Below are 57,671 nucleotides of genomic sequence, written 5' to 3'. Positions count from 1 at the left end.
TGTGGTAACAGGAATTCTGGGCCTTCAAATGCCTCAAGAGCAAGCGATGGAATTGGCACAGGCTGATATGATTCAAACAGATAATTCTGAATTTGCTGAAATACTGCAAGTCATTGCAGGGATCGATTTTATCAGTATTATTTCCAGTTTTATATTTTACTTCTTAGGAGGCTATTTATTATATGGGGCCTTGTTTGCAGGTATTGGCTCTGCTGTGGATGCTCCTTCCGATGCTCAGCAATTCATGCTTCCAGTTACGGTTCCTTTGATAGTAGCCTACATGGGTTTGTTTGTATTTGTGTTGCAAGACCCAAATAGTACCACTTCTTTTTGGCTTTCTATTATCCCCTTGACTTCACCCATAGCCATGATGGGAAGGGTAAGTTATGGTGTTCCATTTTGGGAATTGGGACTCTCTATGCTCTTTTTGATTTTAGGGTTTTTGGCTACCACTTGGCTTGCTGGAAAAATCTATAGGATCGGTATTTTAATGCATGGCACCAAGCCATCCTACAAAACCCTTTGGAAGTGGATTAAATCTTCGAATTAAAAGAAAAGCGGAACCTGAAATTTACCTCAGTGTTCCGCTTTTCAATTGAATTAAAACTAGTTACTCTCTGAATTTATTTCAGGTATGCAGAGAGCATCCACACCACTTTTTCTTTGGCTGTGATATAATCACTCATCAATGTGACGGTACCCTCATCTCCTTGTTCGGAGGCAGAATCCAGTACTTCACGCTCTACTTTTAGTAAAGTATTTAGATTCTCTCGAACAATTTCCACCATTCTTTTAGAATCCTGAATTTCTCTCGCTTCCTTGATTTCAGAATTCTCAATATACTCTCCGTAAGAGGATAATGGTCTTCCTCCCAAGGTTAAAATCCGCTCTGCTACTTCATCCACGTTTTCATTCGCAGTAGTATAAAGCTCTTCAAACTTCGCATGGAGTTCAAAGAAATTTGGACCGCTTACATTCCAATGAAAGTTTCTCAGATTCTGATAGTAAATCTGATAATTGGCCAACAATAAATTTAACTTTTCTATAAGGGCTATACTGTCTTTTACGCCCAATCCGATGTCATTCGTTTTCATATTTTTATTTTGTTTTTGTCTTAGATTTAATACCTTAAATTTACTAAAATCCACTTCCTGAAGCCAACTGATAATATCTATAGCTGAGATATACTATCTATGGAATAAAGGAGTTAATAGCCTTAAAGGCCAAGTTAAACTGCATGAAAAACCGTTTCCAGGATCTTACATCAATCGACTTCTATCAAAACCGAAAACAAGTCAAATGGTTGGTTGTAATTGTATCTTTAATTATCGGAGCCGGCTCCATTTGGTATACCAACCGACTGGTGGAAGAACTCAGAGAGAGGGAAAGAAGACAGATAGAGCTCCTGTCCAGTGCACTTGAATATGCCGCGTCCAATACGGATAACCTAACTTTTATCAATCAGGAAATCATCCAGCAGAATTATTCTATTCCTGTAATTATGGTGGATGCCAGTGGTGAGCCTATAGAATTTCGAAATATACGATTCAAGAAAAATGCGGATGGAGAGGATTCTCTGAGGACTTTGGATATTGAATTGGAAAAAATGAAGGCCGAATATGAGCCTATTCTACTTCGGGAAGCAGATATTCTGGTTTACTATCGCAATTCCGAATTGCTCATCAATTTGAAATATTATCCTTATGTGCAACTGGCGGTAATTTTGATTTTTGGAATGCTGGCCTATGCAATTTTTAACCAAAGTAAAATCGCAGAGCAAAATCGGGTTTGGGCAGGACTGACCAAGGAAACTGCCCATCAATTGGGAACTCCGATCGCCTCTTTGATGGCTTGGATAGATTATCTCAGAAACTCTCCTGTTTGGGAAGAAAATAAGGAGATTATCACTGAAATGGATAAGGATGTCGTGAAGTTGAGAATGGTAACGGAGCGATTTTCAAGTATTGGAAGCAAGCCTATGATTCAGGCTGAGAACTTATATCAGGTCATAGAAGAAACGATCACTTATCTCCGGCCAAGAATTTCGACCAAAGTGGATTTAAATATTAAGGCTGACTCCAGAGATTTGGATGCCATGATGAATAAACCCCTTTTTGAATGGGTGATAGAAAATATCTGTAAAAATGCTGTTGATGCCATGAAGGGCAAAGGGACGATCACTATTGAGCTGCTTCAAGACAGTGATAAATTTGTCATCATAGATATTACAGATAATGGAAAGGGGATGGAAAAACGACTTTTCAGAAAAGTCTTTAATCCCGGTTTTTCTACCAGACAGCGTGGATGGGGCTTAGGGTTGACTTTGGCTAAAAGAATCATAGAAAGTTACCACGGAGGTAAAATTTTTGTTAAAAGCTCAGAAGTTGGAGTTGGCACTACTTTTAGAATTGTCTTACTCAGCACTTTGGAGGGTGCAGAACAGTTTGTCACAGAAGGAATTTTGGAATATTGAGGAATTATCGAAAACAGATTGACGATTTGCGAAAATAAATCGGAACTCCATGCTTTATCCTCAAGCTTGAACAATCAGGGATAAGTTTGATATCCTTATTAGTAACTCTAAATTCCTAAATCCATTTTCCTTACCTTTGCAGGCTGAAAGAAAGGACTCATGAGTTTGAATAAGGAAATCAGTAAGAGAAGAACTTTTGCCATCATTGCCCACCCGGATGCAGGGAAAACTACCTTGACCGAAAAACTTTTGCTTTTTGGAGGAGCGATCAATACTGCAGGTGCTGTCAAATCCAATAAGATTGATACAGCAACCAAGTCTGACTGGATGGAAATCGAGAAGCAAAGAGGTATTTCCGTGGCAACCTCTGTGATGGGCTTCGAATATAAAGACACCAAAATCAATTTGCTGGATACTCCTGGTCACCAGGATTTCGCAGAAGATACTTACCGAACCCTGACAGCTGTGGACTCGGTTATTATGGTAATTGACTGTGTAAAAGGGGTGGAGATTCAGACTGAAAAGCTGATGGAAGTCTGCCGGATGAGAAATACTCCAGTTATTTGCTTTATCAATAAGTTGGATAGAGAAGGAAGGGATCCTTACGATTTATTAGATGAGGTAGAGCAAAAGTTGAATATTCAATGCCGACCACTTTCTTGGCCGATTGGAATGGGTAAAAGTTTCAAGGGTGTATACAATCTTTACGATAAGAAGCTTAATCTTTTCACACCTTCTCAGCGAAAGCTTTCCGATGACCGAACTACCTTTGAAAATTTAGAAGATTCTGAATTGGATACCTTGATTGGGCAGAATGCTGCAAACCAACTTCGGGAAGATGTGGAGCTGATTGATGGGGTATATCCAGAATTTGATCCGAAAGAGTATTTAGAGGGAAAAGTTGCCCCCGTGTTTTTTGGATCTGCGGTTAATAATTTCGGAGTGAATGAAATGCTGGATACTTTTATCAAAATTGCCCCTGCACCTAAAAGCAGGAATACAGATGTAAGAGAGGTGAAACCGGACGAATCCAAGTTTTCAGGATTTGTTTTTAAAATCCATGCGAACATGGATCCTAATCACCGAAATAGAATTGCCTTTTTGAGGATTTGCTCTGGCAAATTTGAACGAAACAAGCCGTACAACCACGTAAGAGGACCCAAGCCACTTCGTTTTTCAAATGTGACTCAGTTTATGGCTCAAGATAAAGAGATCATAGACGAGGCTTTTCCAGGTGACATTGTGGGTTTGTATGATACAGGAAATCTAAAAATCGGCGACACATTAACGGATGGGGAGAATATGGTCTTCACGGGAATTCCTAGTTTCTCGCCGGAGATCTTTAGAGAAGTGGTCAACAAAGACGCTATGAAGACCAAGCAATTGGAAAAAGGGCTGAAGCAATTGATGGAAGAAGGAGTAGCCCAGCTGTTTACCTTCGATATGGGTTCTCGAAAAGTAGTCGGTACTGTGGGGCAGCTTCAATTTGAAGTGATTCAATTCCGATTGAAAAATGAATACAATGCCACGGTGGAATTCCATCCGATGAATCTATACAAAGCCTGCTGGATCAGTAGTAAGGATAAAAAGCAATTGGATGAGTTTGTTCGATCAAAGAACCGCCATATTGCTCATGATAAAGACGGGAAACTGGTCTTTATGGCCGAATCCAAAGCCTGGCTTCAGATGGTTCAGGACAATTATCCTGAGATTGAATTTCACTTTACATCGGAGTTTTAAATTACTCATCCTCCAAGAGATTTGAAAACTTGGAGGGTTTTTAATCTAATCTTTAATTTTGACTCGATTTTTTTAAAGCCTTTTTCCAAAGAAGTGAAGTTATTGATTTAGAAATAACTCTATAAATTTAAACTTCTGTCCATTAAATAAACCCTTATCACTCAGTTTCAAGTCCGGAATCACCAGCAGAGCCATAAAGCTTAGTGTCATAAAGGGAGAATTTAGGGTGGAACCCATTTCCTTGGCCATTCGGTCGATTTGGGTATAGGCTTCTGCCACCTGATAGCCGTCATCGGGAGACATAATGCCTCCTACGGGGAGTGGAAGGATTTCTTCCTTTTTTTTCGAAACTGCGGAAATCCCGCCTTTTGCATCGATTAGGAGATTCACCGCCCTGCAAATCGATTCGTCATCCACGCCTACTGCAATGATATTATGCGAATCATGCCCTACCGAGGAAGCAATCGCCCCAGCTTTCAAACCGAAGTTTTTGATAAATGCCACAGCAGGAGGAGCATCTTCGTAGCGGTTGACTACAGTAATTTTCAGGATGTCTTTTTCCAGATTGGATTCTGCCAATCCCTCGCGAAGTATGATTTCTCCAGCTATCTCTGGAGTGATCAACTGTCCATCAAGTGCTTCAATGACTCTAACCTTGTTTCCGGAAGCAGGGATTTGAAAGTCTTCCGGCTTTTTGAGAGAGGTATGAAAATTATTGATCAACTCATTTTTGATGCTTGGAATCAGCGTCTTTCCGTTTTCAGCGACTTTTTGTCCTTGTATATAAGAGGCGAGTACTTCAAATTTCTCCAGGTCTTTCACCAGGATAAAATCTGCTGGGTCTCCGGCTTTGAGTTGCCCTACATTCAATGAATAGTGTTGGATGGGATTAATGCAGGCTGCCCGAAGTACATCAAAAACGTCCTTTCCTTTGGCTATTGCACGTGCAGCTAATTGATTAATATGAGAAACGGCCAAATTATCTGGATGCTTATCGTCTGAGCAAAACATGATCATCTCTGGATAATCATCTATCAAGTCGATGAGTGCTTCAAAGTTTTTGGCTGCCGATCCTTCTCTGATCGAAATTTTCATTCCGAGTTTTATTTTCCCCAAAGCCTCTTCGTAGGTAAAGCATTCATGGTCCGTACTCGGTCCTGCTTTCACGTATTTTTCGGCTAATTCTCCCTTGAGTCCAGGAGCATGCCCATCTATTGGCTTCCCATATTTTTGGGAAATTCTGATTTTCTCCAAGACCAAAGGATCCTGATTGACGGTTCCGGGCCAATTCATCATTTCTGCCAGATAATGAATTTCCGGTCTGCTCATCAGGGTTTCTATATCCGATGCATCAATTTCTCCACCAGCTGTCTCAAAAGGCGTAGCAGGCACAGAGGAAGGAGCGCCAAAATAGAATTTGAATGGAACCTGATTTCCATTCTCAATCATATATTCTACTCCCGCCATACCACAGACATTGGCAATCTCATGAGGATCGGAGATAGTTGCCACCGTGCCGTGAGTAACGGCTAATCGGGCAAATTCTGACGGGACCAGCATGGATGATTCCACATGTACGTGAGCGTCAATAAATCCAGGCATCAGGTAGGGTATATCTCCTCTTACGAAAGTGGGCCGGATGGAAGCAATTTCCCCTTTTAAAACTTCGAGCTCCACTGGATAAATTCTCCTTTGATGTATGTCTACATATCTGGCTATGATGATCATGAAATCTGATTTATATCAATAAAATAAAAATGGGGAAAATCCTCTCCCAAAAATTCGTTTGGATTAAAACTACTATATTTGCGACGGAATTAAAAAGGAGCGAAAGCTGGATTTTTGAATGGGTAAAATTGTCATCGCCATAGATGGATATTCGGGTTGTGGTAAAAGCTCTACAGCTAAGGCAGTTGCCAAAGAATTGGGCTATACCTACATTGATTCGGGTGCCATGTATCGGGCAGCTACGCTTCATTTCTTGGATAACTATCTTGCCCCATCCAATCCTCAGGATGTTTCAAAAGGATTGAAATCACTTGAAATCGAATTTCATCCGAACCCTGATACGGGAAAACAAGAAACCTATTTGAATGGAGTTAACGTAGAATCTAAAATACGTAGCATGCGCGTTTCCGAGAAGGTTAGCGAGATAGCTAAAATCAAGGAAATCAGAAAGGAACTGGTAGCGCAACAGCAACGTTTAGGTAAATCAAAAGGTGTGGTGATGGATGGAAGGGATATAGGTTCGGTAGTATTTCCCGATGCTGAATTAAAAATATTTATGACGGCAGATTTGGAGACTAGAGCTTATAGAAGGCAACAAGAAATGCTGGAAAAAGGCGATATGATCGATCTGGATGATATTCAGCAAAATCTAGCCGAAAGAGATAGAATAGATTCTTCCAGAAGTGAAAGTCCACTGATCCAAGTGGAGGATGCCATCGAAATAGACACCAGTAATCTCAGCTTTGTGGAGCAAGTTGCACAGATTGTGTATTTGGCCAAGCAAAAAATTAATCCTAGAGAAGATTATGCAAGTAACCATCGATAAGAATTCGGGCTATTGCTTTGGAGTAGAATTTGCCATCAAAATGGCAGAGGATGAAATGGAGCAATCAGAAAAACTCTATTGCCTGGGAGATATCGTTCATAATGATATGGAGGTCAAGCGGCTCGCTGAAAAGGGCCTAGTGGTGATAGATAGAGATCAATTGTCTGAACTGAGTGATTGCAAAGTATTGATCCGTGCCCACGGTGAACCCCCGGAGACTTATAAAACTGCCATAGAAAACAACATAGAGCTGATTGATGCATCTTGTCCGGTAGTCCTAAAATTGCAGCATCGTGTCAAAACCGCTTTTGATAAAATGGAGCGGGAAAATGGCCAAATCGTAATTTATGGAAAAAAGGGACATGCAGAAGTGATTGGCTTGACTGGTCAAACTTTGGAAAAGGCCATCGTTGTGATGGAAGATGCTGATTTGGAGAAAATCGATTTTAATAAGCCGGTTACACTGTTCAGTCAGACCACAAAAAGTACCAAAGGCTTTTATGAGCTTTCTCAGAAAATTGAAGAGAGAATTAAAGCGGCCAAAGGTGAATTGACAGAAGTGGATTTCAATGCAAATGATTCAATCTGTCGGCAGGTTTCTAACCGAGAGCCTCAGCTTCAGCGATTTGCGCAAGAAAATGATGTGATTTTATTTGTTTCCGGTAAAAAAAGCTCAAATGGTAAAGCACTTTACCAAGTTTGTTTGAGTGAAAATCCCAGAAGTTATTTCATAGAAAACGAAACAGAAATGGATCCAGACTGGTTTCAGCCAACAGATAAAGTTGGAATCTGCGGAGCCACTTCTACTCCCATGTGGCTGATGGAGCAAGTCAAAAGCCACTTGGAATCTATGGAAGAGAATGCATTGCTAGCTTAAACCATAAATCAACCTTTTGGAATCAAAGGGAAACTTTCTATAAGAAATTCAAAGATAAACTTCCAGATACTCTATAAATAAAGAGGTTATTTATTAGATTTGGGGCGTTTTTCAAAAGCTCATAGTTCAAAAACAGATATGTCTAAAATAGTGAAGCTTAAGAAAGGTTTTGACATCAACCTGGCAGGAAAGGCTAAGCAAGAGCTGGCTGATTTTGCTCCCGCTCAAACCTTCGCAATTAAGCCGACAGACTTTATTGGTCTTCAAAGACCAAAAGTACTTGTCAATGAGGGAGATGCAGTGAAGGCTGGTACTCCAATCCTGTTCGATAAGGCCTTGGACCAAGTCATGTATGTGGCGCCGGTATCAGGTGAAATCGTTGAAGTCAAAAGGGGTGAAAAGCGAAAGCTACTCGAAATCAAAATTTTGGCGGATAAAGAAAACTCTTTCGAAGACCTGGGAAAAATTAACCTGGCATCTATCGATAGAGAGTCTCTAGTCCAAAAACTAACCCAAAGTGGAGTTTGGCCAAATTTGATTCAGCGTCCATTTGGAGTTGTAGCTAATCCTGCAGATACTCCAAAGGCTATTTTCATTTCTGCTTTTGATACGCATCCATTGGCTCCTGATTTGGGATTCACCCTTCAAGGTGAAGATTCTTATTTTCAGGCTGGTTTGGACGCTTTGGCCAAATTGACTGAAGGAAAAATTCACCTCAATGTGGATGGTTCTAAGTCAGTACCTGCGATTTTCTCGCAGGCTAAAGGTGTTCAGATCAATCAATTCTCCGGTCCACATCCTGCAGGTAATGTGGGTGTGCAAATTCATCACCTAGACCCTATCAACAAGGGTGAAATTGCTTGGACTATTTCTCCGGCAGGGGTGGTACAGATCGGTAAATTGATAGTGAATGGTGTATTTGATGCTTCTAAAGTCATTGCCATCACTGGTTCAGAATTGACCAAAACTGCCTACGTGAAAACAAAGGTTGGAGCTTGTGTATCCACTTTTGTAAAAGGAAATTTGAACAGCGGGCATGTTAGAGTGATCTCTGGCAATGTATTGACAGGAGAGAAAATCTCTATGGAAGGTTATTTAGGGTTCTATCACAACCAGATCACTGTAATCCCTGAAGGAGATTATTATGAGTTCTTAGGTTGGGCGAAGCCTACCACCGAAAAGCTAAGCTATCACAGAGCTTTAGGCTTACTTTCCTTCCTAAAACCAAACAAAGAATATGTACTTGACTCTAATGCTAGAGGAGAGGAAAGAGCATTTGTTCAAACCGGTGTGTTTGAATCAGTAACTCCGATGGATATTCTTCCAGTTTATTTATTGAAAGCCATCATGGCGGAGGATTTTGATGAAATGGAAGAATTGGGAATCTATGAGATCGTAGAAGAGGATTTGGCACTTTGTGAATTTGTCGATGTGTCCAAGCATCCTGTGCAGGAGTTGGTAAGAAAAGGTATAGAATTAATCCAATACAGTTAATCCATATGAAGTTTCTAAGAGATTTAATGGACAAGCAGAAGCCTCTTTTTGAAAAAGGGGGCAAGCTTGAAAGTTTATATTACGCATTTGAGGCGGGTGAGACCTTCCTTTTCTCACCAAATCATACCACAGGAATCAAAGGTGCCCAAGTAAAGGATGCCATTGACCTGAAGCGAATGATGATCACTGTAGTGGTGGCCATGATTCCTTGCTTGTTGTTTGGTATTTACAATGTTGGGCATCAAAGTTTGTTGGCCACTGGTGAAACAGCAGGTTTGTGGGAAAATTTTGGAGATAAAGCCCTAATCGGTTTGCAATTGGTTCTTCCAATCATTATTGTAGCTTATGCTGCTGGTGGTTTGGTAGAGGCCACATTTGCTGTGATTAGAAAGCACCCTATCAACGAAGGCTTCTTGGTAACAGGGATGTTGATTCCTTTGGTAGTTCCTGCTACTACACCTTTATGGCAAGTTGCCTTGGCTACCGTTTTTGCTGTAGTTATTGCAAAAGAAGTTTTTGGCGGTACAGGGATGAATATCCTGAACGTGGCCATGACAGCAAGAGCATTCTTATACTTTGCTTATCCTGCACAGATTTCAGGTGACCAAGTTTGGACTTATTTAGGCGATAAAGCTGCAGTTGACGGTTTCTCAGGAGCAACTGCCTTGGCTGTTGCCTATAATGCCGGAGTAGATGGTGTGCCTGTGACCGAAGCTTTAGCCAGTCATAACACTGCACTGGGTTCAGATTTGTTCAGCTTCGCTAACATGTTTATGGGATGGATTCCTGGTTCAATTGGGGAGACTTCCACATTGATGGCATTGGTTGGAGCTTTGATTTTGATCGGTACAGGAGTAGCAAGCTGGAAGATTATCGTTTCCGGTTTCGCAGGAGCATACATCATGGGATTCGTGATGAATCTTTTTGCTGTAAATGAATACATGGCAATGCCTCCTCAATATCACTGGGTGATGGGTGGATTGGCCTTCGGTATCGTTTTTATGGCAACTGATCCTGTTTCAGCATCACAGACTGAAACTGGTAAATGGATTTATGGATTATTGATAGGTTTCTTGACCGTGATCATTCGAGTTACAAACCCAGCCTATCCAGAGGGAATTATGCTAGCCGTTCTATTTATGAACGTTTTCGCTCCTCTGATCGACTATTATGTAGTAAAAGCAAACAAAACAAGGAGGTTACAACGTGCAACAGTCTAACGCTTATATCATCACATTCTCGGTCATTTTGACCGTAGTTCTTGGCTTGCTTCTTTCAGGTACTTCCCAAGTTTTGGGTCCTATGCAAAGAGAAGCTGAAGCTTTGGATAAAAAGAAGCAGATTCTGGGCGCGGTTATTTCAGGCGATGAAATTGACGCAATGTCTCCAGAAGAAGTAAATGCCTTCTATACCAATAGAATTTCTTCCACTGTGGTGGATATCAACGGACAGGAAGTAAAAGAGCAGGGTGGTGTAGCTGTTTCTGCGGAGACGGTTGACATTGCTAAGAATTATAAAAAGCCTGCTGACCAACGTCTTTATCCGGTATTCATTTTCCATAAAGAAGGAGATTCAGAAGCAGTAGAATCTTATATTTTCCCTTTGTATGGTGCTGGATTATGGGATGCCATCTGGGGATATTTGGCCTTAGATACAGATATGAATACTGTAGGTGGTATTACTATGGCTCACGCTGGCGAAACTCCAGGCCTAGGAGCTAGAATTACCGAACCTGGGGTGCAGGAAAGATATGTGGGAAAAGAAATTTTCAATGAATCTGGGGAATTGGTAGCCGTTTCCATGCAAAAAGGAGAAGGCAAAGACTATTCTGACAATCCTCACCAAGTAGATGGCATGTCAGGAGCAACGATTACCGGTAACGGAGTAAATACCATGTTGCAAAATTACCTAGGTCATTATAAAGCCTATATAGAATCTAAGAAAGGTTCTAAGGCGATGGCTGCTGCATTTTAATCATTATTCAACTCAAGAATTTTATACTAATGAGTGCTGAAACTGTAGAAAAAGCGATTGAGAAAAAGCCTTCAGAGGCTCTTCTTTCCAAGCGCCGCAAAAAATTAATAAGTGATCCTTTGGTGGATGATAACCCAATCACCATTCAGGTATTGGGAATCTGTTCTGCTTTGGCGGTGACTACTCAAATGAAGCCAACTTTGGTAATGGCGATTTCGGTAATTTTCGTAGTAGTAATGGCCAACTTGACCATTTCACTATTAAGAAACACCATTCCTAGCCGAGTACGTATTATCGTTCAGCTGGCCGTTGTAGCTACCTTGGTAACGCTTGTTTCTGAGATTTTGAGAGCTTTCGCTTACGATATGTATAAAGAGCTTTCTGTATTCGTAGGTTTGATTATTACCAACTGTATCGTAATGGGTCGTTTAGAAGCGTTTGCTTTGGGTAACAAGCCTTACGATTCTATTTTGGATGGTTTTGGGTCTGCTTTAGGATACTCTTGGATTATTTTGACAGTAGCTTTCTTTAGAGAGCTTTGGGGATCAGGATCTGTATTCGGAATTCCGGTTTTCGATTATGTGTCAGGAATCTTTGGAGATGACTTCTCTTTAGCTACCAATGGTTTGATGGTATCTCCTGTAGGAGCTTTCATCATCCTAGGTTTGATCATTTGGGTACAGCGTACCAAAACAGGTTATGTTGAACACTAAAATCCGATAGAAGAAATGGAATTATTTAATTTAGGAATTCGGTCGATCTTTATCGACAACATGGTTTTCGCTTACTTCCTCGGAATGTGTTCTTTCTTGGCCGTTTCCAAAAAAGTAAGTACAGCGCTAGGATTAGGTGCAGCAGTTATTTTCGTATTGACTGTAACTGTCCCTGTCAACTGGCTGTTGAATGAATTTGTATTGAAAGAAGGAGCTTTGACTTGGGTGAATGCTGAGTTGGCTTCCATTGACTTGACTTTCCTTAGATTTATCATGTTTATCGCGATCATCGCTGCGATGGTTCAGCTGGTAGAAATGGTAGTAGAAAAGTTCGCTCCAGCATTGTATGGTGCATTGGGTATCTTCTTGCCTTTGATCGCTGTAAACTGTGCGATCTTGGGTGGTTCCCTTTTCATGGCGCAAAGAGATTATACCTTGGCTGAATCAGCTGTTTACGGTTTCGGTTCAGGTACAGGTTTCTTCCTTGCGATTGTTGCTTTGGCAGCGATTAGAGAGAAGTTAAAGTATTCTCATGTACCAAACGGTTTGAAAGGTTTGGGAATTACCATGCTTCTAACTGGTTTGATGGGGATAGCTTTCATGTCTTTCATGGGAATAGACTTATAATATCATCAAATAGAATAGGAAAGGCTCTGGAGGAATTCAGAGCCTTTTTTGTTTTTCCAGCGGTTTGGATAGCTGCTGATTGTGATCGTATATTCATAGATCAAACCTTAATTGTATCCCTATGAAATGCCCATTAGGAAAAATCTCACAGAGGGGGATTATTATCTTGGGCATTCCATCTGACCTCTAAAAAACAATTTATAAACAGATGAAAAAACTAAGCTTATTTTTAACCTTTCTGCTCATTTGCTCTTTGTCATTTGCTCAATCGACAGAATGGATTGAATTATTCAACGGGAAGAATTTGGATGGATGGAAAGTCTCTGAAAATCCGAATTCCTTTCAAGTAGTGGATGGTGTCATTAAAGTGGATGGACCCAGAGCACATGCTTTTTATGTGGGACCGGTGGGAGATCATGAATTTGAGAATTTTGAATTGATGGTAGAGGTAAAAACAATGCCTAAAGCCAATTCAGGAATTTTTATCCATACTGCTTATCAAGAAAAAGGTTGGCCTGAAAAAGGATATGAAGTGCAAGTCAATCAATCACATTCTGACTGGAGAAAATCAGGAAGCCTTTATTCTTTCAATGATGTAAGAGAAGTATATGTGAATGATGGCGAATGGTATACTTACCATATTATTGTCAAAGGAGATCAGGCTACTGTCAAAATCAATGATCAGGTAGTCATGGAATATGATGAGTCTGAAGATGCCGACAGGCCTGCCAGCGCTGGAGAGAAGAAGTTTGATAGGGGAACCATTGCTTTACAAGCCCATGATCCAGAATCAGTGATTTTTTATAGAAGTGTGAAGATTAAATTGCTGGATTGATACCTTTGAGTATTCGTACTTGATGAATTAGTAATTCTAATCTTTTCTAGATCTAAATCCATGGGATTCACTTATAAAAGAATTCTGTCCTACTTTCTGAGAGGACTATTATTCATTACTCCGTTAGCCGTTACGATTTATGTGATCTATGCCATTTTTGTCTTCTTAGACAATTTGATTCCTGTGCCTATTCCAGGGATTGGCATCTTAATGGTTTTAGGCTTGATTACTTTTATTGGATATCTGGCAAGTTTATTCTTTACCAAACCTTTTTTTGAATGGTTTGAAAGAGGAGTATTTAAGATTCCATTGGTGAATCTACTTTATACTTCTATTAAGGATTTGATGGGGGCTTTTGTGGGAGATAAAAAGAAATTTAGCTCTCCTGTCATTGTTCAGATATCGGATACACTTTCACGATTGGGTTTTATAACTCAGGAAGATATGTCCGAAATTGGCGAACCTGATTTGATAGCTGTTTACTTTCCACACAGCTATAATGTGTCCGGGAATGTGTTTTTAGTACCAAAGGACAAGGTCAAACCTCTCCATGGAGTGAAAAGCTCAGATGTCATGAAGTTTATGGTTTCTGGTGGGGTATCTAATCTGGGGCATTGATATAATTTCAGTTTCACCCTCATTTTCCTAACGATAATACCTCACAAAAGCTATCCAATCTCCATCCGGAGACCAAGAATGTACATTAATGGTGCCTTGACCTCCATAAAAAACTGGAGTAAGGTCTCTGAGTGTTTTGCTTTCCACATCCAGTAACCGGAGCTTCACATCCTTCCCAAAAGGATGGGCTCCCTTTTGATCTTCTAGATAGGAAATAATCACAGCGCTCTTATTATCTGGGGAAGGGTGAGGGAACCAATTATCCAACTCATCAAAAGTTAGCTGCTCTTGCTGAGACCCGTCTGGCTTCATCCTATAGGCTTGCATTCTGCCAGTTCGGTGACTGTTGAAGTAGATCCATTGTCCATCATAAGAATATTCGGGTCCATCGTCCAAGCCTTCAGAATCAGTTAGCCTGATTTCCGTGCCTCCTTGAGTTGAAATCGCCCAGACATCCCATGCCCCATCTCTTTCTGCACAATACACGAGCGTTTTGCCATCAGGACTGATACCATGCCAGTAGCTCGGATACTTGGGAGTGATAAGTTTGGCTTTTCCTCCTTTTGCAGGAATCGTATAAATCCGGGAGCCCATGCCTTCCTCATTTTTACTGAAGACAATGGTTTTTCCATCAAAACTCAATCCATGGTCATTGTTGATGCGGGTAATTTGATCCGGGAAGATTAAGCCTAGCTTATTTCCATTTAAATCAATTTTTTCCAGCTTTCCGTCAGCATTGATTAATAAATGTTTTCCATCCCGGGTCCAGTTAGGAGCTTCAAAATGCCGTTTTTCCCTCAAAACAACCTTTTCCTCCAGGGTATTTACATTTAAAATGACTAATTCACTTTCAATGGAGGCAGGGACTTGGGACATGGCAAATAAAGATGGAAGCAAAAAGAGCAGGAAGCAGAGTTTGAGGTTCATTTTGGCTAGGTTTGATTGGAATCAAGTTACAAAAGCCTATGAACTCCTAGCTTACCTTTACTGTAAAATCCAGTTTTTCAGTAAACTTTCCTATTTCCCAGGCTACCTGATTTTCCGCTTGTAAGGTATTTTCAAACCAAGTCTGATTCTCCGGTGCAACAGCAATCAACAAACCACCACTGGTCTGAGGATCGCAAAGTTTGACCAAATCCATTCCTTTCACACCTTCTGTTTTGGAATTAAAAGCATTCCAATTTCTGTACGTATTATCAGGGAAAATGAATTGATTGATATAATCTTGTATTCCTTCAATTAAGGGTAGTCTTTCAATTTCTATTTCTGCCGAAAGTCCTGCACCTTCTGCCATTTCGATCAAGTGGCCCAGCAATCCAAAACCAGTCACATCTGTCATGGCATGAACTTCCTCATGATTTCCTAAAACTGCTCCAATTTGATTCAATCTACAGGCAGTATCCAGTAAGTTGAGATAATCCGTCTCTTTAATTTTTTGACGCTTGAGGGCGGTGGCCAAAACACCTATTCCCAGTGGTTTAGTCAAAAATATCAGATCTCCAGCTTTTGCCCCTTTGTTGGTTTTTATTTTTCTCGGATGAACTATTCCGTTGACCGAGAGTCCAAATATCGGATCTTTGGCAGCGATGCTATGCCCTCCTGCCAGTTCAATTCCCGCGGTTTTACAAATACTTTTAGCTCCTTCTAGGACCTTTGCTGCTAGCTCGGGAGCTAGTTTTTCTACAGGCCAGCTCAAGATTGCATTGGCAAAAATTGGTTTTCCTCCCATCGCATAAACATCAGAAATGGCATTAGCCGCAGCTATTCTTCCAAAATCAAATGGGTCATCGACTATAGGTGTGAAAAAATCAACGGTATTGATGATTGCGATATCCTCCGAAACCTGATATACTGCTGCATCGTCTTTGCCGGAATTACCAACCAATAGTTTGGGATCAGTTTGGTTAAATGAATTACTGGTGGTGAGTATTTGATCAAGAATGGCAGGAGCGATTTTGCACCCACAACCTGAGCCTTCGCTCCATTCAGTTAATCGGGTTGCTTGAGTTTCCATGGATCTTGGATTTGGTTTGAATTAAAAGCTCTATTTGCTGGAGAATGTTTTTGTTGCTCAAGTCCAATGAATACGTTTTTTCGTTGGGATGTCGGTTAAGGTCGTATTCGTAAGCCTTATCATAGTAAATTAAGAGATTTTGAATCCAAGCTGCATGGTCTCCTGACTGGATTGCTTCAATTGCCTGCTCCGTTCTTAGTCCTCCTAATTTTTTCTTCAATCGCTTAACGGCAGCTATCAATTCTTCTTTGGGAAGTTTCCCGTATTCATCAGCAATATGCGCTATTCTTTCCTCATCTGTCTTGAAAATATCTATCAGGGGTGCCTCAAGCATTAGCTGAAAAAAATGATCAGGGATAATAATCCTTCCAATTTTTCGGCTTTCGTTTTCCACCCAGATGGTTTGAAGAATATTCATTTGAAGTAATTGCTCGGCCATCAGGTTTTCAAACTGCTCCACAGTAGGTTGAGGCTTTTGCCCTATCGCACCAAATGAGGATCCCTTATGCCTTGCCAGGCCTTCCAAATCAATAACTTGTTCCCCACTTTTAGAGAGCTTCTTTAGTAACAGTGTTTTTCCGGAACCTGTTTTTCCGCCTAATACGATGAGTGTACGAGGTTTTCGAACCTCTTCAAATGTAAAAGTTCTATAGGTTTTGTAGCCACCTTTTAAGCGATACACTTCGAACCCTACCATTCCCAATAGCCAAGATAAAATCTGAGATCTCATTCCTCCTCGCCAGCAGTAGAGTAGGACTTTTCGCTCGGGGAATTGTTGAATTGCTTCTTTTTGGATAAGATGAAATCTAGGGCCGACCAGTTCAAAACCTTTTAAGGTAGCCGCTTCACTGCCTTTATTTTTATAAAGAGTCCCGACTACAATTCTTTCTTCATTGTTTAGAATAGGGAGATTCTGCGCCCCGGGTATATAGCTTTGCTCAAATTCTCCTTCGCTTCGGGCGTCCAGAATAGGTATCGAGGCTCTTAAATCGAAAAATTCAGAAAGAGAAATTATTTTTTCATTCATCTAGAGTCGAATATAAAAAAAGCCACGGGATTTTTCCGTGGCTTCAAATTTTAGAAAGATGCTACTTATAACTGAGCGTCTAATTTCTGAGCTAATACTGCCTTAGGCACTGCGCCTACTTGCTTATCTACGATTTGTCCATCTTTGAAGAACAATAAGGTTGGAATAGAACGGATGCCAAATGCCTGAGCAACTCCTGGGTTAGAGTCTACATCCACTTTTCCGATTACTGCTTTCCCTTCGTAATCACCGGCCAATTCTTCAACTACTGGTCCGATCATTTTACAAGGTCCACACCATTCAGCCCAAAAATCAACCAGAATTGGCTGATCGGATTTGATTACATCTTCAAAATTAGCGTCGGTGATTTCGATTGCTTTTCCCATTGTATAATTCGTTTAGTTCGATTCTTTTATTCAAATATATGAGAGAAAGTTAATCAATCAGTAATTAGTTCCTACCACTTATCATTTTTTGTCTATGAGTCATAGGCAAATACCGAATTCACTTCTCTTACTCTACTTTATAGACTATTTCAGGTATTTCCTTTAGTTCTTTGATCATTTCAGCACTTGGGTCAATAGAGAACTTCTTAGAAAATAATTCAAGGCTGATATTCTCTTTTCTATCGATTACATCGAAATAGAGTTTTGCCTCTCCTTTGTATTTCTGAGTGATTCCCTCCAGTTTCTCCATCAAGTCTAAAGTCAGATCATCCAAGTCAATATTTACCCGAAGGCCTTTGATCATTTTTCCTCTGACCTCAGATAATAACATGATGCTATTGATCTTAAACTCCAAGGAATTTTCATCCCAGCGCTTCTGTCCGACTTCTCCTTTGATAAACAAAAACCAACCTGTCATGAAGTATTCCTTATACTTCACATAATCCTCTCCAAACAAAAAGAAGGTAAAGCCTCCCTGATAGTCCTCCAAACTCAAGGTTCCAAAAGGTTTCCCGTTTTTGGTGGTTCTATGAGCGAAAGAGGAAACTGATCCGGCAAGCCTGATTTCTTTCTTGCTACGTAAAGTTTCCAAATCATTCAGGTCAGGCAAGGAAGCATTGGTAAATGACTCAATTTCCAAACGGTATTGATCCAGCGGGTGACCGGAAATATATAGGCCTACTACCTCTTTTTCTATGTTCAATTGCTGCAATTGAGAAAATGGCTCCATAGGGGCAACTGAAGGAAGTGGAATATCCATACTACCACTACTTCCGCCAAACAAACTCACTTGCGCACTTTCTTCTTCCTGCTGCACCTTTTGTGCATATTTCACGGCCTTTTCGATCAAAGTCACATCTCCATCCGGAGCTTCCAGGTATTGTCTGCGGTGATGTTCAGGAAAGCAATCAAATCCTCCAGCCATGGCTAAGGCTTCCATGGTTTTCTTATTCAAGGCTCTGGAGTTCACTCTTTTGGCGAAATCAAAGATGTTTTTGAAAGGGCCGTTCTTCTCTCTTTCCTTGATGATTTCATCTACTGCCGCTGAGCCTGCACCTTTGATTGCTGCCATTCCAAAGCGGATTTCTCCTGCGGCATTTACAGTGAAGCCATTTTTGGATTCATTGACATCCGGTCCTAATACCGGGATAGCCATCCGCTTACATTCTTCCATGAAAAAAGTCACTTGCGTGATATCATTCATGTTGTTGCTCAAAACTGAGGCTAAGTATTCGGCAGGATAATGCGCCTTTAAGTAGGCTGTTTGATAGGCAATCCAAGCATAACAGGTGGAGTGGGATTTGTTGAAGGCATAGGAAGCGAATGCTTCCCAGTCAGTCCAGATTTTTTCAAGTTTTTTAGGTTCATGCCCCTTCGCTGCAGCCTGATCGATGAATTTGGGTTTCATTTTATCCAAGACATCTTTCTGCTTTTTACCCATGGCTTTACGAAGTACGTCTGCCTCACCTTTGGTGAAGCCAGCCAGTTTTTGTGAAAGAAGCATTACCTGTTCCTGATAAACCGTAATTCCATAGGTTTCCTCCAAATATTCCTTCATGTCCTCCAGATCGTAGGTGATCGGTTCGGATCCATGCTTCCTTTTAATAAAAGAAGGAATGTAGGCCAAAGGTCCTGGTCTATAAAGTGCGTTCATGGCAATCAAATCCGCAAAAACGGTAGGTTTCAGCTCACGCATGTACTTCTGCATGCCGGGACTTTCGTATTGGAAAATGCCGACTGTTTCACCTCGCTGAAATAGCTCATAGGTCTTTTCATCATCTATCGGGAAAACATCCGCATCCAGTTCTATGCCATGACGTTCTTTGACGATTTTGATCGCATCTTTTATCAGGGTGAGGGTTTTCAAACCCAAAAAGTCCATTTTCAGCAATCCGGCTGATTCTACTACCGAGTTATCAAACTGAGTGCAAACCATATCGGAGTCCTTGGCCAATGCGACAGGAACGAAATTGGTGATATCGTCTGGCGTAATGATTACCCCACAGGCATGAATCCCGGTATTTCTTACTGAGCCTTCCAAAACTGTTGCCTGATTGACCGTTTTCGCAGATTCATCCTGCCCTTGAGCAACCCGAAGCAATTCTTCAGCTTTTTGGATCAACTCTCCCTGACCTTTCAGTTTCTCAGAGAGAGCAGCTCGGTTTTTCGCTAGTTCGAATAGTACTTTCAACTTGATGTCCGGAACTAGATTGGCAAGACGTCCAGCCTCTGCTAAGGGCAGATTGAGCACCCTTGCGGTATCCCGAATCGCTGATTTTGCCGCCATGGTACCATAGGTGATGATTTGAGCGACTTGATTGGAACCGTATTTTTTGATGACATAGTCAATAACTCTTCCTCTACCTTCATCATCAAAGTCAATATCAATATCAGGAAGTGAAACCCTGTCTGGGTTCAAGAATCTCTCAAAAAGGAGATCGTACTCAATCGGATCCACATTGGTGATTCCGATGCAGTAAGCCACTGCGGATCCTGCTGCCGAACCCCTTCCGGGTCCCACCGAAACGCCCATTTCCCGGGCAGCTCGGGTGAAGTCCTGAACAATGAGGAAGTAACCCGGATATCCGGTGTTTTCAATGGTAGCCAGCTCAAAGTCTAATCGTTCCTGTATCTCAGGAGTGATCTCAGAGTAGCGTTTTTTGGCACCTTCATAAGTCAAGTGACGGAGATAGGCATTTTCTCCACGCTTACCGCCATCTACATCATCTTGCGGATCTTTGAATTCTTCAGGAATGTCAAATTTGGGGAGAAGAACCTCCCTGGCCAGCTTGTAGGCTTCACATTTTTCGACAATTTCTTGGGTGCACTCAATGGCCTCCGGAAGATCTGCAAAAAGTTTTTTCATTTCTTCTGGAGATTTGAGGTAAAACTCGTCATTCGGGAAGCCGTAGCGAAACTCCCGTCCTCGCTTGCCTACGTATTTTTTGGGCTTTTCTACCAATTCCCCATCCTTGACGCAGAGCAAAATATCATGGGCTTTTGCATCCGCTTTATCATTGTAATAGGTGTTATTGGCAGCGAAATATTTCACATTATATTTCTTGGCAAATTCTAAGAGTACCTCATTGACTTTTTCTTCTTCCGGGATTCCATGTCGATTGAGCTCTACATAAAAATCATCGCCAAACTGCTCTTTCCACCAGATAAATGCTTCCTCTGCTTGAGTTTCGCCCACATTCAAAATCAAAAATGGAATCTCTCCCCAAAGCCCTCCGGTGGTGGCAATCAAGTCGCCCTTGTACTGCACAAGAACTTCCTTGTCTATTCTCGGAACATAATAAAAGCCTTCAATATTCGCGTAGGAGGCTAATTTTGCCAGATTATGATAGCCTGCCTTGTTTTTTGCAATTAAAACAGTTTGAAAACCATCGTCTTTTTGCCCTTTGTTTTTTCGATCTCTGCAGAGGTTAAATTCGCAACCAACAATCGGCTTGATCTCTGCTCCCATAGCAGCTTTGACAAAGTGGAAAGCGCCCATCATATTGCCATGATCAGTCATCGCTATAGCTGGCATATTCATGGATTTTGCCTTTGCAACCAAAGCCGGGATTTCTGAGGTTGCTTGTAGAACTGAATATTGCGTATGAACGTGCAAATGGGTGAATGGGACATCCACCAAGTCAGAAATATCTGCTTTTCCAGCTTGCTTGAGTACATCTTTAGCAGCGGCTTTTTGGCTGTCTTTAGCCTGCGCAAAATTTGCTTCAGCAAGTTTGGGGGCTTCGTAGATTACTTCTGAAACGGCTACACCCTCTTCTGGCTTTTGTACACCCTGCGTAATCAATCCAAAAAAGCATCGGGCGGTTGCATCTACGTCATAAGCTGCATCGTGTGCATCCCCAAATCCTTCTCCGAATAGTTTTTGATGTAATTCAGTTAGGGTAGGCCATTTGAATTTGCCTCCTTTACCGCCGGGGATCGCACAGAATTCAGTGGAAATATCCTTCGTGTCGAGTGGATTGGCCGTTAATGGCATGGGCAATTCAGCCCGGATAAATTCTGAACCGACCACATTGATATCAAACTCGATATTATGACCGACGAGATGCTTAGCCCCAGCTACATCCTTTTCAAAAATCGCCAAGACCTCTTTCAGGTCATGTCCTTCTGCCAAAGCTCGTTTGGTAGAAATACCATGAACCTTTTCGGCATTATAGGGTATAGTAAAACCCTCTGGTTTGACGATGTAATTATGGTTGGAGATCAGTTTACCCTGAGCATCATGAAGTTGCCAAGCTAATTGAACCAGTCGGGGCCAGTTGTCCACATCGGACATGGGGGCATTGTAATCTCGGGGTAAACCGGTGGTCTCGGTATCGAAAATAATATACATACAGCACAGAAAATTGAGGCTTCAAATTAGGTCATTTGAAGGAGTCAAAAAAGTCAAGTGGCAGGAATTGTCGGGGAGAATTAGAATTAAATTCTATTACCAGTTTGGTTTAATATTACCAGAAAAAGTAAAATAAAATTAAGTCAATCATAGAAGCCATTTGATTGAAAAAAGCATTGAAGTTGACTCTTAATACTTTTATCTTTTATCCTCCCAAGGCATATAGACCACTTTTTTGGTCTCAAAAAATTCTTCTTTGAAATAGTCTTCCAAATGATAAGTGACATAGGATTTGCCTGTTTCTTCCATTTCTTCATCCACTTCCCCTCCTTTGAGGTAGAGGATTCCATTGGGAAACTCGTTGAAGTCCTCTTTTTTGATTTTTCCTTTGACCCAAGGATAAAAATTGATCATTCGGGTCACGGCTCTGCTGATCACGAAATCGTATTTTCTAACTAAGGTTTCGGCCCGCACTTGCTGTGCTTCGACATTGCTTAGCTTCAATGCTTTTGTCACTTCCTTAACTACAGTGATTTTTTTGCCAATAGAATCCACCAAATGAAAGTGGGTGTCAGGAAATAAAATAGCCAAAGGAATACCCGGAAATCCTCCTCCTGTACCAATATCCAATACTTTTGTGCCAGGCTGAAATCCCATCACTTTTGCAATCCCCAATGAGTGCAGCACATGATGAACATAGAACTGATCCATGTCCTTTCGACTGATTACATTGATTTTAGAGTTCCAATCCTCGTATAATTCCTGTAATCGGTCTAATTGCTCGATTTGCTTTTCGGTCAGATTAGGAAAGTAGGAAAGAATCAGCTGAGTGCCTGTATTCATTAGATGTGTTTTTCTTTGCCGGAGGCGATTTCATACAAAAGTTCACGGGAGCGGTGAAGTTGGGCTTTCACAGTTCCCAAAGGCTTCTCGAGTTCTTGGGCGATTTCCTCATAAGACAGCTCATCAAAGTATCTCAGCTGAACCAATTTTCGATATTTCGCAGGAAGCTTATCTACAAAGATTCTCACCATTTCTATACGCTGAGACTTGATAAACTCATCCTGAGGATTGTTGTCATCATCTTCCACATCGATATTGACTGCATTCCCACTATCATCAGACATGGTCGTGTTCAAGCTCATGGTTTTGAGCTTCTTTTTTCGAATGAAATCAATGGTATTGTTAGTGGCAATTCGAAATAGCCAGGTGGAAAAGGTGTAGTCTTTTTTGAACCGATGCAGGTTTTTAAAAGCTTTTGCAAAAGCCTCCATCGTCAAGTCCTCTGCATCATCAGCATCCCGGATCATTTTTAGGATCATGAAATAAACAGCCTTTTTATACCGCTTCATGAGGGTAGCATAGGCCTGCTGATCCTTTTCATCCACTGCCTTGTCTATCAGATCAAAGTCTTCCAGTGCTTTGTTAGAAAATCCGCGCTCGTTTACTTCCATTGAATGTCTTTTGACTGGTGAGAAACAGATCCTAAAACCCAAAAATAACCCAAATACAAAAAGTCATTGATCAGGATATTTGCAGGGACTTTGGAACCGTTGATCTTTTTACTTGCTGAGGTGAAAATTCCCAACAATAAAAATGATCTTACTAGAATAATACCGAAAACGATAAGAAAACGTTCCCAGTTGCCCTCCAAACCAAAATAAATCAATAAGCCAAGACCCCCAATCCAAAATAAGGCGTGGGATAATGCATAAAAGCCGATTTTTCGCTTATCCTCTCCTCTGTAATATTTTCCTGCATGCAGATGTCTTTTCTTCTGAACCTTGTATTCTTTCCAATTTTCTTTCGGTTTGGAAAGTGTATTAGCTTCTGGATCAATTACAACTGCAGTGTTTTTCCCGGTTGCATACCGATTTACAAATAAATCGTCATCTCCCCCTTCAATATGCCAAATACCTTTGAAGGCTTTCACTTCCATGAAAAAGCTTCTTCTATAGCATAAATTTCGTCCTACTCCCATAAAAGGAGCTTTCCACAATGCAAAGGATAAATAGTAAAGTCCGGTCTTCAGGGTTTCGAACTGAATCCATTTATTAAGGAAACCACTTACGCGCTCATACCCTGAATATCCTATGGAGAAAACCTTGTCTTGAGTCCTTACCGGTTGGGTCATTTTTCTAATCCACTGATCAGAGGCCGGAATACAATCTGCATCTGTCAATAAAATGACGTCACTTTTGGCCACCTTGATACCCAAGGTCAGGGCATATTTTTTGGAAGTTACGTGAGAGGGCGTGTATTTGACGGTGACTGACCTGAGTCTAGGATAAATCGCCATCATCTCCTCCAGCAACCTTTTGGTTCTGTCTGTACTTCGATCATTGATTACCAATACGTCGTATTTGGGGTAATCTTGTTCGAATAGTTTGGGGATCAGGACTTTGAGGTTTTTGTACTCATTATGAGCCGGAACTACCACCGTGACTGCTTCCTCGTCTGCTGTACTTCCACCAGATTTGGGCAATTTATAGAATGCAGTTCGCCCAAAAATCACCAACAAATAGATGATTTGAATGAAAATGCCAATACCGAAGAGAAACCAAAGTAAAAATAGGCCCATAGGTCAATTTTGCTGGGCAAATATAAAAGACATTTAGGCATTCATTTAAGAATAAGTGGATATTTTTGCAGGCCAATCCCATCATTTCGTGGATGAAGTCCACATCATTGAAAATCAAGAGATGAAGTTTACCTTAAAGCATACTGATCCACAGACCAAAGCCAGAGTCGGTACAGTCGAAACGGATCATGGAACGATTCAAACCCCTATTTTTATGCCTGTTGGAACTGCCGGAAGCGTCAAGGCAGTCCATCAAAGAGAACTGAAGGAGGATATTCAGGCTCAGATTATCTTAGGCAATACTTATCACCTCTATTTGAGACCGGGATTAGATATCATAGAAAAAGCAGGGGGGCTTCATCGTTTTAATGGTTGGGATAGGCCTATTTTGACCGATAGTGGAGGTTATCAGGTTTTTTCTTTATCAGGTAGCCGAAAAATAAAAGAGGATGGGGTGATGTTCAAGTCGCATATTGACGGTTCTAAGCATCACTTTACTCCTGAAAATGTCATGGATATTCAGCGGACCATAGGAGCTGATATAATCATGGCCTTTGATGAATGTACTCCATACCCTTGCGAGTATGGCTATGCTAGAAAGTCCATGGAAATGACCCATCGTTGGTTAGATAGATGTATCACTCAGTTTGATTCTACCACTGGCAAGTACGGCTATAGCCAAACGCTTTTCCCGATTGTTCAAGGCTCAGTTTACAAAGACTTGCGCAAGCAAAGCGCTGAATTTATTGCCTCCAGAGAGCGGGAAGGTAATGCTATCGGAGGACTATCGGTAGGTGAGCCTGCAGAAATGATGTATGAAATGACGGAGCTGGTGACTGATATTTTACCTCAAGACAAACCTCGTTATTTGATGGGAGTAGGAACTCCAGCTAATATTTTGGAATGCATTGCCTTGGGTGTGGATATGTTTGACTGTGTAATGCCTACCCGGAATGCAAGAAATGGGATGCTTTTTACCTCAGAAGGGATTATTAATATCCGAAATAAAAAATGGGAGGATGATTTCTCTGCAATTGATCCTGCAATAGGTAATTATGCGAGTACTTTTTATTCCAAGGCTTATTTGCGGCATTTAACTATTTCTAAGGAGATTTTAGCTGCGCAAATCGCCAGTATTCATAATTTAGCGTTTTACCTATGGTTAGTAGGACAGGCGAGGGAACATATCCTCGCGGGGGACTTTGCCGTTTGGAAAGAGCAAATGGTCAAGAAGGTGAGCACTAGACTTTAATATGAAACTACTCGACAAATTAATCATCAAGGATTTCCTGAAGACCTACTTCTTTGTGGTCCTGATGTTGATTTTGGTGGTTTTGGTGCTGGATTTTACCGAGAAAAACGATAAGTACATTTCCAACCAGGTTCCTGCAGGTGAGATATTGAGGTATATGGGCAACTATGGTCTTTATCTCAATAATTTATTAACTCCGATCACCGTATTCATCTCTGTCATTTTCATTACTTCCAAAATGGCCGGAAGAACAGAAATCATTGCTATTTTAAGTAGTGGGGTGAGCTTTGTGCGATTATTGAGACCATTTTTAGTAGGTGCCGCTTTGATTGGTGGCGTTAGCTTTTATCTGAATGGTTGGGTGCTTCCTTCCGCAACGGAAGGAATGACAGTATTTAAGATGGTCTATTTGGAAAAAGGGGCTCCCAATACAGAGCAAAACATTCATATCAAGGTGGGGGATAATAGCTATGCCTATTTGAGTCGATTTTTTAAGACAAGTAATACTGGATACAACTTCACTTTAGAAACTATTGAGGATGGTAAGCTCTTTGCCAAAATATCATCCGATAGAATAGAGTGGGATACTGCCAAAAATGTCTGGACTTTGATCAATTGGAGGTTGAGAGAATTGAAAGACAGGAAAGAAGAGTGGTCGGTTGGGGAAAAAATGGATACTACTTTGTCTATTGTTCCAGCTGATTTTGGAGTTCCAGAAAATCATCATGAAACACTCAAATTGCCCCAGTTGAGTAAACAGATCCGCATTCTGGAAGATCGAGGAGCAGATAATGTTGAGTACTACAAGATAGAGCGATATGTTCGCTTTATGTCACCATTTGCGGCCTTGATCCTGACCTTTATCGGGGTAATTATGTCTGCGAGGAAAACCAGAGGAGGCTCTGGGTTTCAGATCGCGATGGGGTTCTTACTGGCTTTTGTATACATCCTATTATTTATTCTGTCCAGAACATTTGCAGAAAATGGAGCAGACTATCCTATATTGGCGGTTTGGCTGCCCAATATCATTTTCGCCCTGACGGGATTAGTCTTGTATAAAACTGTACCTCGATAGATGCAATCCAGCACCATCAAAGATTATTTATTGCTTCATTTCATAGTATTGATATGGGGTTTTACGGCCATTTTAGGCTTGTTGATCTCTCTCCCAGCTTTGGAACTGGTTTTTTACAGAACCTTAATTGCATCTTTGGGAGTCACTCTTCTGCTTTTTTGGAGAAAGAAGCCTTTACTTATCCCGACTCCACAGATGTGGAAAGTGCTTGGAACAGGATTTTTGATTGCATTACACTGGATTTTATTCTTTTGGTCTGCCCGTGTTTCTACTGCTTCCGTGTGTTTGGCGGGAATGGCTACCACCTCACTTTGGACAGCCTTTGTTGAGCCTTTTTTCAATCGCACTAAAATCAAATGGTATGAAGTTGCCTTAGGTTTAATGGTGATTTCAGGCTTGATTGTCATTTTCAAATTTGAAACAGGATACTGGCTGGGAATGGCCATGGCTTTGGGTTCTGCTTTTTTAGCGGCCTGCTTTTCCGTGATCAATGGAAGGCTAACTCAGCGTCATAGTCCCTATCAAATCACATTTTACGAAATGGCCGGAGCCTGTTTGTTTACACTGCTGTTTATGCCTATTTACGCAGAGTTTTTCACAGAGGGGAAAGGAATTCAGTGGGCCTGGGTGGGAAATGATTGGTTTTGGTTGCTGATTCTGGGTGGAATTTGTACAGTATATGCATTTTCGGTTTCGGTGGAATTGATGAAAAGGCTCACTGTATTTTCTATCAACTTGACGATCAATCTAGAGCCTGTTTACGGGATTGTCTTGGCTGTTTTGATTTTTGGAGAAAGCGAAAAAATGACTCCGGAATTCTATTTGGGCACCTTAATAATATTGGTTTCTGTTCTAACCTATCCCGTGTTGAATTATTGGAACAAGAGAAGGAAAGCTGTAAGGACTTTGGGTTAAAGTTTGATCAGATCTTCAACTGTTTCGAGTGCCTCTTTTAATTCACTAGAAGTGATTTTCCCCAGTTTTCTTATCAATCGCTCTTTACTAACTGAGCGAAGGTGAAAAATCAATAATTCTGAGTCAGAGCTAAGTCCATTGTCTGGATTCGGAGTTAAAATCGGGTTCCCTTTATACTTTTTGATTTTCGTGGTGATCGGCGCAATCCAGATTACATTCAAATGAGTATTCATCAAATTACCGCTTAGGATTACAGCAGGTCTTATTCCAGCTTGTTCTGAACCCCGAATAGGATTGAGATCAATATACCAGATTTCACCTTGCTTCATGATCTTCTACCTGTTTTAAATAGGAAGCCATACCTTCTTCAGCCATAGATAGCAAGTCTTGATCTTGAGATGCTTTTTGAAATGATTTGATATACTCAGCCCTTTTTAGATGGTCTAGGTATAGTGAAAGCGCTTGCTCAATCAATTTATTTTTCGGCACTGAAAGGTTTTTGGCTGCTGCTGAGAGTTTTTTCAAAAGGTCATCAGGCAAGGAACTAGTGAAAGTCGCCATGAGATTTGTATTTATGATTTTTAAATATAAAAGTTAAATAGATTTATTTCAAATCGCTTTCAAAAATGAAATAATCCTTATCTATTGAAAAAGATGTGGGTTTAGATTCAAACAGTCCAAAAACTGTAGATCCTGAACCGGACATGGCGGCATAAAAAGCTCCAGCCTCATATAGTTGCTTCTTGATTTTTGCAATTTCAGGATGATTCTGGAAGACACTTGCTTCAAAATCATTGACCAGCTCATCTTTCCATCTATTTCGATCTGCCAAAATCTCCTCAAGCTTTACCTTAGGCGGGGAAGGGCTTACTCCAGCATAGGCCTCTTTGGTTCCAATATGGATTCCTGGGTTGACCAGAATTAAATGACATCCGCTTAGGGAAATGTCAATGGGCTCTAATATTTCCCCACGTCCTCTTGCAATTTTTGGAGTATTTTCAATAAAGAATGGACAATCACTTCCCAGTTGAGCCGCATATTCCTCCAAGAAAAAATTGTCTAAATGCAGATCAAACAGATTGTTCATCAATGTCAAGGCAAAAGCACCATCCGCTGATCCTCCTCCAAGACCGGCGCCCATTGGGATGTTTTTGTGTAAATGAATCTTTAGATTGGGTAATCCTTGGAAGTCCTTTCGAATCAGCTTTTCCGCCTTGAGAATCAAATTATCCTTTGAATCACCGGGAATCGATAAACCTGTACCTTCCCAGCCACCCTTTTTATCCAAAATCATTTCCAAAGCATCATAGAGTGGAATAGGAACCATACAAGTTTCGATTTCATGGTAACCATCCTTTCTTTTAGAAGTGATGTGAAGCCCTAGATTAATTTTTGCGTTTGGAAATGTGATCATCAGAAAAGTCTTTTGACAAAAATAGAGGGATTTTTTATGTGATAAAGGCTTAAAGTAACAATTGAAAAATATGCAAGGATTTTCCTAAAAATTATAGGACTTCGGATGAAAGGATTTTTTTCTTATAAAAAAGGAAACGAAATGAGAAAAAATTTGAAAATAGTGTAAATCAATATATAATTTTGAAAATCGGATATTTTTAAAATCAAATCTTCAAAATATAGGGATTTAAGGGTTTAATACGGATTAAAATTTTGATAAAAATCATTTTACAATACTTTATATTTTGGCTTTAAGATAAAAAGGAGAATTAAATATTGTAAGTCTGATATTTCGGGTTTAAGTTTGAATTCTAATTCCTGCAAAGGATGAACCTCAAACCGAAAGATATGTACCCAGTAGTCTTTTTGCTAAGCTTTATTATTCTCATTGGATGTTAATGTGAGGCACTAGACTATTATTCATAATGAAATAAAATTGAAAGTGCCTCAGACCAATGAGGCACTTTTTTTATACCCAATTAAACCTATGACCCTGAAAAAATACAGTTGGGAAATATCAGATAATCCCGAACATCCGGCCGGAAAGGCCATGCTTTATGCCACGGGCATGAGTGATAAAAAGATGAAACAGCCTTTTGTGGGGATAGCGAGTTGCGGATATGAAAGCAATCCCTGCAATATGCACTTGAATGACTTTGCCGGTCTGATCAAAGATTCCTCTCAGGATTATGATCTGACCGGTTTGGTTTTTAATACCATCGGTATTTCAGATGGGACCTCTATGGGTACGCTGGGAATGCGCTACTCCTTGGTTTCCAGAGAAATCATTGCAGACTCCATAGAGTCCTTTATACTCGGTCACTCCTTTGATTCATGTGTCGCAGTTGCTGGCTGTGATAAAAATATGCCCGGGGCGATCATTGGGATGCTTCGGATCAACCGTCCCTCGATTATGGTTTATGGAGGAACGATTGCCTCGGGTAATTATAAAGGCGAAAAACTCAATATCGTTTCTGCATTCGAAGCTTTTGGGAAGAAAATCCAAGGGACTATCTCCGAAGAGGATTACGACGGAGTCATCAGAAATGCCTGCCCGGGAGCAGGTGCATGTGGAGGAATGTATACTGCCAATACCATGTCCTCAGCGATTGAAGCCCTGGGAATGTCATTGCCTTACTCTGCTTCCAATCCAGCCAATTCACCTGAAAAAATTCAGGAATGTAAAGATGTAAATCACTACATGAAGATCTTGTTGGAAAAGGATATCAAACCAAAGGATATCATCAGCAGGAAAAGTATTGAGAATGCAGTTCGTGTGGCTATTTCATTGGGAGGAAGTACCAATGCTGTACTTCACTTATTGGCAATAGCCAGAACTGCAGGCGTGGATTTTACTTTGGAAGACTTTAAAGAGCTCAATGCCAAGACTCCGATGATAGGTGATTTCAAGCCTTCTGGGAAATTCTTGATGGAAGATTTACATGAACAAGGCGGCCTTCCTGCATTCATGAAGTATTTCTTGGAAAAAGGATTTTTGCACGGAGACTGTCTCACTGTCACGGGCAAAACATTAGCTGAAAACTTGGAAGGAATTGATCCAATCGTTCCTTCTCGAGTAAACGTGATTCACCCAGTGGAAACCCCCATCAAAGAAACGGGTCACTTATGTATTCTTTCCGGAAATCTTGCTCCAGAAGGTGCAGTTGCAAAAATCACCGGGAAAGAAGGTAGATTATTTACAGGTCCGGCTAAAGTATTCGATTCTGAAAAAGAAGCCAATGACGCTATCCGTGATCATGTTGTAAAAGCGGGAGATGTAGTAGTCATTCGAAATGTAGGTCCAAAAGGAGCTCCAGGCATGCCAGAAATGCTGAAACCAACCTCTATGATTATTGGAGCTGGACTGGGAGCAGATGTGGCCCTAATTACAGATGGTAGATTTTCTGGTGGAACACATGGCTTTGTAGTAGGGCATGTGACTCCTGAGGCTTGGACAGGTGGGCCTATCGGTCTACTAAAAGACGGAGATATGGTCACCATAGATACGGATCATCAACTGCTTTCTGTGGATGTTTCGGAGGCTGAATTTGCTGAAAGAAAGAAAAGCTGGTCTCCAAAAGTCATTGAGGGCTTGCAGGGTACTTTGAAAAAATACAATAAACTCGTTGCCACCGCCTCTGAAGGTTGTGTCACAGATAAATTCTAATGCTATGAAGGAATCAATGATCAGAGGGGCGGACATCGTAGTCCAATCTTTAATAGCGGAACAGGCAGAAATTATTTTTGGCTACCCCGGCGGTGCAATCATGCCTGTTTACGATGCATTGTATGACTATCATGAACAAATCAAGCATGTACTGACCCGACATGAGCAGGGAGCAATCCATGCCGCTCAAGGCTATGCCAGAGTCTCTGGTAAAGTGGGGGTTTGTTTGGCTACTTCAGGTCCGGGGGCGACTAACCTTATCACAGGTTTGGCAGATGCGCAGATCGACAGTACTCCTTTGGTTTGTATTACAGGACAAGTGGCTGCGCACCTATTAGGTACAGATGCTTTCCAGGAAACAGACGTCGTCGGTATATCTATGCCGGGAACAAAATGGAATATTCAAGTAAGAAAGGTTGAAGATATAGCTCCGGCCATAGCCAAAGGTTTTTATATAGCCCGTTCGGGAAGACCAGGGCCTGTACTGATCGATATTACCAAAAATGCCCAAGTTGACTTTGGGGAAATGAATTATGCTCCTTGCATGGGTTTCAGATCTTACAAAACACATATACCTGTTGAAAAGACAGCCATTCAGGAAGCTGCTGAACTGATCAATAAGGCAGAAAGACCTTATATAGTTTTTGGTCAGGGTGTAGTGTTGGGAAAGGCTGAGACAGAGTTGAAATTCTTTTTAGATAAAACAGGCATTCCAGCGGCTTCAACCTTATTGGGTTCAGGAGCTATTTCTCAAGATCATCCCAATTATGTGGGTAAACTTGGCATGCATGGAAATTATGCTCCCAATTTATTGACCAATCAATGTGATGTATTAATCGCAATTGGGATGCGCTTTGATGATCGAGTGACTGGTGATTTGAAAAGATATGCAAAACAGGCCAAGGTCATTCATTTGGAACTTGATCCGGCAGAAATCAATAAAAATGTTAAAGCAGATATTCCTGTGTTAGGGGATTGCAAAGAGAGTTTGTCTTTGTTGACTGCAGCAGTTTCAGAGAAGACGCATCCAGCTTGGATGACCAAGTTTCGGGAGCTGGAGCAAATGGAGAAAGATGCTGTTATGCAGCATGATATTACTCCTACCAAAGTGGGTTTGACGATGGGAGAGGTAATTAATCTAATCAATCAATACAAAGCAGATGATGCGGTCTTAGTCACAGATGTAGGACAGCATCAGATGATAGCATGGAGATATTTTAATTATAAAAAGACCCGAACTCAGGTGACTTCTGGTGGTCTGGGCACAATGGGTTTTGCTTTGCCGGCTGCTTTAGGGGCACAACTTCATGATTACTCTAGACAAGTGATTTGTGTGGTAGGCGATGGAGGGATTCAGATGACCATTCAGGAATTGGGAACCATTATGCAAACCAAAGCTCCTGTGAAAATTGTCCTTTTGAATAATAATTATCTAGGTATGGTGAGGCAGTGGCAGCAGATGTTTTTTGATAAGCGCTATTCTTTCACCGAGTTGGACAATCCTGACTTTGTAAAAATTGCTGAGGCTTATCAGATCAAAGCTCAAAAAGTAACTGATCGAGGAGATCTGAAAGAAGCAATTGAAGATATGCTGATCCATGATGGCCCCTTTTTCTTAGAGGTAGTAGTGGAAAAAGAAGATAATGTATTCCCGATGATTGCCACAGGATGCTCTGTGGAGGAAGTAAGACTAAGTTAAAAACGTATGAAGCGATATACCATATTTGTCATTACCGAGAATTTCATCGGCATACTCAATCGGATTACTATCATTTTTACCCGAAGAGGGATCAATATAGATGCCCTTACTGCTTCAGAAAGTAGGTTGGAGGGGATTCATAGAATCACGATCGAAGTGACAGCCACAGAAGAAACAGTAATCCAGCTGGTCAATCAGATCGAAAAGATTATAGATGTAATCAAAGCCTTTTATCACGAAGATGAGGCGGTAGTTTATCAGGAAATCGCCTTATACAAGATCCCTGTGTCAAAACTGGACGGGGGCTTGGAGAAAGTCATTCGACAGCATAATGCAAAAATCATTGCTGCTGAGCCTGAATTTGTGGTACTGGAACTGACGGGTCACAAAGAGCAAACTCAGGAGCTCTTGGAAATCCTCAAAGGATATGGACTGCTGGAATTTGCCAGATCAGGAAGAGTTGCCGTAGCAAAAAGAATGCTTACGATTGACTCTTTTGTAAAATAAAAAATTGAAAATCAATCCATTAAATCTAATAATAACACTATGAAATTGAAATTTGGCAGCGTTGAAGAAAACGTAGTAACCAGAGAGGAATTTCCTCTGGAAAAAGCACGCGAAGTATTGAAAAATGAAGTAATCGCTGTGCTGGGTTATGGTGTACAGGGTCCTGGACAGGCACTCAACCTGAAGGACAATGGCTTCAACGTGATCGTTGGCCAGAGAAAAGGATCTAAAACTTGGGATAAGGCAGTTTCTGATGGCTGGGTTCCAGGAGAAACTTTATTTGAACTGGAAGAAGCTTGCGAAAGAGGAACTATCCTTCAGTTTTTGCTTTCTGATGCAGGTCAGATTGCACTTTGGCCGACAGTGAAGAAGCACTTGACTCCAGGGAAAGCACTTTATTTTTCCCATGGATTTGGTGTGACTTATAAAGAAAAGACAGGAATCGTTCCTCCGGCAGATGTAGATGTAATTCTAGTGGCTCCAAAAGGATCCGGAACTTCTTTGAGAAGAATGTTTGTGGAAGGTAGAGGACTTAACTCTTCTTATGCAATTTACCAGGATGCTACCGGAAAGGCCAAAGACAGAGTAGTTGCATTGGGAATTGGCGTTGGCTCAGGATACCTATTCGAAACAGATTTTTATCGTGAAGTAACTTCTGACCTTACTGGTGAAAGAGGAACATTGATGGGGGCTATCCAGGGGATTTTCGCTGCACAATATGAAGTGCTGAGAGCAAATGGTCATACCCCTTCAGAAGCGTTCAACGAAACAGTGGAAGAATTGACCCAGTCTCTTATGCCATTGGTAGCAGAAAATGGGATGGATTGGATGTACGCCAACTGCTCGACTACTGCTCAGAGAGGTGCTTTGGATTGGTGGAAGCCTTTCCGAGATGCGACCAAGCCGGTATTTGAAGCGCTATATGACTCTGTGAAAACAGGAAAAGAGGCCCAGAAATCTATTGATTCTAACTCTAAGTCTGATTACAGAGAAAAATTAGAAGAAGAATTGAAAGAGTTAAGAGAGTCTGAAATGTGGCAGGCAGGAGCTGTCGTCCGCCAGTTGAGACCAGAAAATAACTAAAACCCAAAAAATCATGAGTGACAAGCTGTGGATATTCGATACGACCCTGAGAGATGGGGAGCAAGTACCGGGATGTCAGTTAAATACCCGGGAGAAAATTGTGGTGGCAAAAGCTCTGGAAGAACTGGGAGTGGATATCATAGAAGCTGGATTTCCTATTTCCAGCCCAGGTGATTTCAATTCCGTTCAGGAAATTTCAAAAGCTGTTTCAAATCCAATCATTTGTGCCCTTTCCAGAGCCGTAGAAAAGGATATTGAAGTGGCAGCGGCAGCACTTAAATACGCGAAAAAAGGACGTATTCATACCGGAATTGGGGTTTCTCCTTATCATATTCAGTACAAGTTGAGAACTACTCCAGATGAAATCATCCGGAGAGGTGTGGCAGCTGTAAAATTTGCCAGACAGTTTGTAGAGGATGTGGAGTTTTATGCAGAAGACGCAGGAAGGTCTGAGCCTGATTTTCTTTGTAAAATCATAGAGGAAGTGATCAAAGCAGGTGCTAGGGTGGTCAATATTCCAGATACCACTGGATATTGTCTTCCTGAGCAGTATGGAGCGATCATCGCCAACCTGAAAAATAATGTTCCCAATATCGATAAGGCGATTATTGCTACCCATTGCCATAATGACTTAGGGATGGCTACTGCAAATACAGTGGCAGGAGTGCAACATGGAGCCCGTCAGGTAGAAGTGACTATCAATGGTATTGGAGAACGAGCAGGGAATACCTCCATGGAGGAAGTGGTTATGGCGATTAAATGTCATCAATCAATCCCTGTTCACACAGATATAGTTACTCCTTTGATTTACAAGACTAGTCGCTTGGTTTCTAAGCTAATGAACATGCCTGTTCAGCCTAACAAAGCAATCGTAGGAAGAAATGCTTTTGCGCATTCTTCAGGCATCCACCAGGATGGAGTATTGAAGCATAGAGAGAATTATGAAATCATTGATCCTAAGGAAGTTGGGGTTGAAGAATCTTCAATTGTTCTTACCGCTAGATCAGGAAGGGCAGCACTTAAGCACCATTTGGATGCATTGGGTGTTGAATTAGAAGGAGAAGAACTTCGTGAGGTATATGAGGCTTTCCTTTTGTTGGCTGACTCTAAAAGAGATATAGGTCGCAAAGACCTTTTGGAGCTTGTCGGCAAATACATGGATGAATCCAATTTTATCGAATTGGAAAAAGTGACTTATGCTTCCAATGGTTCTATCCAGGCAGAAGTAAGCTTGAAAATTGGAAACGAATCTCACCAAGCCTCTTCTTCAGGTGTAGGGCCGGTAGATGCGGTTCTTAAATCAATCGAAAAAATCGTCAAACCTCAGGTGGACTTGGAGGAATTCCTGATTCAAGCTATTACCCATGGTTCAGACGACGTGGCCAAAGTTCATATGAGATTGATCAAATCAGAAAAACCTTACTACGGATTCGCCTCTCATGAGGATATAGTCTTAGCCTCAGCACAGGCATTTGTAGATGCATTAAATAAAATACCAGTCAAAGAATACGTGACTGCCTAATTATGGAAAAGACAACATTATTTGACAAAATCTGGGATGCCCACGTGGTAAAATCCGTTCCGGCAGGACCAGATGTATTCTTCATTGATAAGCATTTTATCCATGAAGTCACCTCTCCAGTAGCCTTTCTCAACTTGGAAAAAAGAGGCATTGGAGTAAAGTACCCACACAGAACAATCGCTACTCCGGACCACAATGTTCCTACAGTAGATCAAGATCAAACTATCAAGGATAAATTATCCAGAATGCAGGTCGAAAAACTTCGGCACAACTGCGCTAAATATGGAATTGAACTCCATGACTTAGGTTCGGCTCACCATGGGATTGTCCATGTCATAGGGCCTGAATTGGGTGTGACCCAGCCTGGAATGACCATCGTTTGTGGTGACTCTCATACTTCTACGCATGGAGCTTTTGGAGCTATTGCCTTTGGAATCGGTACTTCTGAAGTGGAGATGGTTTTGGCCACCCAATGTATCATGCAGTCCAAGCCTAAAAAGATGCGGATTTCTGTGGAGGGAGAACTTGGCAATGGAGTCACTTCAAAGGATATTATCCTTTACATCATATCTAAGATATCCGCTGCTGGAGCGACTGGATACTTTGTAGAATACGCAGGGTCGGCTATTCGCAGCCTATCGATGGAAGCCCGAATGACCATTTGCAATATGTCTATAGAAATGGGAGCTCGTGGTGGATTGATTGCTCCGGATGAGACGACTTTCGAATTTTTGAAAGGGAAACAATACGCTCCAAAGGGCGAGGAATGGGATCAGGCTGTAGCTCATTGGAAAACACTCAAGACCGACGAGGGAGCTGTTTTTGACAAGGAGCTCACCTTTGATGCGTCAGATATAGAACCAATGATTACTTATGGTACCAACCCTGGTATGGGCATCAAAGTCAAAGATTCCATCCCAACCACAGAAGGTATGGAAGGATCTAACAAGAAGTCCTACTTGAAGTCATTGGATTATATGGGATTTCAGCCCGGCGAACCAATCAAAGGCAAGCAAGTGGACTATGTATTCGTAGGCTCTTGTACCAATGGGCGAATTGAAGATATCCGTGCGGTAGCGCAATTTGTCAAAGGCAGAAAGAAAGCTGATAACATTACCGCTTGGATAGTACCAGGGTCACGAGAAGTGGAAAAGTTAGCTCATGAAGAGGGCTTGGTAAAAATTCTGGAAGAGGCAGGGTTTGAGTTGAGACAGCCCGGTTGTTCGGCTTGCCTGGCGATGAACGATGATAAAATTCCATCCGGAAAGTATGCAGTTTCTACTTCCAATAGAAACTTTGAAGGACGTCAAGGACCCGGCGCACGAACAATGCTCGCATCCCCTCTCACGGTAGCAGCTGTAGCTGTCACTGGGCGTATCACCGATCCTAGGGAGGTTTTCGATAATTAATTTAGAGTTATAAGTTATTGGTTAGTAGTTATTAGTGTCTGAATGCAATATGTCGACATCACTGTAACCCACCAATAACAAATAACCATTTTCTAATCAACTAATAAAAAATGGCTTACGATAAATTTACCATATTGACCAGCACCGCAGTTCCTTTGCCTACGGAAAACGTGGATACGGATCAAATTATTCCTGCACGCTTTCTCAAGGCTACCGAGCGGGAAGGCTTTGGTGACAACCTGTTCCGTGACTGGAGATATGATGTAGAGGGAAATCCCAAGAAGGATTTTGTGTTGAATGATCCAACTTATACCGGTAAAATTTTGGTTGCGGGCAAGAATTTCGGATCAGGATCCAGTAGAGAGCATGCTGTTTGGGCGCTGTATGATTATGGCTTCCGATGTGTAGTTTCCAGTTTTTTTGCAGATATCTTCAAAAATAACTGTCTAAATATCGGGGTACTTCCTGTGACGGTATCTCCTGAATTTGCTGATAAGTTGCTCTCAGCAATAGAGGAAAATCCTAACACTCAGATTGAAGTGAATCTGCCTAAGCAAAAAATCACTTTGCTTTCAACTGGAGATTCTGAGTCTTTTGATATCAATGATTATAAAAAGGCTAACATGCAAAACGGTTTCGATGATATCGATTACTTGTTAAACATGTCCTTAGAAATCGATGCTTTTGTAGAGACGAGATAAGAAAAATCATGAAGGCGAATAGGAAAATTGAGATTATGGACACAACCTTGAGGGATGGAGAGCAGACCTCAGGGGTTTCCTTTTTGCCTTCTGAAAAATTGCAGATTGCCAAACTTTTACTGGATGAACTCAAAGTAGACCGGATTGAAGTTGCTTCTGCCCGGGTTTCAGAGGGAGAGCTTGAAGGTGTTCAGAAAATTACTCAGTGGGCTTCTCAAAAGGGTTATTTGGAAAGAGTGGAGGTTTTGGGTTTTGTCGACACCCCTGCTTCTGTCAATTGGCTTTTGGAAGCAGGAGCCAAGGTGATGAATTTGCTGACCAAAGGATCCCTGAACCACCTGACCCATCAACTCAAGAAAAAACAGGAAGAGCACTTTGAGGATATTCGAAAATCCATACAGCATGCCAGAGAAAATCAAATAAGCGTAAATGTATATTTGGAAGATTGGTCTAATGGAATGCGAAATTCTCAAGAGTATACTTTGAGTTTGATCGAGTTTTTGACCAAACAACCTGTCCAAAGAATTATGCTTCCTGACACCTTGGGCTTGCTTTCCCCGGAAGAGGTAAAGGAGTATTTTCAGATGATCATTGCTAAGTTTCCTGATGCCCATTTTGATTTTCATGCTCACAACGACTATGATTTGTCAGTAGCTAATGTCATGGAAGCGGTTTTACATGGAGTTTCGGGGATTCATACTACCATCAATGGCTTGGGAGAGCGTGCAGGAAACGCTCCTCTGGAATCTGTCATTGCTGTGATCAAGGATTTTACAGAACTGGAAATCGGAGTTCAGGAGCAGAAGATATTCAGGGTATCCAAGTTGGTAGAGCAATTTTCAGGGCAACATATTCCAGCGAATAAACCTGTGGTAGGGGAGAATGTCTTTACTCAGACTGCAGGGATTCATGCAGACGGGGATAATAAGAAGAATCTTTATTTCAATGATCTGATGCCGGAGCGATTCGGTCGTCAAAGGAAGTATGCCCTAGGAAAAACCTCTGGCAAAGCGAATATTCTCAAAAATCTGGAAGAGTTGGGGATTTCTTTGGAAAAAGAAGAGCTAGCCAGAGTTACTCAGAGAATCATTGAACTGGGAGATAAAAAAGAGCGGGTAACTACTGAGGATTTACCGTACATTATTTCGGATGTTCTTCAGAATAATTCTATTTCAAAAAATATCAGCATTGAAGGGTACCACATGACCCATTCCAAAGGTTTGAAACCAACCGTTCAGTTGCGTATGAGGATTCATGAGAAAACTTATGATGCTTCTGCAACAGGAGATGGGCAATATGACTCCTTTATGCGAGCCTTACGAAAAATTTATAAGTCAATGGGGCGTGAGCTTCCCAAGTTGACAGACTATCATGTTTCTATTCCACCTGGAGGTAAAACAGATGCTTTCGTAGAAACTGTCATTACCTGGGAATATGGAAAGATATTCAAAACCAAAGGTCTGGATCCAGATCAAACAGTGGCGGCCATGATGGCTACCGAAAAAATGCTTAATATCATAGAATCAATTAATTACAATCCAAAACAAGAAGAATCCACCTATTATGGAAATGAATATCGCGCTGCTGCCGGGTGACGGCATTGGTCCTGAGGTTGTAGCACAGGCTGTCAAAGTTGTTAAAGCTGTCGGTCAGAAATTCGGACACAAAATCACTTTTAAAGAAGGCCTGGTAGGAGCATGTGCTATTGATGCAACAGGTGATCCTTATCCGGATGCTACCCATGAAATTTGTGCTGCATCTAATGCTGTCCTTTTTGGTGCCATTGGTGATCCCAAATATGATAATGATCCCAAAGCTAAAGTTCGTCCTGAACAAGGGTTGTTAAGAATGCGTCAAAAGCTGGGTTTGTTTGCCAATGTGCGTCCTACATTTACTTTTCCATCCTTGGTTCATAAATCACCCTTGAAGTTGGATAGAGTGGAGGGAGTAGATTTCGTCTTTTTCAGAGAGTTGACCGGAGGGGTTTATTTCGGAGAGCCTAGGGGAAGGAATGAGCAGGGAACCAAAGCCTTTGATACCAATGTGTATAGCAAGGAGGAGATTGTGAGATTGGCGAGAATGGGCTTTGAAGCTGCACAAAAAAGAAGAAAATTATTGACCTGTGTGGATAAGGCCAATGTTATGGCTACTTCCAGACTTTGGAGGGAAACGGTGCAGGAATTGGCAAATGAGTACCCTGATGTGAAGGTGGAATATGAGTTTGTAGATGCGGTAGCTATGCGTCTGATTCAATGGCCTAAGGCTTATGATGTTCTGATTACTGAAAATTTATTCGGAGATATTTTGACAGATGAGGCTTCTGTGATTTCAGGCTCCATGGGTTTGATGCCGTCTGCTTCTCTAGGTTCTAATGTGAAGCTTTTCGAACCTATCCATGGCTCTTATCCTCAGGCTGCTGGAAAGGATATCGCCAATCCTTTGGCTACGGTACTTTCTGCTGCGATGATGTTTGACTATGCTTTTGATCTAAAAGAGGAAGCTGAGGCAATTACTGGGGTAGTCAATTTATCCCTGGCTGAAGGAGTGGTCACAGAGGATATTGCTGAAGGCGGTAAGTCTTATAAAACCTCCGAGGTAGGTGATTGGCTGGCCTCCAAGGTTATAAAAGCGTATTAATTGAAAAATGCCACTTTAGAGATAGAGTGGCATTTTTTTTATATAATTCGAATTGAAAATTTGCTTTTTAAATTTTTTGGGGGGTATTTTTAGTTGTGATCACTTAAAGGCCAGTTTTAAATAAATTAAAATCCTAAATTTTTAAAAAAATGAAAAAGAAAGTCTATTCAATTATGGCAATTGTGTTAGTTGGAATCACATCATTCTCAGTGATGCCAACTTTGGCACAAACTGAACCAGGGGATTGTGATAAAGTCTATCATGATAAAAAGAAACAATTTTTTGTTTCAGGGTGCAAACCTAAAACAGGTTATGAGTGCTTATTGAGATGCGCTCATCCAGATTATCCAGATTTACCTACAATAGGAACCTAACAATTTTCTCACTCTGGTGACTTGTCACCAGAGTGAGAGTTTTCTAAATAACTTGACTTAATTTAAATATTTATGAAGGGACTATTTACTGTAGGTATGGTAATAATAATTTTGTCCTTGCCTACTTCTATAATGGCTCAAGAAGCGCCTACTGCTGAAGAGATTTCTAATAATTTATGTGTGATGGACTATAAAATAATGTGGTTAAATCGTGGATGTAAGCCTAAGATTGGGTACGCTTGTTGCGGATGATAAGGTTAAATTTTAACTAAATATTCCAAGATAATTCTTGGGAGGATTTAAAATTATAAATATGAGAATTCACCATTTTTTGCTGATTGTTTTTATAGTTAGTTGTACTCCTGAATCCAACTTTAAAAGTATAAAATATTTAGACCCACACTTTGTAAATGAAAGTTTCGATGATTGGATTCAATTAGAACAATCCTTTTTCTTAGAGATACCAGACTCCATTGTTGTAGGAGTAATAAAACAAATAGAATTTACGGATTCTTTAATTTATTTATTGGAGGATGGAATTACATCCTCGATTTTGGTTTTTGACAGGGAAGGCGATTTCAAAAGGCAACTTTTGAAATTGGGTTCGGGACCAGGTGAATATGTACAGATTGATTTGTTTGTTTTTGATAAAAATCATATCTCAATCTATGATCGAACTCAAATGAAATTGATAAAGTATTCCTTAAAAGACTTCTCAGTTTTCCAAGCGTTTGATATCGAAGATTATTTGGTTGGGGCTCTTTCAGTTCCAAATACTAGCAGTTTATTTTTTGTATCCGATACAGATGTGGAGACGGGAATTCAAAAAGGCTATGGATTTTCTAAGGAAGATTTTACAAACTTAAAGTTCAAGCCTCAGTTTTCAGGTTTTATTGAAGGTTTTCTACCCCAAAGCATTTCTCATTTTGGGGAAAACTATTTCCTTGTGCAACCATTTAGTGACAAAGTTTACCAAATCGGGAAAGATTCTATTTATTTAGTTGATAGAATTGATTTTGGAAGTAAAAGAATTCCGGAAAAGGTCTCCACATTTGATCGAGCAGAGGATTTATATGAAATTCTTTCATCAGATTCCTATTTTTTTGCTCCAACGAATCTCCTTGTTAGAGATAGTATAATTTCATTTAATTTCTTCAATGAAACTATCGATAATCTAAATTTTGGATTGATCCAAAATGGGAAAGCCTACCGTTTTTCGATAGATTCCAATCTGAAGGAGTTTTTCCTAAAGCCGATAACAGTTCGTGAGGATTTACTTCATACCGTATTGTTACCCGGTGAATATAATGAAGAAATAATTGAGCTATTAAATCTTACTAAGGATGATAATGAAAAACCCATTTTGGTATCCTATACGATCGGTCAATAAATGTCTGATTATTCCATTTGTATTTATCTGTTTTCAGTCAATTGGACAAGAAAGAAGCGCGACATATTTCTATTCTTCTAATGAGCAGATTCCCCTTGCCTATCTCAGAGTACAAGTTGAGGGCGGTAGTTTTATGGATTTTACTGATCTTGCTGGGAAACTGGAATACTTAAAAAAGGAAATCCCAGAAAATGCCTTAATTAATATCTCAGGCTACGGAATCAATGACACGCTACTTTCGATTAAGGAAATTTGGAATCTGGATACGATATTTTTACCAAGTAAAGAGTTTGAGCTTCCAGAGGTAGCTGTGAATTCAACTAAACTAAGTGAACTGAAAATAGGTGATGCAAAAGCAGAAGGTTGGCAGGCGACCAAACCTATCGGCTTAATTGGGTCCGCTCAGGGGGAGTTTTATCGATACACTATTCGTGTAAAAATCCCGAAGAAAAAGCAACTTTATTTAGATAAGTTAAAGTTTTATGTATCTGATATTCTTAAAGAAAAAGTTGATGTTTCCATTAGGATATTACTTCCAAATAATAGGATGGATATTAAACCTGGGAAAAATAATTCAATTCATGATTTTTCGGACCTACTTCAGAGAAATAAAGTAGTTGAAGTACTCAAACCAGGTTGGGTGCAAGTGAATTTTGATGAATATGTTGGTATTCCAGAGGGAGTGAAAGACTTATTTATTGTTTTTGATCTATTGGAAAAAGAGCCCAAGTCGAATTTTGCTCTAGCAGATCAAAGGGTAAGTAAAGATATTGATTTGGGTTTCTATATCACTGGAGGCGAAATTGGAGTATTCAACCCTGACAAGTTCCATCCTGCGATTGAATTAACCTTTTTTAAAGAGTAAGTGAATTTAACATCCAATAAATATAAAGAAATCACTGAAAGGCCTGTTAGCCCCCTAAAGTTTGTAATTGATTAGAAGTTAGAACCTATGAAAATTTGTTTTATAGAAGCGCTAAGAAATTCATTTTGGCTCTTTTTTTATTTCCCTATCTTAATCAGCTGCCGGTACTCATCTTCGTAAATCACTTTTTTAGGCAGCTCAATTTTCAAACTATCCAACCTTTTCAGGGAAGTGGCCACTATATCATTCAAGTGCAGAGGATGATCTTTTTTTGTTACTAGGATCAAATCAGCATAGGCCTCAGGCTGCTGCAAAGCATGCATGTAATAAGGGCTGAAATGTCCTTCCCAAGTAAAGCTTTTATCCAAAGTAGAGAGCTCAGGGTAGAAAATAGCGTCATCAGCCAAGATATGTGCACTATTTTGATTTTGTAATGCCAAGCTTGCTTTTTCAATGGACTTTAAATTGGGGTCCTCTTCAGGGTCAAAAATACTGGCTGCAAAATGTCTTTCTTGTTGAACTATGCTATTTTCAAAGTAGCCAAACTCCAGCAAGACTGCTAAAACAGGCAAAGCCAATGTCAATACTTTAAGAGTTAAAGACCTTGATTTCAAACCATTTTGGGAATAAAAAAAGGCAGCTATAGCTGAGGCTGTGATCAGGGATAGGTTGTTTAAATCCAGATATAGCATCTTATTATCTGCTGCTTCGGAAATTGCAAAAAGGATGACCAAAATAAGAATAAAGCTTTTTGCTGCTTGATTTTTACTATCCAGGATTTGGTAAATAGCTGTAACAGATAATAGAAGAATTAAGCCCAAAAATCTTGAATTGATCTGAGCCAAATTAGGCCAAAGGTCTTCATTTATTGAGATTAAAGGGAAGAGGACAGAATATGAATTCCAGCTATCTCCTGTGCTTTTTTCAAAGAAAAAATAACTGCCACTGAATACCTTGTTGATCATCAAAAAAATCAGGTAGCTCATTAAAGGGATAAATGCAACAATCAGAACAGAGGAGAAAAAGCCGGTAAAGAACTTTCTCCGCTGAGAATTATTGCTGAAAATCACGGAAGCCCTCGTATAAAAGTTGCCCCTGATTCCCTTGGCTTTGAAAAAGCTGACAAAGAATAGAACTGGCACTAACAACAAAATCAATTTCATGTATTCCATATCCATCAATACAAAAAGTCCCATGGTCAAACTCATGAGAGTAAGATGGAAAACTGAATGTGATTCGGTGTATTTAAAGGTCACATAGAATAATAAGTAATACAGGACTAGATAAACAGCCAAGCTTGTTCCAGAAGTGCCGGCAAAAAGAATGACAGGACTAAATAAAATGTACAGGAAGAAAAATTTTGAAGGGTATTTCCCTTTCCAGCTCTTGAAGAAAAGATGATTAGTCAGGCCTCCAATGAGTAAAGCGTTTAAGAAAAAGCTTCCAGGAATGGATGAAATGAAATTGAAGGGAACACTGCTTAAGAAGAAAACGGCAGGGCTTGTGAAGTAAAATGTTCTCAAGAATCCTTCAGGAAAGCGAACAAGAATATCAGCTCTATAATCCACAAAAAAGGATTCAAGCGTGTAAAAACCTCTGGATGCCAGCCATTGGGAAAGAACCAAGTATCCTATGCTGAAAACCAGCCATCCTAGCCAATATGAAATTTTACTCTTTCTCATATAGAACTAGGTTTACTGCTTTTGGTGAGTCCATGATTGGTCTTCTCCCAGTAAAATGGCTTGGTAATGAGCTGGATTAATCCCTTGTATGCGGAAATACTGTGCATGAGCCAGTATAATGGATTGATTAAAGCATAAAGAATCAGCGTATAGGACCGGCGTCTAAAGACTGCCATCATATTGACATAGATCATCATCAAATTCCCCACAGAGAAGTTGAAGATGGCTATGATTACCAACCAGTCCGGGAAGAATAATTGAATAGATTCCAAGATATTTTGACTGACAGAGTAATCCGTCCAAAAGAAGAGAAAATCTAAAAGCCCTGTATTCAAGATCAACATAAAGATTAGAAACAGCAGGAGAATGGGATAAACTAAAAATGTGAAAAAGGTCCCGCCTATAAAGAATTGAAATCCAAAAAAACCCTTGACTCCTACTTTTTGAAGTAGCTTGATTGGGTTTCTCATATGCACGAGATAGGTTTGCATATAGCCTTTAATCCACCGAGATCTCTGCCTGATCCAGTTGAAAAAGTCATTATTTGCCTCCTCCAAAGTAGTAGAGTCCAAAACGGTCACTTTATAGCTTTTGGCATAAGCTCTCAGTCCGAGGTCAGCATCTTCGGTTACGTTGAACCCGTCCCATCCACCTAGCTCCATCAGTTTGTCGAACTTGAAGTGGTTACTTGTACCTCCAAGCGGGATTGGAACATCTAGATTGTCCAGGCCGGGAAGCATATAGTCAAACCAATAGGAGTATTCTAAGGTGAAAAGCCTTGTCAGCAAATTTTCCTTTTTATTAAAATAATTCAGGGCACATTGGATCACGACATAGTCATCTGGTATTTTCTTAAATAGACTGGTAACTAGTTTGAGTTGATTGTTATCCGGGATATCCTCAGCATCATAAATAGTCAGGTATTTCCCTTTACTAAAGTATAGGCCATAATTACAGGCTTTGGGCTTAGTTTTAGGCTGGGCTGGCGGGATAATGAGCGGTTCGAAAATACATGGAAAATTCATGTCTTTTACCGCATTGTAGGTCATCGCATCATCAGCCTCTATCAATAGTTTGACATCCAGTTTTTCGAGTGGATAATCAAGGTTTCTTAGATTCCAAACCAATTTATGGATCACCTCAGATTCTTTGAAAACAGGTAATAAGATTGTATAAATCGGCAATTCATCATCATTTACTTTATCCAATTCCGCCTTGCTCACTTTTCTGGAGGTTTCCATTCTGGAACCGTATAGCGTGAGAAGAAATTTGAAACTTATTGAAAGAAATAAAAGCGCATTGAGGATGAGATTGAAGGTAATAGCTACCCCGACCGGGAAAAAATAAAATAATGAAGCACCCAAGATTAGAATAGCCCCAATGAAGATCAGTTGCTTTTTTGTAAATGTTTCAATGGCGCAACTTTCTCTGTCACTATCGTAAATCCTAAATATGGCTTTATCCAGATAGTCTAAGCCATAGGTAATGTGCAAAGCTTTCAGGACATCCAAGTCCTCTGCAACATGGAATTTGTCAACTTTTTGGCCCAGCAATTCTTCCACATTGTTGATATTGATACTGTCAGAAGGATCTGATAATACCACTTCTAGATAATCATCAGTTTGCTTTAGAGGGAATACTAGACAGTCTAAGAACCAGTGAAGTTGCGTTTTGACCACCTCTTGATTGGAGATTGCTTCAAGAGATTCAAAATTGAACTGATAAAGTTCAACGCCTTCTTCTATCAAGGCTTTTTTCCAAGCTCTCCTGCTTAAGTAACCATAGTTGAGTGCAATCTTTAAAAAGCTTTTTTGAAGAGACTTTTCCAGAAATTCAATTCTTTCAATCTGGTCGGCCCGCAGATTTCCTTTTTCTTGAAAGAGTGATTTTCTGTAATATTCTTTCGTATGCATCATTTGGAATCAATTCTAATGACCGAGAAGACCTGAAAACCTCTTCCTATACCTGAATTTCTATTTAAAATATCATGGAATAAACCTCCATAAAGCGAGATTTTCGGAGTGAATTCATAACCTAAATTTGCTGCAGCTTTGAGCATGCTGAAATCTGCTACCAGCTGAAGGTTATTTTCGAAGAACTCACTGTCATCGCTGAAGGAGAAAATCCCGTCTAACTCACCCATTAAGACAAAACCCTTGCCCAAGCGAATGCCCTGTGAGGAATAAAGTCTAATTTGAGCTGGGTCACTAGGAAAGAAATAGCGAAAACCGGCTTCGATTTTATGAAAATTGTTGTACTCCCCCATCCAAGGTGCGGTTCCACTCAGTATCAACCTTCCTTCCATTCCAAATTGGTCATAGCCAGCAAAAGGAAGTTGGTTGTTTTGATAGGCCGGAATGAAACCTGTTACAGAGCCCATCAAATAATGGTTTTTAAGCTCTTTCAGATGAAATCTCAATCCCAATTCTAAGTCACCTAGGTCAGTATTTTGTTGCTTTCGCTGTGAATCTTCGTAAGTATTGAAGAACATTGGGATGGAGCCGAAAATATTTACTTTGTAACCACCTAGTGGAAGGCTAAAATAAATTCGTGGATTATAGTTCTGGAATTGCCCATTATTTTCGAAAGGAATTTTTGTCCCATTTCTGTCTCTATAGGCATCAGCCCTGTAATTACTCAAATAAGGAGAAATCAAGGCTTGACCCCTGTCTTGTTGCCAGGGGTTTTGAGCCAAAGTTTCTGTCGCAAAAAGGGCGAAGAGAAAAATGAAAAAATAGTTTCTTTTAGCGCGCATCCTCAATATTCTTTTTGGAAGACTCTGATTTTTTGAAAATATAAGAGAGCAATACAATGATAACTGTGATTACTACCACGATAATGAAAAGTCTATAGGTTTCCCAGAATGAAAGGAATCTATTTTGACTATCCATTTCTTCATCCAGGACTGTTTTGAATCTTAGATCAAAGAAGAAATATCGCTTTGGATTGGATATTAGGACATTCCCTGAATTTGTTAGAAACTGATCCTGCACACCATTAAGGGCCATTTCCATAGCTTCTGTATTTCTAGCCTGGTTGCTGACCATCATAAACTTGCTTCCATTATGATTGAAGAGCTGAATGAAAGCCAAATCATCCCCATAACTCACGTTGAAAAAGCGTTTGACTTCATCTGATTTATAGGAAATACTATCCTTGTAAAATCTGATGTACTGATCTTCCTTGAAAATGTCATTATAATTTTCAGGGGAAGCAGTTAAAAGCACTTTATTAGTATTGCCATCTGCTACCTGATTGGCTGTGCTGACAGCATTGATTTTAGGGAAATAGAAGCCCGATTGGCCGGAATAACGGGTGTTGATCAATTGAATTAGCTTTGAAATGCTAGGGATTTCTTTTGGGCTAACTGCATAATCATACCAAATTTCCACTGGAGACCCTTCAAAGTTTTTTGGGAATGATGCGAAAGTCAATGGAGTGTTTCTGTAGAATACAGGGCTTAAAAAGGACTCCAAAGGATCTATTTGAGCATAGAATTCTGAAGCATTAGTGTTGCAGATACCTCCCGCAGGGACGTAAATATATTCAATTCCCAAATAGCTTCCTGTAGCGAATGTAACTCGATTAGGGCTTACCTGAACCTGTAATATGCCCGTTTCATTCAGTCTATAAGTTCCGATAAGGTCATTGTTGATGTAGATGTTGGCAAAACCACTTTCAGAAGCTGATACGGGTTTATGGTTGATCTTCAGTTGCAATTGCAAAGACCTGAGAGTTGCTTTGGACAGATAAGAAGGAAGGGTTAGGTTTTTTCTGATTTTCCCCATTCCAGTCATCATCTCAGTGTCCATCCCCAATTCCTCTAGGTTGTAGGTGTTTTTGAGAGTGTAATTATATTGAAGAGTTTTTTCAACTGACTTATTTACTTTGACATGATCCGTAAGTGCGGAGGAAGTTAAATCGCTATTGAATAAAAACTGAATAGCTTTTTCAATGGAGCTGACATCCGGACCAGTTAAAAGCATACTTGAAGTGAAGAAAGGCGTGGCAGTTAAGCTATCAGTTTGTGAGGTGTAATGCATCTTAATTTCACCCTGTCCAGCTGTGTTTCCAAAGGATTTTTCTTCAGAGAAAGCTTTTTGGATTTCTGTTCCGCTGCCTATCACTAGCGCTCTGTGGATTAATTTAACATTGCTTTTATCCAAATATTCTACCGGAAGATTGACTCCAATTCGCTCCCTGAAGAAATAATGGAGGTAGGATGCGACCTCTAGTTGACTTGCTAGACTTTCTTTTGGGATAAGAATTCGCTCCACTTCTGGTAAAAACTCTTCAATAGTCCATGCCGGAAGCTCCTTAGGGTAGCTGATGAAATTTTCTAAAAGGAAAGATTCTGGAGTGATTTCCAGCCAGATTCCGGTTTCATCATAATCTCTACAGTCTTCATCTCTCAGGAAGAGATTGGATTTTACCTCCAATTTCACAAAGCCGGAAGCCATATCAGATCTTTTTAAAGGCAAATCCACTCGAATGGTATCAGAATACTGCCCAATAAATGTTGAAAGAACAGGTCTGTCCCCAACCAGGAAAGTGATGGTGCTTTGTTTTTTCTCAATCAGCTGAGAAGGAATAATTTCCAGATGAACATAGCTGTTTTCATAGTCTCTTCTGGGCTTGTGTTTAAAGTAAAAAACGGTGCCGGCTCTTGGACCATAAATTACAGACTGCTCTGGGTAACCAAAATCCGAAAATGGGGATTCGTTGGTTTGTCCGTTTGCAAAATTTGAAATTCCAAGAATTAGGAAAAGAAGAAAAACAGAAGTGGCTTTGGTAGAGATTCTGGCCATTAATTTAATTGGTTAAGAAACAGGCTGTGATGATTTAGGGAATTCTAATTTGAAGGTTACGCCTTCGGTCATACTAGTGGTGTATTTAAAATAGCCTCCCATTTTTTCTGTCAGGTTTTTGGCTATTTGCAAGCCTAAGCCTTGTGGGGGAGCGAAGCTGGATTGAATTTCAAATTCATCCAATGGCTTGAAGATCTGATTTAATACACTTGCAGGGATTTTTGCGGAAGGAGCAAGGATTTCAATCCTCACTCGGGAATCCAAATCTTTGGTCAAAAGGATTACCTTATGGTTTGTTTTAGACCAGTCGATAAGATAATTGAGTATTTTTTCGATCAGGTTCACAAAAACATAAGGATCTGCAAGAATAGATGAATCAGTATTTTCAGTCGAAAAATCTAATTCCACACCTCCAGCTTCCAATCTTGGTTTGAGTAAACTTTTTACCTTTTTGAAACTGCTCTTCAGGTTAGTGTTTTGAATAGCTAAACGTAGGTGCATATCCGAATTTTCTTCGTCATTTCCGAAAATATTATCCACATCAGTTAATAAATCTGTACTTACTTCCTTTAAAAGTTGAAGATAATTCTGCTCTTCCTCTTCCAATGCGGTACCACTTTCATCAATGAGTTTGGACAAGCCTAGGATATTGGTGATTTTATTTTTGATGTCGTGACGGAGAATTTGATCTTTTTCACGGTCTATTTTTAACAATTGTTCAATCTCAACCAATTTCAATTGAACCTCATTGACTTTCTTATTGAGCTTTCCAATGGCTTCATCCTTTTTTAAATCTCTTTCCAGATTAAGTGTATAATTCCTTTTTCTGGCATCAGGAATAAACGCAGTTAAGACTAGAAGTGAAAAGAAGGCATATCCCCCTAGATTTAAGTTGGCTTCTAGGTTGACGAAATCATCCTGCCATTCAAAAATCATAAACATGATCAAAATGCTGACTACCAATCCAAAAGCAAATCGGGAATTCCAGAATACCAGGTAATTAGAGGAACCTATGACCAATGTTAAAATGGTAAAATAGAGGGTAACCACAAATCCTGAATGGAGATGAATGATATTAAAGCAGTAGGAAGAAAATAAAAGTAAGTATCCGAAAATCAACCAATCAGGAGATTTGATCTGGGGTTTGATGATATTGTAGGATAAAAAACCCAATAAAATCAAAATCACTTTAAAGATAAATGTGACTTGCCAGGTAGTTTTGAGGACAAAAAACTCGAGGATAAAAAAGCCAATTAAAAGGCTGATAATTCCCCAATAAATATACTCTGCTGCGTCCCAGGTTTTTTTGCTATATGCTTTTTCAAGATCTCCTGACTGAAAAGCTGAGGTCTGTGAAATTAAATTCATTAAGTGCTCGTTATTCTAAAAGTTTATGCTGATTAAGATAAAAAGATTAATTGGTTTATCATGGAGTTATCTCATTTTCCCAAATAATTCCCTTATTGCTTTCCAGTTAAACATCTATTAATTACATACTTTGATCAAATTATTATATCTAATTCTGTTGACTTTCCTTTGCCAATTGACTCAATCCCAAACGATAGCAGATAAGGTTAATCTATCAGGTATGGAAAGGTCGTGGGATTCTCCGAGATTTAAAAGTGCTGAATTAACTCGGGAAATAAAAAATATTCAAAAAAAGGGTTACACACATATCAGGCTTCCCGTAGCTCTCTCTTACCATCTTCAGTCTAACCCCAGATTTTTATCTGAGCTTGAGTCCCTTATCCGTTTTACAGAAAAAGAAAGGCTCCAAATTATACTTTGCAATTTCGATTCGGAATTGAATAGAAACAATTGGCAATCGCATAGTAGCGTGATTAAATCTAATTGGCTGAGCGTGCTAAAAAAAATAAGTTTTGACACAAAATATCTGGCTATAGAATTAGTAAATGAGCCCTTAGTAAATCCGGATACTTGGGAAAATATTTTGATGGAACTGCTTCCTGAAATCAGAGAAGTTAAGCCAGATATCCCTATCATCATCGGAGCGACCAATTATAATAGCTTGTACGAATTGAGTAGAATGAGACCTTTAACTGGTTTCGGAAATATCATCTACACTTTTCATTTTTATGAGCCCTTCATTTTTACTCATCAGGGAACTCCGTGGACGGGAAATCAAAACTCAACAAGGGGAATTCCCTATCCTTTTGAAGAAGGAAAAATACCTTCCCTGAATCCTAAGGCTAAAGGTACATCCGGGGAAATCAACCTGAGGGATTATTATCAAACAGGAAATATGCTAGCCATTGAAGATAAAATCAGCCAAATTTCTGAATGGGCGAAACAAAATCAGGTTTCAATTTGGTGTACAGAATACGGCGTCAGTAAAAATGCTGATCCTGCATCCAGAAAAAGATACCTGGAAGATGTCAGTGCCACTCTTCATAAATATGATATCCCGGGATTTATATGGGAATGGGAAGGTAATTTTGGAATTAAGTCCCTCATCCACCATTCGAAAAGCACTAAAGGTAACAAGTGAGTTTCAACTCAATTCAGTCACGCTTGGGATTAATCATGATATGAGCTCGATGGGTGCCGGGGTCCATGATCCATGGAAGTCCGGGGCTGGCTGGTTTTAAGGGGAGACCGGTACTTTCAGTAGTTGCCCAAGGGATGTAGACCACAGAACGTATGTAGGAATTTTTCACCTCGCCATTAGTCCAGTTTATATCAGATTCATCCGCCGTTAAGGCATGCAGCACACTTCCCTGGTCGGGGAGTTTTAATTTCTTGGCTTTGGCTTCTGCCTCTCTGATATCAAAGATTTCCTGAGCTGATTTGCCTTCCTCTCGCAATTTCCAACCTCTTGCCATAAATGCTTGGGCACTTTTGTGATAGCATGCTACACTTAGCCCTTCCCGGCTGGGATCATCTGCCAAGCAGACCGTTTCATTGTTTCCTTGTCGCAGCAATACAATTTTTCCATCGGCATATCCATATACAGTGGCATTAGCTCTTTGATCTTCCGGAGCGGCCAATACTGCCATTTTTATTTGTATATCCTTGGAAGGTTGAGATTGAGAAAAGGCAGAAAAAGCTGCTAAAATCATAAAAAGACTCAAAAATGCTTTCATAGTCAGTAATTTTGGGTTTACCTTCAATTTACACAAACCTTTAGCTCTTTCAAACCTTGCAAAGGTTTAATAATCAGAAGTTTTGCAGACCAGACCCTTTACTTACCTATTTTCCTTATCCTATTATGGAGCCCGATTCAAAGGATGGGCTATTCAAAAAGGACAACCTACCGTTCAAGGGAAACTAGAGCGGGTTTTTAGATTTGTTTTGGGAAATGACGACTTTACTATCCTAGGAGGAAGTAGAACAGATTCGGGGGTGAGTTGCAGGCATGGTTACTTCCAATTTTTTTCCAAAGAAGCTGTAGATTGGACTATTTATCTCGCAAGTCTGAATGAAAATCTAGCAGTAGAGATTCAGTTGTTAGAAGTGAGGGAAGTAAACAGAGACTTCAATTTAATCAAGCAAATCGAAGCCAAAACATATCGCTACTATTTTTCGACAGCGTCCACTCATTCATTTGCATCAGCCTATATGGCTACCCTATTCGGAGAGTCGGATATAGAGAAAATGAAAGACGCGGCTTCTCTTTTTCGAGGGGAATATGATTTTAGGGCATTTTGTACGCCTTCAGTGAATAAATCCAATTATCGAAGGGAAGTAATTTCCTGTAGAATTTCCGATTCTAATGATTTTCAAGGCGAATTTTTCCCAAAAAACCAGTGGATGATGGAAATCAAAGGAAAAGGATTCTTGCATCATCAGGTTAGAAAAATCATGCGGGCTATTTGGTATGCGGGCTCAGGAGAGTGGAAAAGGGAGGATATTACTCAAAGATTGGAAAATCCCACGCAGGATTGGGGAATAATACCTGCAGCACCTGCCCATGGCTTGATATTGTGGGAAACTATCCTAAAAACTGATTGAAAATTGCATACAAAAATCAGAAACAGTTCTCATTCAATTTCTTGTTTCTGAAACCTTTCCGCATCAAAAATCATTACCTTTGCATCCCAAATCGAGGAACAAAGTGAAAGCGAGAACATTAAAGAAAGACAAAGTCAATATCATCACCATGGGTTGCTCCAAAAACCTGGTGGATTCCGAAGTGCTTTTAACCCAGTTGAAAGGAAATGGAATCAATGCCAGCCACGAGTCCAGCTCAGATGATAATAATATCATTATCATTAATACTTGCGGATTTATAGACAATGCCAAGCAAGAATCTATAGATACTATCCTTCAATATGTGGATGCAAAAGAGCAGGGCTTGGTGGATAAAGTATATGTGACCGGCTGTCTTTCTCAGCGGTACAAAGACGATTTGGAAAAGGAGATTCCTCAAGTCGATGCATTTTTTGGAACACGGGATTTGCCTGCTATTTTGAAGAAATTCAAAGCAGATTACAAGCATGAATTGGTTGGGGAGCGACTACTAACTCACTCGGCGCATTATGCCTACATGAAAATCTCCGAGGGTTGTGACCGCCCTTGTTCCTTTTGTGCGATTCCTCTGATGAGAGGTGGACACGTGTCCAGACCTATCGAAGAATTGGTGAAAGAAGCTCAGCATAAGGCTGCTCAGGGAACCAAGGAATTGTTGTTGATTGCTCAGGATTCGACCTATTACGGTTTGGACTTGTATAAAAAGCGAAATCTGGCCCAACTCTTAAGACAGCTTTCAGACGTGGAAGGAATCGATTGGATTCGTCTGCATTATGCATACCCAACCGGCTTTCCGATGGATGTGATTGAAGTGATGAAGGAGCGATCCAATATTTGTAATTACTTGGACATTCCTTTGCAGCATGGTTCTACAGATGTATTGAAAGCCATGCGACGTGGAACTACCCGAGAAAAGCAAGAGGAATTGATCTATAGAATTCGCGAAATGATTCCTGAAATAGCCATCCGTACTACCCTAATAGCTGGGCATCCTGGCGAAGGTGAAAAAGAATTTCAAGAGATGGTGGACTTTGTGGAGCGAATGAAATTTGAGCGATTGGGAGTATTTACCTATTCCCATGAAGAAAACACCCATGCTTTTGGTATGGAGGACAAACTTTCTCAAGAGGAAAAACAGGATAGAGCGAATCACTTGATGGAAGTACAGGAGCAAATCTCCTATGACTTGAATCAGGAGAAAGTTGGGAAGACCTTCAAGGCCTTAATCGATAAAAAAGAAGGAGGTTACTTTGTAGGCCGAACAGAATTTGACTCTGTGGAGGTAGATAATGAAGTACTGATAGACGCTTCCAAGCATTATTGTAGAGTAGGTGACTTTGTCAATGCCAAAGTAACTGAGGCGACGGAGTTTGATCTGTATGCGGATGTAATTGATTGAAATTCAGAATGTGATTAAAATTGGAGGTTTGTTTTGAAAGTGCTATTTTTAATAGTCTTTTAAAGTAACTTAAAATTATGTTTTCATTTATTACAACAATTTTTTTTCTTTTTTCTACTCCAGATTCAACAGGGGTAAACTATTTCTATTTTGGGAATACTAATTTGTTGGGGGTAGGAAAGATAGTTGATGACAAAAAGGAAGGTCTCTGGAAAGTGTATATCCCAGACGACCCTTTTGATTTTCCTCAGCCCAGTTTATTACAAGCAGACCAGGAGGTTTTCGAGGATAAATTTTCTCAAGAAAGAATATTGTTTCAGATTCATTTCAAATCAGATCTTCCAAATGGCTTTTTTCAAGAAAATTATCCTTCAGGAGAGATAAAATATCTTACCTTTTTTAAGGAGGGAAAACCGCATGGTGATTTCCGGGAATTCCACAAAAATGGCATAATGAAGGCTCATGGTACTTTTTCGGAAGGAAAGATAGATGGGGCTTGGGAGGAATTTAATGAAATTGGGAAACTGGTTGTTCAAGGAAATTTTAAAAATGGCAGACAAGAAGGCGAATGGGTAGAGCAATTAGATTATATGCCTGGATTTTACAGAAAAGGCAGTTATCTGCTGGGATTAAAAGAAGGAGAATGGGTTCTTACTGATGAATCTGGTGAAATCTCTCAAATTGAAATTTTTGAAGACGGGAAATTAGTCTCTGTTGGGACATTCAAAGCAGGAGACAAGGAATTAAAGGGAGGAAATTTAAAAAAAGGCTCTGGAATTAGGGTCTTCTATGATTTGGAAGGGCATATGGTGGCCAAGGGAAGATATTCCACAGGAATCCCCAAAGGCGACTGGTACTTTTATTTTCCGAAATCAGATAAGGTTTTAGCAGAAGGAAGGTTGTATGGTTCTGATCGTGTTGGTTTGTGGTATTTTTACAGTTATGATGGAGAAATTATTGACCAGCAAGAATATTATTCGAATTCATTGTATTCCGGCCCCAATTCTCAAGGTTTAACATTCCAAGATCAATGGAGTCCTAGCTCTTCGCCAGATGCTCTGCAATCAGCACATCAAAGTATATTTAATTCCAGATACAATATGAATGGCTCATTTTTAAGGGCGAATTAATTAATGGCAAGAGATAATCGGTTATGCTGCTTCTCCTGAAGCAGCATTTTTTTGACAATTTCTTAAAAAGGTTTTTCTAATCTTCTAGCAAAAAGACCTTATTTTTAAATATGAAGAACTTGTTCCTTTACCTATTTGCATTTTTACCCATGTCTGTTTCTGCTCAATACTCTTATGATCTGCAAGGCCATAGAGGCACGAGAGGATTAATGCCTGAAAACACCATCCCTGCGATGACCAAAGCTTTGGATTTGGGCGTGACCACATTGGAATTGGATTTGGCGATTACGAAGGATGGACAAGTGATCCTCTCACATGAACCTTTTATGAATCCGCTGATCTGTCTTGATTCAGAAGGAAATCATATCGCATCGGGAGATCATTCCTTTAATATTTATCAGTTGACTTATCAGGAGATCTTGGCTTATGACTGTGGTTCCAAATTTCACCCGGGCTATCCCCAGCAGGTCAAGTTTTTTGCTACCAAACCACTTTTAGAAGATGTCTTTGCAGTAGCAGAAAAGTATGCAAGCGATATGGGGCTTCCTCAGCCTCGTTATAATATTGAAATCAAAAGTAGTCCCGATGGAGATGGAATCTATCATCCTGAAGTTCCAGAGTTTTCTGATAAGGTGGTGAAGCTGATCGCTGAAAAGTTGGGTTGGGAAAGAGTCAATATCCAATCTTTTGATTTTAGAGTTCTACAATATATTCACGAAAACCACCCAGAGGTGCCTCTTGCGATGCTGGTAGAAAATGCTGCTACATATCAAGAAGATTTGAAGGAATTGGGATTTGTTCCCGATATTTTTTCTCCCCATTTCAGAAATTTGAATGCTGAGATTATTGCTTTTTTTCATCATAAAGGAATGAAGGTAATTCCTTGGACGGTTAATAACACCGAGGAAATGAATAAGCTTCTGGATTTAGGGGTCGATGGCATCATCACTGACTATCCTAATTTGGCTCCGAAACGTTAATTTTTGCCGTTTGCGGATCATGGGTTAATTTAGCCGATTAAAATTTTCTCCATGAAACTGATCGAAGTCACCACACCTACCCATCAGAAAGAGTTTATCGAAATGGCGGTGCGGCTTTATAAGCATGAAAAAAACTGGATTCGTCCGCTTGATAAGGATATTGAAGGGCTTTTTCACCCGGAAACAAATAAACTTTTTAGAAATGGAGCCAAAGCGAAACGCTGGTTGCTAAAAGACGAAAAAGGTCAGACCATTGGGAGAATAGCGGCATTTATTAATCCCAAAATGAAAGAAAAGCAACCCA

General features: G+C 40.3%; 52 protein-coding genes (2 of these 52 running past the window's edge). 33 read left to right on the top strand and 19 right to left on the bottom strand.

The genetic code is table 11. The features are described 5' to 3' along the window. A protein-coding gene (locus tag BM073_RS14110) for an ABC transporter permease (RefSeq protein ID WP_091654964.1) crosses the window boundary here: on the top strand, positions 1-550 show its final stretch. Its footprint begins 755 nt before the window's first position; only the last 550 of its 1,305 coding nucleotides appear in the window; the start codon falls outside the window, past its left edge; its stop codon occupies positions 548-550. A 73-nt stretch (positions 551-623) separates the two neighbouring features. Here BM073_RS14110 and BM073_RS14105 read toward each other — a convergent pair whose 3' ends face one another. Next, a complete protein-coding gene (locus tag BM073_RS14105) occupies positions 624-1,094 on the bottom strand; it encodes a Dps family protein (protein ID WP_091654963.1) in 471 nt (156 codons plus the stop codon). 143 nt (positions 1,095-1,237) lie between these two features. On the opposite strand from BM073_RS14105, the gene BM073_RS14100 reads away from it, so the two are divergent. Together BM073_RS14100 and BM073_RS14095 are read left to right on the top strand one after the other, a co-directional pair. Further along, positions 1,238-2,473 carry a sensor histidine kinase gene (locus tag BM073_RS14100; protein WP_091654962.1) on the top strand — a complete coding sequence of 412 codons (1,236 nt, stop codon included), beginning with the start codon at positions 1,238-1,240 and terminating at the stop codon, positions 2,471-2,473. Between the two features lie 159 nt (positions 2,474-2,632). After that, positions 2,633-4,213: a peptide chain release factor 3 gene (locus BM073_RS14095; protein WP_091654961.1), complete on the top strand. Its 1,581-nt coding sequence runs from the start codon at positions 2,633-2,635 to the stop codon at positions 4,211-4,213. A 99-nt stretch (positions 4,214-4,312) separates the two neighbouring features. Here BM073_RS14095 and ade read toward each other — a convergent pair whose 3' ends face one another. After that, positions 4,313-5,941, bottom strand: a complete 1,629-nt coding sequence (gene ade / locus BM073_RS14090) for an adenine deaminase (protein WP_091654960.1) — start codon at positions 5,939-5,941, stop codon at positions 4,313-4,315. 118 nt (positions 5,942-6,059) lie between these two features. Here ade and cmk point away from each other — a divergent pair, with 118 nt between their 5' ends. From cmk to BM073_RS14045, 9 genes are all read left to right on the top strand, one after another. Beyond that, a complete protein-coding gene (gene cmk / locus BM073_RS14085; RefSeq protein WP_091654959.1) occupies positions 6,060-6,767 on the top strand; it encodes a (d)CMP kinase in 708 nt (235 codons plus the stop codon). Next, positions 6,748-7,644, top strand: coding sequence for a 4-hydroxy-3-methylbut-2-enyl diphosphate reductase (locus BM073_RS14080; RefSeq protein ID WP_091654958.1), 897 nt, complete (start codon positions 6,748-6,750; stop codon positions 7,642-7,644). The genes cmk and BM073_RS14080 overlap by 20 nt, the downstream gene beginning before the upstream one ends. 138 nt (positions 7,645-7,782) lie before the next feature. After that, positions 7,783-9,138: a Na(+)-translocating NADH-quinone reductase subunit A gene (locus BM073_RS14075; RefSeq protein ID WP_091654957.1), complete on the top strand. Its 1,356-nt coding sequence runs from the start codon at positions 7,783-7,785 to the stop codon at positions 9,136-9,138. 5 nt (positions 9,139-9,143) lie between these two features. Then, positions 9,144-10,358 carry an NADH:ubiquinone reductase (Na(+)-transporting) subunit B gene (locus tag BM073_RS14070; RefSeq protein WP_091654956.1) on the top strand — a complete coding sequence of 405 codons (1,215 nt, stop codon included), beginning with the start codon at positions 9,144-9,146 and terminating at the stop codon, positions 10,356-10,358. Further along, positions 10,345-11,112 (top strand): NADH:ubiquinone reductase (Na(+)-transporting) subunit C, encoded by a 768-nt coding sequence (gene nqrC / locus BM073_RS14065; protein ID WP_091654955.1) that lies wholly within the window; start codon positions 10,345-10,347, stop codon positions 11,110-11,112. The genes BM073_RS14070 and nqrC overlap by 14 nt, the downstream gene beginning before the upstream one ends. Before the next feature lie 29 nt (positions 11,113-11,141). Continuing rightward, on the top strand, positions 11,142-11,825 hold the full coding sequence (locus BM073_RS14060; RefSeq protein ID WP_091654954.1) for an NADH:ubiquinone reductase (Na(+)-transporting) subunit D: 684 nt from the start codon (positions 11,142-11,144) through the stop codon (positions 11,823-11,825). A 15-nt stretch (positions 11,826-11,840) separates the two neighbouring features. After that, positions 11,841-12,452, top strand: coding sequence for an NADH:ubiquinone reductase (Na(+)-transporting) subunit E (gene nqrE / locus BM073_RS14055; RefSeq protein ID WP_091654953.1), 612 nt, complete (start codon positions 11,841-11,843; stop codon positions 12,450-12,452). Between the two features lie 208 nt (positions 12,453-12,660). Next, positions 12,661-13,287 carry a 3-keto-disaccharide hydrolase gene (locus BM073_RS14050; protein WP_091654952.1) on the top strand — a complete coding sequence of 209 codons (627 nt, stop codon included), beginning with the start codon at positions 12,661-12,663 and terminating at the stop codon, positions 13,285-13,287. 60 nt (positions 13,288-13,347) lie between these two features. Further along, the gene (locus tag BM073_RS14045; protein ID WP_091654951.1) at positions 13,348-13,905 is read left to right on the top strand and encodes a DUF502 domain-containing protein; all 558 of its coding nucleotides are present in this window, start codon (positions 13,348-13,350) and stop codon (positions 13,903-13,905) included. 27 nt (positions 13,906-13,932) lie between these two features. Here the strand turns inward: BM073_RS14045 and BM073_RS14040 are convergent, their stop codons facing one another. The 8 genes from BM073_RS14040 to BM073_RS14005 form a co-directional block, all read right to left on the bottom strand. Continuing rightward, positions 13,933-14,832, bottom strand: coding sequence for a TolB family protein (locus BM073_RS14040; RefSeq protein WP_091654950.1), 900 nt, complete (start codon positions 14,830-14,832; stop codon positions 13,933-13,935). A gap of 46 nt (positions 14,833-14,878) precedes the next feature. Beyond that, a complete protein-coding gene (gene selD / locus BM073_RS14035; RefSeq protein ID WP_091654949.1) occupies positions 14,879-15,919 on the bottom strand; it encodes a selenide, water dikinase SelD in 1,041 nt (346 codons plus the stop codon). Further along, positions 15,891-16,946, bottom strand: coding sequence for a tRNA 2-selenouridine(34) synthase MnmH (gene mnmH, locus BM073_RS14030; protein WP_091654948.1), 1,056 nt, complete (start codon positions 16,944-16,946; stop codon positions 15,891-15,893). Before mnmH ends, selD begins: the two co-directional genes overlap by 29 nt. Before the next feature lie 65 nt (positions 16,947-17,011). Then, positions 17,012-17,332, bottom strand: coding sequence for a thioredoxin (trxA, locus tag BM073_RS14025; RefSeq protein ID WP_091654947.1), 321 nt, complete (start codon positions 17,330-17,332; stop codon positions 17,012-17,014). Between the two features lie 127 nt (positions 17,333-17,459). Continuing rightward, positions 17,460-21,746, bottom strand: a complete 4,287-nt coding sequence (dnaE, locus tag BM073_RS14020; protein ID WP_091654946.1) for a DNA polymerase III subunit alpha — start codon at positions 21,744-21,746, stop codon at positions 17,460-17,462. Between the two features lie 198 nt (positions 21,747-21,944). Further along, entirely contained in the window at positions 21,945-22,589 is a 645-nt protein-coding gene (gene rsmG / locus BM073_RS14015) for a 16S rRNA (guanine(527)-N(7))-methyltransferase RsmG (protein ID WP_091654945.1), read from the bottom strand. After that, positions 22,589-23,200: an RNA polymerase sigma factor gene (locus BM073_RS14010; protein WP_091654944.1), complete on the bottom strand. Its 612-nt coding sequence runs from the start codon at positions 23,198-23,200 to the stop codon at positions 22,589-22,591. The genes rsmG and BM073_RS14010 overlap by 1 nt, the downstream gene beginning before the upstream one ends. After that, positions 23,191-24,327, bottom strand: a complete 1,137-nt coding sequence (locus tag BM073_RS14005) for a glycosyltransferase (RefSeq protein ID WP_091654943.1) — start codon at positions 24,325-24,327, stop codon at positions 23,191-23,193. The genes BM073_RS14010 and BM073_RS14005 overlap by 10 nt, the downstream gene beginning before the upstream one ends. A gap of 121 nt (positions 24,328-24,448) precedes the next feature. Here BM073_RS14005 and tgt point away from each other — a divergent pair, with 121 nt between their 5' ends. From tgt to BM073_RS13990, 3 genes are read left to right on the top strand one after another with little or no spacing between them, the layout of a single operon-like run. Further along, positions 24,449-25,579: a tRNA guanosine(34) transglycosylase Tgt gene (tgt, locus tag BM073_RS14000; protein WP_091654998.1), complete on the top strand. Its 1,131-nt coding sequence runs from the start codon at positions 24,449-24,451 to the stop codon at positions 25,577-25,579. 1 nt (position 25,580) lies between these two features. Then, positions 25,581-26,654 (top strand): LptF/LptG family permease, encoded by a 1,074-nt coding sequence (locus tag BM073_RS13995; protein WP_091654942.1) that lies wholly within the window; start codon positions 25,581-25,583, stop codon positions 26,652-26,654. Beyond that, positions 26,655-27,569 (top strand): DMT family transporter, encoded by a 915-nt coding sequence (locus tag BM073_RS13990; RefSeq protein ID WP_091654941.1) that lies wholly within the window; start codon positions 26,655-26,657, stop codon positions 27,567-27,569. It begins immediately after the preceding gene. Here the strand turns inward: BM073_RS13990 and BM073_RS13985 are convergent. Genes BM073_RS13985 through ispE form a run of 3 tightly spaced genes read right to left on the bottom strand, consistent with a single transcriptional unit; the run spans position 27,566 to position 28,983 of the window. Then, complete coding sequence (locus tag BM073_RS13985; RefSeq protein WP_091654940.1) at positions 27,566-27,898, bottom strand: type II toxin-antitoxin system PemK/MazF family toxin; 333 nt, start codon at positions 27,896-27,898, stop codon at positions 27,566-27,568. The two genes, BM073_RS13990 and BM073_RS13985, sit on opposite strands and share 4 nt — an antisense overlap. Next, positions 27,885-28,130, bottom strand: a complete 246-nt coding sequence (locus tag BM073_RS13980) for a ribbon-helix-helix domain-containing protein (protein WP_091654939.1) — start codon at positions 28,128-28,130, stop codon at positions 27,885-27,887. Before BM073_RS13980 ends, BM073_RS13985 begins: the two co-directional genes overlap by 14 nt. Positions 28,131-28,173: 43 nt before the next feature. Next, entirely contained in the window at positions 28,174-28,983 is an 810-nt protein-coding gene (gene ispE / locus BM073_RS13975) for a 4-(cytidine 5'-diphospho)-2-C-methyl-D-erythritol kinase (RefSeq protein ID WP_091654938.1), read from the bottom strand. Positions 28,984-29,511: 528 nt separating this feature from the next. On the opposite strand from ispE, the gene ilvD reads away from it, so the two are divergent. The 12 genes from ilvD (at position 29,512) to BM073_RS13910 (ending at position 43,378) form a co-directional block, all read left to right on the top strand. Further along, positions 29,512-31,191, top strand: a complete 1,680-nt coding sequence (gene ilvD / locus BM073_RS13970; protein ID WP_091654937.1) for a dihydroxy-acid dehydratase — start codon at positions 29,512-29,514, stop codon at positions 31,189-31,191. Positions 31,192-31,195: 4 nt separating this feature from the next. Beyond that, entirely contained in the window at positions 31,196-32,890 is a 1,695-nt protein-coding gene (gene ilvB / locus BM073_RS13965) for a biosynthetic-type acetolactate synthase large subunit (RefSeq protein WP_175557921.1), read from the top strand. 6 nt (positions 32,891-32,896) lie between these two features. Next, positions 32,897-33,397, top strand: coding sequence for an acetolactate synthase small subunit (ilvN, locus tag BM073_RS13960; RefSeq protein ID WP_091654936.1), 501 nt, complete (start codon positions 32,897-32,899; stop codon positions 33,395-33,397). Between the two features lie 39 nt (positions 33,398-33,436). Beyond that, on the top strand, positions 33,437-34,480 hold the full coding sequence (ilvC, locus tag BM073_RS13955; protein WP_091654935.1) for a ketol-acid reductoisomerase: 1,044 nt from the start codon (positions 33,437-33,439) through the stop codon (positions 34,478-34,480). Between the two features lie 13 nt (positions 34,481-34,493). After that, the gene (locus BM073_RS13950; protein ID WP_091654934.1) at positions 34,494-36,002 is read left to right on the top strand and encodes a 2-isopropylmalate synthase; all 1,509 of its coding nucleotides are present in this window, start codon (positions 34,494-34,496) and stop codon (positions 36,000-36,002) included. Positions 36,003-36,004: 2 nt separating this feature from the next. Next, positions 36,005-37,411, top strand: a complete 1,407-nt coding sequence (leuC, locus tag BM073_RS13945) for a 3-isopropylmalate dehydratase large subunit (protein ID WP_091654933.1) — start codon at positions 36,005-36,007, stop codon at positions 37,409-37,411. Between the two features lie 110 nt (positions 37,412-37,521). Continuing rightward, entirely contained in the window at positions 37,522-38,112 is a 591-nt protein-coding gene (leuD, locus tag BM073_RS13940) for a 3-isopropylmalate dehydratase small subunit (protein WP_091654932.1), read from the top strand. A gap of 8 nt (positions 38,113-38,120) precedes the next feature. Beyond that, entirely contained in the window at positions 38,121-39,707 is a 1,587-nt protein-coding gene (locus BM073_RS13935) for a hydroxymethylglutaryl-CoA lyase-like TIM-barrel protein (protein WP_091654931.1), read from the top strand. Beyond that, positions 39,676-40,749, top strand: coding sequence for a 3-isopropylmalate dehydrogenase (gene leuB, locus BM073_RS13930; RefSeq protein ID WP_091654930.1), 1,074 nt, complete (start codon positions 39,676-39,678; stop codon positions 40,747-40,749). The genes BM073_RS13935 and leuB overlap by 32 nt, the downstream gene beginning before the upstream one ends. Before the next feature lie 149 nt (positions 40,750-40,898). Continuing rightward, on the top strand, positions 40,899-41,123 hold the full coding sequence (locus BM073_RS13925; protein WP_091654929.1) for a hypothetical protein: 225 nt from the start codon (positions 40,899-40,901) through the stop codon (positions 41,121-41,123). Positions 41,124-41,436: 313 nt separating this feature from the next. Further along, positions 41,437-42,513, top strand: a complete 1,077-nt coding sequence (locus BM073_RS13915; protein ID WP_139217502.1) for a 6-bladed beta-propeller — start codon at positions 41,437-41,439, stop codon at positions 42,511-42,513. Then, positions 42,473-43,378, top strand: coding sequence for a hypothetical protein (locus BM073_RS13910; protein ID WP_091654926.1), 906 nt, complete (start codon positions 42,473-42,475; stop codon positions 43,376-43,378). Before BM073_RS13915 ends, BM073_RS13910 begins: the two co-directional genes overlap by 41 nt. Positions 43,379-43,515: 137 nt before the next feature. On the opposite strand, the gene BM073_RS13905 is transcribed toward BM073_RS13910, so the two are convergent. From BM073_RS13905 to BM073_RS13885, 5 genes are read right to left on the bottom strand one after another with little or no spacing between them, the layout of a single operon-like run. Beyond that, the gene (locus BM073_RS13905; RefSeq protein WP_091654925.1) at positions 43,516-45,060 is read right to left on the bottom strand and encodes a hypothetical protein; all 1,545 of its coding nucleotides are present in this window, start codon (positions 45,058-45,060) and stop codon (positions 43,516-43,518) included. Continuing rightward, positions 45,057-46,976 (bottom strand): glycosyltransferase family 2 protein, encoded by a 1,920-nt coding sequence (locus BM073_RS13900; protein ID WP_217643114.1) that lies wholly within the window; start codon positions 46,974-46,976, stop codon positions 45,057-45,059. Before BM073_RS13900 ends, BM073_RS13905 begins: the two co-directional genes overlap by 4 nt. Beyond that, the gene (locus tag BM073_RS13895; protein ID WP_091654923.1) at positions 46,973-47,815 is read right to left on the bottom strand and encodes a hypothetical protein; all 843 of its coding nucleotides are present in this window, start codon (positions 47,813-47,815) and stop codon (positions 46,973-46,975) included. Before BM073_RS13895 ends, BM073_RS13900 begins: the two co-directional genes overlap by 4 nt. Next, positions 47,805-49,868 (bottom strand): cellulose biosynthesis cyclic di-GMP-binding regulatory protein BcsB, encoded by a 2,064-nt coding sequence (locus tag BM073_RS13890; RefSeq protein WP_091654922.1) that lies wholly within the window; start codon positions 49,866-49,868, stop codon positions 47,805-47,807. The genes BM073_RS13895 and BM073_RS13890 overlap by 11 nt, the downstream gene beginning before the upstream one ends. Positions 49,869-49,880: 12 nt before the next feature. Continuing rightward, complete coding sequence (locus tag BM073_RS13885) at positions 49,881-51,236, bottom strand: sensor histidine kinase (protein ID WP_091654921.1); 1,356 nt, start codon at positions 51,234-51,236, stop codon at positions 49,881-49,883. A gap of 130 nt (positions 51,237-51,366) precedes the next feature. Between BM073_RS13885 and BM073_RS13880 the strand changes: the two genes are divergently transcribed. Beyond that, entirely contained in the window at positions 51,367-52,377 is a 1,011-nt protein-coding gene (locus BM073_RS13880) for a glycoside hydrolase family 5 protein (RefSeq protein WP_139217501.1), read from the top strand. A 13-nt stretch (positions 52,378-52,390) separates the two neighbouring features. Here the strand turns inward: BM073_RS13880 and BM073_RS13875 are convergent, their stop codons facing one another. Further along, entirely contained in the window at positions 52,391-52,972 is a 582-nt protein-coding gene (locus tag BM073_RS13875; protein ID WP_091654996.1) for a hypothetical protein, read from the bottom strand. 82 nt (positions 52,973-53,054) lie between these two features. On the opposite strand from BM073_RS13875, the gene BM073_RS13870 reads away from it, so the two are divergent. From BM073_RS13870 to BM073_RS13850, 5 genes are all read left to right on the top strand, one after another. Continuing rightward, on the top strand, positions 53,055-53,840 hold the full coding sequence (locus BM073_RS13870) for a tRNA pseudouridine synthase A (protein WP_091654919.1): 786 nt from the start codon (positions 53,055-53,057) through the stop codon (positions 53,838-53,840). Positions 53,841-53,943: 103 nt separating this feature from the next. After that, entirely contained in the window at positions 53,944-55,257 is a 1,314-nt protein-coding gene (rimO, locus tag BM073_RS13865; protein ID WP_091654918.1) for a 30S ribosomal protein S12 methylthiotransferase RimO, read from the top strand. Positions 55,258-55,334: 77 nt separating this feature from the next. After that, positions 55,335-56,387, top strand: a complete 1,053-nt coding sequence (locus tag BM073_RS13860) for a toxin-antitoxin system YwqK family antitoxin (protein ID WP_091654917.1) — start codon at positions 55,335-55,337, stop codon at positions 56,385-56,387. Between the two features lie 110 nt (positions 56,388-56,497). Next, positions 56,498-57,367, top strand: coding sequence for a glycerophosphodiester phosphodiesterase (locus BM073_RS13855; RefSeq protein WP_091654916.1), 870 nt, complete (start codon positions 56,498-56,500; stop codon positions 57,365-57,367). A gap of 51 nt (positions 57,368-57,418) precedes the next feature. Further along, positions 57,419-57,671 carry the beginning of a hypothetical protein gene (locus BM073_RS13850; RefSeq protein ID WP_091654915.1) on the top strand. It continues 911 nt past the right edge of the window, so only the first 253 of its 1,164 coding nucleotides appear in the window; it begins with the start codon at positions 57,419-57,421; the stop codon falls past the right edge of the window.

It is taken from the genome of Algoriphagus ornithinivorans (assembly GCF_900115305.1).
Classification (GTDB): Bacteria; Bacteroidota; Bacteroidia; order Cytophagales; family Cyclobacteriaceae; genus Algoriphagus; species Algoriphagus ornithinivorans.
The sequence above is the reverse complement of the archived record's forward strand: the minus strand, read 5'-3'. Positions and strand labels throughout refer to the sequence as shown.

Bases quoted from the DNA above. Each gene is read 5' to 3' on its own strand.
- BM073_RS13875 (WP_091654996.1), bottom strand. From the start codon at position 52,972: ATGAAAGCATTTTTGAGTCTTTTTATGATTTTAGCAGCTTTTTCTGCC.
- ilvC (WP_091654935.1), top strand. From the start codon at position 33,437: ATGAAATTGAAATTTGGCAGCGTTGAAGAAAACGTAGTAACCAGAGAG.
- BM073_RS13855 (WP_091654916.1), top strand. From the start codon at position 56,498: ATGAAGAACTTGTTCCTTTACCTATTTGCATTTTTACCCATGTCTGTT.
- BM073_RS14105 (WP_091654963.1), bottom strand. From the start codon at position 1,094: ATGAAAACGAATGACATCGGATTGGGCGTAAAAGACAGTATAGCCCTT.
- leuD (WP_091654932.1), top strand. From the start codon at position 37,522: ATGGCTTACGATAAATTTACCATATTGACCAGCACCGCAGTTCCTTTG.
- BM073_RS14050 (WP_091654952.1), top strand. From the start codon at position 12,661: ATGAAAAAACTAAGCTTATTTTTAACCTTTCTGCTCATTTGCTCTTTG.
- BM073_RS13925 (WP_091654929.1), top strand. From the start codon at position 40,899: ATGAAAAAGAAAGTCTATTCAATTATGGCAATTGTGTTAGTTGGAATC.
- ade (WP_091654960.1), bottom strand. From the start codon at position 5,941: ATGATCATCATAGCCAGATATGTAGACATACATCAAAGGAGAATTTAT.
- ilvN (WP_091654936.1), top strand. From the start codon at position 32,897: ATGAAGCGATATACCATATTTGTCATTACCGAGAATTTCATCGGCATA.
- cmk (WP_091654959.1), top strand. From the start codon at position 6,060: ATGGGTAAAATTGTCATCGCCATAGATGGATATTCGGGTTGTGGTAAA.
- BM073_RS14060 (WP_091654954.1), top strand. From the start codon at position 11,142: ATGAGTGCTGAAACTGTAGAAAAAGCGATTGAGAAAAAGCCTTCAGAG.
- BM073_RS13885 (WP_091654921.1), bottom strand. From the start codon at position 51,236: ATGAATTTAATTTCACAGACCTCAGCTTTTCAGTCAGGAGATCTTGAA.
- BM073_RS14040 (WP_091654950.1), bottom strand. From the start codon at position 14,832: ATGAACCTCAAACTCTGCTTCCTGCTCTTTTTGCTTCCATCTTTATTT.
- BM073_RS14075 (WP_091654957.1), top strand. From the start codon at position 7,783: ATGTCTAAAATAGTGAAGCTTAAGAAAGGTTTTGACATCAACCTGGCA.
- BM073_RS13985 (WP_091654940.1), bottom strand. From the start codon at position 27,898: ATGAAGCAAGGTGAAATCTGGTATATTGATCTCAATCCTATTCGGGGT.
- leuB (WP_091654930.1), top strand. From the start codon at position 39,676: ATGGAAATGAATATCGCGCTGCTGCCGGGTGACGGCATTGGTCCTGAG.
- BM073_RS13910 (WP_091654926.1), top strand. From the start codon at position 42,473: ATGAAAAACCCATTTTGGTATCCTATACGATCGGTCAATAAATGTCTG.
- BM073_RS13950 (WP_091654934.1), top strand. From the start codon at position 34,494: ATGAGTGACAAGCTGTGGATATTCGATACGACCCTGAGAGATGGGGAG.
- BM073_RS13935 (WP_091654931.1), top strand. From the start codon at position 38,121: ATGAAGGCGAATAGGAAAATTGAGATTATGGACACAACCTTGAGGGAT.
- ispE (WP_091654938.1), bottom strand. From the start codon at position 28,983: ATGATCACATTTCCAAACGCAAAAATTAATCTAGGGCTTCACATCACT.
- leuC (WP_091654933.1), top strand. From the start codon at position 36,005: ATGGAAAAGACAACATTATTTGACAAAATCTGGGATGCCCACGTGGTA.
- BM073_RS13890 (WP_091654922.1), bottom strand. From the start codon at position 49,868: ATGGCCAGAATCTCTACCAAAGCCACTTCTGTTTTTCTTCTTTTCCTA.
- nqrE (WP_091654953.1), top strand. From the start codon at position 11,841: ATGGAATTATTTAATTTAGGAATTCGGTCGATCTTTATCGACAACATG.
- BM073_RS14100 (WP_091654962.1), top strand. From the start codon at position 1,238: ATGAAAAACCGTTTCCAGGATCTTACATCAATCGACTTCTATCAAAAC.
- BM073_RS13900 (WP_217643114.1), bottom strand. From the start codon at position 46,976: ATGATGCATACGAAAGAATATTACAGAAAATCACTCTTTCAAGAAAAA.
- BM073_RS14080 (WP_091654958.1), top strand. From the start codon at position 6,748: ATGCAAGTAACCATCGATAAGAATTCGGGCTATTGCTTTGGAGTAGAA.
- BM073_RS14095 (WP_091654961.1), top strand. From the start codon at position 2,633: ATGAGTTTGAATAAGGAAATCAGTAAGAGAAGAACTTTTGCCATCATT.
- rsmG (WP_091654945.1), bottom strand. From the start codon at position 22,589: ATGAATACAGGCACTCAGCTGATTCTTTCCTACTTTCCTAATCTGACC.
- BM073_RS13995 (WP_091654942.1), top strand. From the start codon at position 25,581: ATGAAACTACTCGACAAATTAATCATCAAGGATTTCCTGAAGACCTAC.
- BM073_RS14045 (WP_091654951.1), top strand. From the start codon at position 13,348: ATGGGATTCACTTATAAAAGAATTCTGTCCTACTTTCTGAGAGGACTA.
- tgt (WP_091654998.1), top strand. From the start codon at position 24,449: ATGAAGTTTACCTTAAAGCATACTGATCCACAGACCAAAGCCAGAGTC.
- mnmH (WP_091654948.1), bottom strand. From the start codon at position 16,946: ATGAATGAAAAAATAATTTCTCTTTCTGAATTTTTCGATTTAAGAGCC.
- ilvB (WP_175557921.1), top strand. From the start codon at position 31,196: ATGAAGGAATCAATGATCAGAGGGGCGGACATCGTAGTCCAATCTTTA.
- ilvD (WP_091654937.1), top strand. From the start codon at position 29,512: ATGACCCTGAAAAAATACAGTTGGGAAATATCAGATAATCCCGAACAT.
- selD (WP_091654949.1), bottom strand. From the start codon at position 15,919: ATGGAAACTCAAGCAACCCGATTAACTGAATGGAGCGAAGGCTCAGGT.
- BM073_RS14005 (WP_091654943.1), bottom strand. From the start codon at position 24,327: ATGGGCCTATTTTTACTTTGGTTTCTCTTCGGTATTGGCATTTTCATT.
- BM073_RS13980 (WP_091654939.1), bottom strand. From the start codon at position 28,130: ATGGCGACTTTCACTAGTTCCTTGCCTGATGACCTTTTGAAAAAACTC.
- BM073_RS13860 (WP_091654917.1), top strand. From the start codon at position 55,335: ATGTTTTCATTTATTACAACAATTTTTTTTCTTTTTTCTACTCCAGAT.
- BM073_RS13895 (WP_091654923.1), bottom strand. From the start codon at position 47,815: ATGCGCGCTAAAAGAAACTATTTTTTCATTTTTCTCTTCGCCCTTTTT.
- BM073_RS13905 (WP_091654925.1), bottom strand. From the start codon at position 45,060: ATGAGAAAGAGTAAAATTTCATATTGGCTAGGATGGCTGGTTTTCAGC.
- trxA (WP_091654947.1), bottom strand. From the start codon at position 17,332: ATGGGAAAAGCAATCGAAATCACCGACGCTAATTTTGAAGATGTAATC.
- BM073_RS14010 (WP_091654944.1), bottom strand. From the start codon at position 23,200: ATGGAAGTAAACGAGCGCGGATTTTCTAACAAAGCACTGGAAGACTTT.
- BM073_RS13990 (WP_091654941.1), top strand. From the start codon at position 26,655: ATGCAATCCAGCACCATCAAAGATTATTTATTGCTTCATTTCATAGTA.
- BM073_RS13915 (WP_139217502.1), top strand. From the start codon at position 41,437: ATGAGAATTCACCATTTTTTGCTGATTGTTTTTATAGTTAGTTGTACT.
- BM073_RS14070 (WP_091654956.1), top strand. From the start codon at position 9,144: ATGAAGTTTCTAAGAGATTTAATGGACAAGCAGAAGCCTCTTTTTGAA.
- dnaE (WP_091654946.1), bottom strand. From the start codon at position 21,746: ATGTATATTATTTTCGATACCGAGACCACCGGTTTACCCCGAGATTAC.